Annotated in this window: 39 protein-coding genes and 1 pseudogene (1 of these 40 running past the window's edge); 9 read left to right on the forward strand and 31 right to left on the reverse strand. The window is 57.6% G+C overall.

What is annotated here, in order from left to right; all coding sequences use genetic code 11:
• Nucleotides 1-248: 248 nt before the first annotated feature.
• The 5 genes from M5R41_06370 to acs form a co-directional block, all read right to left on the reverse strand.
• Nucleotides 249-4,796, reverse strand: a complete 4,548-nt coding sequence (locus tag M5R41_06370; GenBank protein ID MCZ7556010.1) for a lamin tail domain-containing protein — start codon at nt 4,794-4,796, stop codon at nt 249-251.
• On the reverse strand, nt 4,783-6,450 hold the full coding sequence (locus tag M5R41_06375) for a T9SS type A sorting domain-containing protein (GenBank protein MCZ7556011.1): 1,668 nt from the start codon (nt 6,448-6,450) through the stop codon (nt 4,783-4,785). Before M5R41_06375 ends, M5R41_06370 begins: the two co-directional genes overlap by 14 nt.
• A 280-nt stretch (nt 6,451-6,730) precedes the next feature.
• Nucleotides 6,731-8,386 (reverse strand): hypothetical protein, encoded by a 1,656-nt coding sequence (locus M5R41_06380; GenBank protein MCZ7556012.1) that lies wholly within the window; start codon nt 8,384-8,386, stop codon nt 6,731-6,733.
• A 246-nt stretch (nt 8,387-8,632) separates the two neighbouring features.
• The gene (locus M5R41_06385; GenBank protein ID MCZ7556013.1) at nt 8,633-10,795 is read right to left on the reverse strand and encodes a T9SS type A sorting domain-containing protein; all 2,163 of its coding nucleotides are present in this window, start codon (nt 10,793-10,795) and stop codon (nt 8,633-8,635) included.
• A 169-nt stretch (nt 10,796-10,964) separates the two neighbouring features.
• Nucleotides 10,965-12,857 carry an acetate--CoA ligase gene (acs, locus tag M5R41_06390; GenBank protein MCZ7556014.1) on the reverse strand — a complete coding sequence of 631 codons (1,893 nt, stop codon included), beginning with the start codon at nt 12,855-12,857 and terminating at the stop codon, nt 10,965-10,967.
• A 320-nt stretch (nt 12,858-13,177) separates the two neighbouring features.
• Here acs and M5R41_06395 point away from each other — a divergent pair, with 320 nt between their 5' ends.
• Nucleotides 13,178-13,351, forward strand: a complete 174-nt coding sequence (locus tag M5R41_06395; protein ID MCZ7556015.1) for a hypothetical protein — start codon at nt 13,178-13,180, stop codon at nt 13,349-13,351.
• A 69-nt stretch (nt 13,352-13,420) separates the two neighbouring features.
• Here M5R41_06395 and M5R41_06400 read toward each other — a convergent pair whose 3' ends face one another.
• The 6 genes from M5R41_06400 to M5R41_06425 all read right to left on the reverse strand — a co-directional run bounded on the left by M5R41_06400 (nt 13,421) and on the right by M5R41_06425 (nt 25,977).
• On the reverse strand, nt 13,421-15,028 hold the full coding sequence (locus M5R41_06400; GenBank protein ID MCZ7556016.1) for a hypothetical protein: 1,608 nt from the start codon (nt 15,026-15,028) through the stop codon (nt 13,421-13,423).
• Nucleotides 15,025-16,296 (reverse strand): glycosyltransferase, encoded by a 1,272-nt coding sequence (locus tag M5R41_06405; protein MCZ7556017.1) that lies wholly within the window; start codon nt 16,294-16,296, stop codon nt 15,025-15,027. The genes M5R41_06400 and M5R41_06405 overlap by 4 nt, the downstream gene beginning before the upstream one ends.
• Nucleotides 16,296-20,246 carry a DUF2334 domain-containing protein gene (locus M5R41_06410; protein MCZ7556018.1) on the reverse strand — a complete coding sequence of 1,317 codons (3,951 nt, stop codon included), beginning with the start codon at nt 20,244-20,246 and terminating at the stop codon, nt 16,296-16,298. The genes M5R41_06405 and M5R41_06410 overlap by 1 nt, the downstream gene beginning before the upstream one ends.
• Nucleotides 20,243-22,567 (reverse strand): YCF48-related protein, encoded by a 2,325-nt coding sequence (locus M5R41_06415; GenBank protein ID MCZ7556019.1) that lies wholly within the window; start codon nt 22,565-22,567, stop codon nt 20,243-20,245. The genes M5R41_06410 and M5R41_06415 overlap by 4 nt, the downstream gene beginning before the upstream one ends.
• A 10-nt stretch (nt 22,568-22,577) precedes the next feature.
• Entirely contained in the window at nt 22,578-24,677 is a 2,100-nt protein-coding gene (locus M5R41_06420) for a YCF48-related protein (protein ID MCZ7556020.1), read from the reverse strand.
• 547 nt (nt 24,678-25,224) lie between these two features.
• Nucleotides 25,225-25,977: a DUF5602 domain-containing protein gene (locus M5R41_06425; GenBank protein ID MCZ7556021.1), complete on the reverse strand. Its 753-nt coding sequence runs from the start codon at nt 25,975-25,977 to the stop codon at nt 25,225-25,227.
• 297 nt (nt 25,978-26,274) lie between these two features.
• Between M5R41_06425 and M5R41_06430 the strand changes: the two genes are divergently transcribed.
• On the forward strand, nt 26,275-27,906 hold the full coding sequence (locus tag M5R41_06430) for a hypothetical protein (protein ID MCZ7556022.1): 1,632 nt from the start codon (nt 26,275-26,277) through the stop codon (nt 27,904-27,906).
• A 247-nt stretch (nt 27,907-28,153) separates the two neighbouring features.
• The gene (locus tag M5R41_06435) at nt 28,154-29,815 is read left to right on the forward strand and encodes an FG-GAP-like repeat-containing protein (protein ID MCZ7556023.1); all 1,662 of its coding nucleotides are present in this window, start codon (nt 28,154-28,156) and stop codon (nt 29,813-29,815) included.
• A gap of 43 nt (nt 29,816-29,858) precedes the next feature.
• On the opposite strand, the gene M5R41_06440 is transcribed toward M5R41_06435, so the two are convergent.
• Nucleotides 29,859-30,323, reverse strand: coding sequence for a YhcH/YjgK/YiaL family protein (locus tag M5R41_06440; protein MCZ7556024.1), 465 nt, complete (start codon nt 30,321-30,323; stop codon nt 29,859-29,861).
• A 47-nt stretch (nt 30,324-30,370) separates the two neighbouring features.
• Nucleotides 30,371-32,575: a T9SS type A sorting domain-containing protein gene (locus tag M5R41_06445; protein MCZ7556025.1), complete on the reverse strand. Its 2,205-nt coding sequence runs from the start codon at nt 32,573-32,575 to the stop codon at nt 30,371-30,373.
• A 328-nt stretch (nt 32,576-32,903) separates the two neighbouring features.
• Here M5R41_06445 and M5R41_06450 point away from each other — a divergent pair.
• From M5R41_06450 to M5R41_06460, 3 genes and pseudogenes are all read left to right on the forward strand, one after another.
• A pseudogene (locus M5R41_06450) lies at nt 32,904-33,845 on the forward strand (putative sulfate exporter family transporter).
• A 368-nt stretch (nt 33,846-34,213) separates the two neighbouring features.
• Complete coding sequence (locus M5R41_06455) at nt 34,214-34,738, forward strand: hypothetical protein (protein ID MCZ7556026.1); 525 nt, start codon at nt 34,214-34,216, stop codon at nt 34,736-34,738.
• A 531-nt stretch (nt 34,739-35,269) separates the two neighbouring features.
• A complete protein-coding gene (locus M5R41_06460; GenBank protein MCZ7556027.1) occupies nt 35,270-35,794 on the forward strand; it encodes a hypothetical protein in 525 nt (174 codons plus the stop codon).
• A 157-nt stretch (nt 35,795-35,951) separates the two neighbouring features.
• Here M5R41_06460 and M5R41_06465 read toward each other — a convergent pair whose 3' ends face one another.
• The 7 genes from M5R41_06465 to M5R41_06495 all read right to left on the reverse strand — a co-directional run bounded on the left by M5R41_06465 (nt 35,952) and on the right by M5R41_06495 (nt 42,424).
• Complete coding sequence (locus tag M5R41_06465; protein MCZ7556028.1) at nt 35,952-36,470, reverse strand: DUF1648 domain-containing protein; 519 nt, start codon at nt 36,468-36,470, stop codon at nt 35,952-35,954.
• Between the two features lie 71 nt (nt 36,471-36,541).
• A complete protein-coding gene (locus tag M5R41_06470; protein ID MCZ7556029.1) occupies nt 36,542-37,729 on the reverse strand; it encodes a DUF116 domain-containing protein in 1,188 nt (395 codons plus the stop codon).
• Between the two features lie 148 nt (nt 37,730-37,877).
• Nucleotides 37,878-38,777, reverse strand: coding sequence for a transglutaminase-like domain-containing protein (locus tag M5R41_06475; protein ID MCZ7556030.1), 900 nt, complete (start codon nt 38,775-38,777; stop codon nt 37,878-37,880).
• Nucleotides 38,774-39,598, reverse strand: coding sequence for an LOG family protein (locus M5R41_06480; protein ID MCZ7556031.1), 825 nt, complete (start codon nt 39,596-39,598; stop codon nt 38,774-38,776). Before M5R41_06480 ends, M5R41_06475 begins: the two co-directional genes overlap by 4 nt.
• Nucleotides 39,599-39,653: 55 nt before the next feature.
• Nucleotides 39,654-40,361: an SDR family oxidoreductase gene (locus tag M5R41_06485; GenBank protein ID MCZ7556032.1), complete on the reverse strand. Its 708-nt coding sequence runs from the start codon at nt 40,359-40,361 to the stop codon at nt 39,654-39,656.
• A gap of 235 nt (nt 40,362-40,596) precedes the next feature.
• A complete protein-coding gene (secG, locus tag M5R41_06490) occupies nt 40,597-41,010 on the reverse strand; it encodes a preprotein translocase subunit SecG (protein MCZ7556033.1) in 414 nt (137 codons plus the stop codon).
• Nucleotides 41,011-41,275: 265 nt separating this feature from the next.
• Nucleotides 41,276-42,424, reverse strand: coding sequence for a hypothetical protein (locus tag M5R41_06495; protein MCZ7556034.1), 1,149 nt, complete (start codon nt 42,422-42,424; stop codon nt 41,276-41,278).
• A gap of 474 nt (nt 42,425-42,898) precedes the next feature.
• Between M5R41_06495 and M5R41_06500 the strand changes: the two genes are divergently transcribed.
• Together M5R41_06500 and rseP are read left to right on the forward strand one after the other, a co-directional pair.
• Nucleotides 42,899-44,086 (forward strand): 1-deoxy-D-xylulose-5-phosphate reductoisomerase, encoded by a 1,188-nt coding sequence (locus M5R41_06500; protein ID MCZ7556035.1) that lies wholly within the window; start codon nt 42,899-42,901, stop codon nt 44,084-44,086.
• A gap of 12 nt (nt 44,087-44,098) precedes the next feature.
• Nucleotides 44,099-45,421, forward strand: coding sequence for an RIP metalloprotease RseP (gene rseP / locus M5R41_06505; protein ID MCZ7556036.1), 1,323 nt, complete (start codon nt 44,099-44,101; stop codon nt 45,419-45,421).
• Nucleotides 45,422-45,488: 67 nt separating this feature from the next.
• Here the strand turns inward: rseP and M5R41_06510 are convergent, their stop codons facing one another.
• The 7 genes from M5R41_06510 to M5R41_06540 all read right to left on the reverse strand — a co-directional run bounded on the left by M5R41_06510 (nt 45,489) and on the right by M5R41_06540 (nt 52,806).
• Nucleotides 45,489-46,139, reverse strand: a complete 651-nt coding sequence (locus tag M5R41_06510) for a redox-sensing transcriptional repressor Rex (protein MCZ7556037.1) — start codon at nt 46,137-46,139, stop codon at nt 45,489-45,491.
• A 171-nt stretch (nt 46,140-46,310) separates the two neighbouring features.
• The gene (locus tag M5R41_06515; GenBank protein ID MCZ7556038.1) at nt 46,311-48,068 is read right to left on the reverse strand and encodes a hypothetical protein; all 1,758 of its coding nucleotides are present in this window, start codon (nt 48,066-48,068) and stop codon (nt 46,311-46,313) included.
• On the reverse strand, nt 48,041-49,306 hold the full coding sequence (locus M5R41_06520) for a DUF2851 family protein (GenBank protein MCZ7556039.1): 1,266 nt from the start codon (nt 49,304-49,306) through the stop codon (nt 48,041-48,043). Before M5R41_06520 ends, M5R41_06515 begins: the two co-directional genes overlap by 28 nt.
• 59 nt (nt 49,307-49,365) lie before the next feature.
• Nucleotides 49,366-50,025 carry a ribulose-phosphate 3-epimerase gene (gene rpe, locus M5R41_06525; GenBank protein ID MCZ7556040.1) on the reverse strand — a complete coding sequence of 220 codons (660 nt, stop codon included), beginning with the start codon at nt 50,023-50,025 and terminating at the stop codon, nt 49,366-49,368.
• Nucleotides 50,026-50,030: 5 nt separating this feature from the next.
• Nucleotides 50,031-50,429 carry a hypothetical protein gene (locus tag M5R41_06530; GenBank protein MCZ7556041.1) on the reverse strand — a complete coding sequence of 133 codons (399 nt, stop codon included), beginning with the start codon at nt 50,427-50,429 and terminating at the stop codon, nt 50,031-50,033.
• Nucleotides 50,426-51,589, reverse strand: a complete 1,164-nt coding sequence (locus tag M5R41_06535) for a lipopolysaccharide heptosyltransferase family protein (protein ID MCZ7556042.1) — start codon at nt 51,587-51,589, stop codon at nt 50,426-50,428. The genes M5R41_06530 and M5R41_06535 overlap by 4 nt, the downstream gene beginning before the upstream one ends.
• Nucleotides 51,590-51,825: 236 nt before the next feature.
• Nucleotides 51,826-52,806, reverse strand: a complete 981-nt coding sequence (locus tag M5R41_06540; protein MCZ7556043.1) for a calcium/sodium antiporter — start codon at nt 52,804-52,806, stop codon at nt 51,826-51,828.
• Nucleotides 52,807-53,133: 327 nt separating this feature from the next.
• Between M5R41_06540 and M5R41_06545 the strand changes: the two genes are divergently transcribed.
• Nucleotides 53,134-53,874 (forward strand): hypothetical protein, encoded by a 741-nt coding sequence (locus M5R41_06545; protein MCZ7556044.1) that lies wholly within the window; start codon nt 53,134-53,136, stop codon nt 53,872-53,874.
• 255 nt (nt 53,875-54,129) lie between these two features.
• Here M5R41_06545 and M5R41_06550 read toward each other — a convergent pair whose 3' ends face one another.
• The 4 genes from M5R41_06550 to M5R41_06565 all read right to left on the reverse strand — a co-directional run.
• A complete protein-coding gene (locus tag M5R41_06550) occupies nt 54,130-55,791 on the reverse strand; it encodes an NAD-dependent epimerase/dehydratase family protein (protein ID MCZ7556045.1) in 1,662 nt (553 codons plus the stop codon).
• Complete coding sequence (locus tag M5R41_06555) at nt 55,781-56,326, reverse strand: hypothetical protein (protein MCZ7556046.1); 546 nt, start codon at nt 56,324-56,326, stop codon at nt 55,781-55,783. The genes M5R41_06550 and M5R41_06555 overlap by 11 nt, the downstream gene beginning before the upstream one ends.
• Before the next feature lie 150 nt (nt 56,327-56,476).
• Nucleotides 56,477-56,809: a dinitrogenase iron-molybdenum cofactor biosynthesis protein gene (locus tag M5R41_06560; GenBank protein ID MCZ7556047.1), complete on the reverse strand. Its 333-nt coding sequence runs from the start codon at nt 56,807-56,809 to the stop codon at nt 56,477-56,479.
• Nucleotides 56,806-57,671, reverse strand: partial view of an ATP-binding protein gene (locus M5R41_06565; protein MCZ7556048.1) — the 3' portion only. 16 nt of this gene lie beyond the right edge of the window; 866 of the gene's 882 nt are visible here — the last part of the coding sequence; the start codon falls outside the window, past its right edge; it ends in the stop codon at nt 56,806-56,808. The genes M5R41_06560 and M5R41_06565 overlap by 4 nt, the downstream gene beginning before the upstream one ends.

Here is a 57,671-nt window from a genome sequence, read left to right on the forward strand (position 1 = left end):
ACGCAGTGTGCGGATCATACGGGTTCGGCAGGCTGCCGGGAGTGACATCTCGTGAATGTCACTCCGTTGCTCTCCCATGCGCCCGAATGACGTCACATGACTATGCGGTGCGGGCAGCGGCGTGAAGACGCCTCCTCCCTCCAGCACTACCGGACGATATGGTGTCGCCGCATTGTACACGGCGTTTTGCTTCCTCCCCAAATCCTGAGTCAGGCATCGGCGGAGAGCTCCCCGCGTACTCTGCAGGTCTAGCGTGCGATCAGCTTCCCGGTGCGTACTGCTCCCCGCGCGTCGGTGACGCTGTAGAGATACAAGCCCGCAGGGAGCAACCCGCGCTCAATGGTCACGCTGTCCGATCTCTCCCCCTTGCACTCAAATACGGTGATGCCAAGCGGCGAATACACGCGCAGCGCATAGGGTTTGGGAAGATCTCCGACATCGATGGTGACCTGCGCGGAGAAGGGATTCGGAAATACGTTGAGATTTTGCGGCACCGGTGTCCCGACGGAGGAGGGGACATTGGAGTGCCGCGGCGTGGGAAACATGAAGGTGAGCGCATCGCTGCCGTCGGGATAGCGGCCGTAACTGATGTTGCGCTGTTGCGCGGGAAACGTCAGGCTATCCAATCGCACCCAGCCGCTGTCCCGTCGTTGATACATGCCGAGTACTTCGCCATCCGCGCTGAGCTTGATATCCGCATGCAATGGTCCCTGCTCGGGTTGCTCGTCTGCCCAGAGCAGCAGAAATCCTCCCGGGGCTGCGGTCGTCGCCTCCGGCGCGTCCAGCGGTACCTGCCATTTCCGCGGATTGGAGAAATCATCCGTGAAGTACAGACCGCCGATGTCACGCGGAAGATGGCTGCTATTGTACACTTCACACCAATCGTCGTATTCGCCGTACTCGTCCGCCAGTATCGTGCCATTCGAGGCGAGCACTTCGTTCATGTACAAGCCGTCACGTACCGGCGTGCGGCTGTTCTCCCATCCCGGAGAACCCATGCGCACATAGCTCTCGCGCCAATCGGACACGGAGCCGCCATCGCGCCCGTGTTCGAGTTCCATGGTCGCTCCTTTTCCGTCCGCCAGTGGCGGCCATGGCCAGTCGTCCTCATAGCGGACGGTGTGGATGCGTGTATGGCTGCTGTCGTACAGATTGACGGTGGCGCTTTTGTTGCTGAGCCGGAGCACGGAATGGCCAAGCAGTCTGACCTGTACGGCATGCAATCGTCTGAAGCGTACCGTGTCTTCACACAACAATATGTACCTGCCTGACGCGATCAAGACACCGTCGGGAAAGGTGAAGATACCGCCATCATGCTCCAACGTCCACCCGCCGAGAGCGACGGTGTCCGGACCGGCGTTGTACAGTTCTATCCAATCGCCGGTGTCGTACTTCGCGGAGGAGTGATAATTGATTTCGTTGATACGCACCGCCGCGCCGGGTGGCGCGTTGTGCCGGTAGTAGGCTCCGATATCGGCGCGCGAGCCGTCAGGATCCTTCGACGACGCCGGATCGCCGGCATCAATACAGGGCGAGGCTGGCTGAAGCGCGAAATTCCCGACGCTGGTATTGACGAACAGCGGATCCGCGTGAAGGTTCCCTTCACCGGGCAGGAGTTCACCATCCGATAACGAATATCGAACCGTAAGGACGGATTTCTCATCACGGAACAGCGTCGCCTCGCGCGACGCCGCGAGAATGGTATTCAGCACTTCCGCGCTGCCGCCGCCGCGGGAGGTGTTCTTCTCATAACAGGCCAAGGCGAGAGTGTTGCCGTGAAGCGTGTTTTGATCGAGCACGGCATGAGAGTTGCTGTCCTTGACCGCCACACCCATGGCGCAGTTGAACAACACATTGCGCCGCAGCAGCACCGTGGAGGCCTGCCCCACCGATACCGCCTTGTCGCTGCAATCGTGGATGATATTCTGCTCGATCACGAGGTTGCGCGAACCTTCACCGATGTCTATACCGTCGCTATTGGGTGCTGTAAAATCGTAAATGCGGTTGGCGCGAATGATACCTCCCGTGACGCCGTCATAGTCTATGCCGTCTGTGTCCGGTGCATTGTTGCCGCGGAGGTCGCAATATTCGACGATGGCCCGGGTCGTATTCGTGATATTCATCAGATCTCCGGTCTGCCGCGTGCGAAAGGACGAATGCCCGATGTACACGCTCCCGCCGTCGGAGAAAAACGGCTGCATCGCGTCCTCGATATGCGTGTCTGCAATGCGCACGTCACTATCGAATGCGGAGATGGTGGAGAACTGTCTCGCTCTGTCACTGCCGTAACCGCTGCCGAAAATGTGCGCATGCTGCAACACGATGGAATCGCTCGCGCTCTCGGCAGCGACAACGCCCCAGCGCGGCATGCTGTTGTACCACGGCCGTCTGCCCGCCGATCCGGGATCGGACACAATGCGCACCGGTTCCGCTTCGCTTCCGTCAATACGCAGTCCGCCGCGCACGTACAATGACGCGTTGTCCGCCATGTACACCGTGCTTCCCTGCCCGATGCGAAGGATCGCACCCGGCGTGATACGCACATCCCCCACAGCATACCACGGACCAATGGATGCGACAAGGGTGGTATCCCGGCTGATTACTGCGGGAATGATGCTGCCCCTGTCGGCTTCGAATACCGCCGTGAGACTGCTGTCTCCGGAAAGCCGCAGGGAGATCTCCGCACCGGCCGACGGCAATCCCGCCCATCCGCTGAAGCGATATCCTGGTTTCGGTACGGCGCTCACTCTGAGTGCTGCATTTCTGAAGTGATAGCCGCTGTATACGGCGTCGTCCAGCATGACGCCCTCGAGCAAGATCAGTCCTTCGCCCGACCGTTCCAGTGTCAGACGCACACTGTCGCTCAGGCCGAACTGCGATGCGAGATGTTGTCTGAAATACGAGGGTCTTTCACGTAGAAAGTTTCGGATTGCGTCCACATTCCCCCGCCACACCTGCATGGTCACCGGGGAGCCCCATTTCTGAATATGGCGCGGCATTTCAGGGAGAAACATCTGCTCGAGACTATCGAGCTTCCGCGTCGTGTTTCCCGGCGCATAGTCGGTATTCAGGTACACGGCGCAGCGCTGCGCGAAGGCGTCCCGGAACGCGACATTGCGCAGCAATCCGCGGAAGATGGCGGTGCACCACTCCGGCAGCTCCGTTCCCTCGCTCACCGTATGTAGCGTGTTGTCCATGTAGTCATCGCCGCCCAGCTGACCGAAAGCGTGCTCCATATCCGCGGCAACCCAACGCCAACGGCTTCCTCCGTCTCTGTCGCGCCAGTACTTGTTGTTCAGATCGAAGAGCCGGTAGCCGATGAACAGTTTGTGAAACATATAGTTGATGAACTCGTGCACATCCATTTTCGCCGCTACGTGCGCATAGAGCAGGTCATCGCGCAGATCATTCTCCCGGACGAAGCGCAGCACATCGCGAAAATCTTCCGCTCCGCCACTGACGACCACGAGACTGTCCTCCAGGAGATCCACATTCGCCGGGCTCACCGCATTGTTCTGCCCGAGTGTGCTGTTGTCCACTCGCTCACGCAATTCATAGACGCCGTGGTACGCTCCGTTGATATACACGACGCAGGGTTTGTATTCCTGATAGTCAATATCCATGCTCCCCTTCGCGAGTTGAACGGCCAGGCCGTCTCGGAAATACGCGAGGTTGTAATCATTCCCTCCATTGCGAAGAAGCAAAGAAGTGAAGGTGGTGGTATTTCTCCCCTCGAACAGTGGATAGTCGATCAGCGGCTGACCATAATCCGCGCGGAAGCGGATGGCGATTGGTCGTTGCGGCAGCGCGTAGATTGTAGATCCGAACACCCGGGCACCGGCACTGGAGGCAAAACCGCGCTCACCCGTCTCATTGAAATATTCTACGGAGACAGGGACTTCCCTTTCCTTTATGGCGTTGCGCAATATGCCGTAGTCGAAATCGAAAAAATGCCCGGGATCGCCGGATAACGACACGACGGGCAGAGTCGGCGATTGTTCGATGAAATAGCTGCGCGTGACGACGGGACCCGGTAGTTTCCCGTTCCGATACACTCGTGCCTTGATCACATACGTCCGGAATACACTGAAGGAATCCGGAAATACCGGTGAAGCCGCGTGCGGTGTGGATCCGTCGAAGGTGAAGCGTACCACGGCATCCGGCCCCGGGGCGGTGATGCGCAGCGTCTGCGCTGTGGAATAAAAGCCCTCGCGAAGGGAAAACGTGGGCTCCGCTGCGAGGTCCAGCGTCGCTGCACCGTAAACGGAGTTCCGTTCTCCCGGCGTCACCTCACTGAAAAAGATCCATCGGTCGGGATTACCCGGGTCCCGGCCAAAAGCAATATCCGTACTCTGTACGCCGAAATGCCGCTCGTCCACCACCGCTCCCGCGCTGTCGTACAGCCCCACGTACTCCCCGTCGCCACTGAGCGCAAAATTCGCATGCAACGCTGTGATGGTGATTTCACCCATGCGGTATTCGGAATACGCCTTCTCACCGATAACGAGATTGAACCCGTCCGCCCACACGACAAGGTATTCGTCCGACTGCAGGGTCATGGAGGGTAAGCGCCATTTGGCGGGATTCGCGGGATTGTCCGTAATGCTGTACCCCGTCAGATCCACGGGGTCCGCGGACGCGTTGTACAGCTCGATGAAATCGGCGAAGCGTCCGAAATCCGGGTCATACGCGGAGGCCGCGTTCAACGCAAGCACCTCGTTGATGCGCACCTGCGCCGTGGCGTGCGAGCACAACAGAAAAAAGAGAATCGCGACGAAACGGTTATTGCCTGACAAAGCGTTGTACCAAGTTGTGGTGAGCCGAGGTGATACGAAGAATGTACATGCCGGGTTGCAATGCGCTTACGTCGAGCGCGTGCACCGTCCCGGCGTCCGGTATCGCCTCGAAGCGGAGCAGGCGCCCGTCGAGACTGAATATGCGGAGTTGAGCGGGGCGTCCCGCAAAGGCGGGCACACGGATCCGCAATCCCTCATCAACGGGATGTGGATACAGCTCGGCTTCGGCGAGCGGTACCGGCGGCGGCACGGACGCCGTCGCGCCGTCGAGCAAGGCGACGAAGCCCCGAATGTTGCGTCCTATGCGCGGCGGGCGGAGATGCACATAAATCTCGCGCGTCGTCGCGTTATTCGTGAGCAGATGCTGATCGAAGCGAATCTCGTCCGATTCGAATCCACCCGCGACGAACAAACGATCCTTGCCGATGACGGCGACATCGTTGCCGGTGTCGTTCAGCGCGCCGCCGAAGCCCCTGCTCCAGATCTCGTTGCCCGCCGAATCATATTTGAGTACAAACGCCTGCTGATAGTAATAATTGAGATTCCAGATGTTGCCCAGCGTATCGCCCGCAAAATCAAGCCGTCTGCTGAAAAAATAGCCGCTCACATACGGGCTGCCTTCCTGGTCCATGCTCATACCCCGGACGATATCCATACTCTGCATTTCCTCGGACCCTCCGCAGGAACGCGTCCATTCGGTGCGCAGGGTGGCGTCATATTTCGTGAGCAGAATTTTCGAATCCGCCAGGGGCCAACCCCAACCCATGTAGTAGTTGATGCGCTCGCCGGCGGCGTAGACGTGTGCATCGAAGGCCTGCAACGCGTTGATGCGCGAGAAGGTCGTGTCGGTAATGCCCCGCTGCCACTCCCCTGCGGCGGAATACTTCAGGATGAAACCCTGACGTTCCTGCCCGGTGTCGAGTGTCGGTCCGCCTTCCACCTCGAGTGCGCCCCACAGCGAACCCGCCGCGTAACAATTCCCGGCAGCGTCCACGGTCACGCGTGACAGACGCACTTCCGAGCCGGTGCTTTTCCTTTCCCAGAGAGTACTCACACCGTGGCCTAACTTTCTCACGAACACCGTCGTGGATCTGGGTCCCTGGGCCTCGATGATTTGCCCGCCGATAAGTTTGTTGCCCGCGTCATCCACGACGACGCTGTGTATTTCGTCATGCCCGCCGGTGCCGATATGCGTCACAGCGCTGAACCGGAAGTCTGGCGACAAAAGGACAAGGGCCGCGTCGGTTTCACCCTGGTTCGGCATGTTGAAGCCCCCGATGGTCAGAATCAGACTGGTGGAGGTGACAGCGAGGTACATATTTCCAGACGCATCGGACGCTGCATCGGTAACGGCATCGTCGCCACCGCCGCCGAAACCGGTGGCCCAGACGACGTCGCCCTGATCGTTCATGAGGGCGAAGAACGCGTCCCACTGTCCGTTGTTCTTCAGGGTGAAAGTACCGAGCTTCAGCTCCTTCCCGTCATACCTGCCGCCGATAAGCACATCGTCGAATTGCGCATAGCGGCGTGTGAAGAGCACTTCGACGTTGCCGGAGTTGTCTCCGAGGGATGTGGCCCATTGGGATTTCTGCGCGAGCAGCACATCGACGAAGAGCAGAGTACATGCGATCACAAAGCATAACCGTCTGGACATACAGGGTTCCTTTTTCTCGTGTTGAGATTGCCGTGCATCGTCAGACATCGATGCGAGGCGTGTGTGACAGGCAGCTGTCCTGAGACAGCGCTTCCACCGGACAATCAATCCGCGAGGGTATCGAAGAGCGCCTGTGCAGTGGTGAGGTCATATCGTACAAGAATACGGCAATGCCGGAAGAAGTTCAATGACAATCCGGCCCCCCGGAATTACGCGGGCTGCCAAGCGATGCGCTTCACCCCGAACGCCGCAGCACGGGATCGCGGAGCGGTGTGTGTGCTCACGTACCACGAACGAACCTGTGCGACATGGTGTGCGGACCGTATCGCGCCGCCAGGACATATATACCCGGCGGCAGCGTGGAAACATCGAGGAGAAGAGGCGGGCCTGTGTGCAGTCCGCAACGCATCAGCACAGTACGGCCGTCCATCGCGTGCACGGAAACGGTGTAGAGTGAACCGATCGCCGCCCCGGATTCGACACGCAGGAAGTGTTGAACGGGATTGGGGTAGAGCACCATCGCATCCGGCGACACAGGCGGTCTGCGGTCCGTTTTTCGCATGCTGAAGCGCGCAAGAAACGACCGCGCGTCTCTCCCCGTTCGGGCGGGACATTGATGAACGTAGACTTCGCGGGTCGGCGCGGTATTTATCACGGACATCGATTCCAATTCCAGGAAATCTGATTCGAAGGTACCAGCAAGGATATACCGATCATCCATCACGACGACACTGGAAGCACCATCATTAAGAGGACCGCCAAAACCGGCCCCACGGACTTCCCTTCCCGTCGAATCGTAGACCAGCACGAACGCCTGAGTATAGAAATAGGGCTTGTTATATTCGTTGCGAATCGAATCCCCCGCGAAGCGTATCGCGGGTGTGTGGAAGGAACCAGCGAGATACACCGATCCATCCGGCCCGACTTGCACATCCCGGACAATATCAAGACTTCGCATCGGCTCTGTTCCACCGGCGGCGCACTGCCATATCTTCTGCAATCTTCCGTCGTAGCGCGCGAGGAGGATTTTCGAATCGGCATTGGGCCAGCCCCAGCCGAAATACGATTGTACATTCTCTCCGGCCGCATAGACGGCGGAGCCATGGATGGTAAGTGCATTGATCGACGAGAACGTCGAGTCCGTGACACCTCCACGCCACTCTCCATCCGTAGTATAGGAGACAAGAAATGCCCGGTAATTGCCATCGAGCGAATACCTGTCATCAAACGTGAGGGGGTAGTACATTGAACCCGCAATAAAACATACTCCATCCGAATCCACCGCGAGTGAACGGATTGCGGCTTCCCGGCTCACGGCACGACGCTGCCAGAGCAATGTTTTGTGCGCATCGAATTTGCTGACGGTCACGTTTGATTGTACCGGATGCGTATCCTGTGTGTGTGTGGCTGCGAAGACGCTCCCGCTATTATCAACTGCGAGGCCCGATATTCTGTCGTCTCCTGCAGTCCCGACATGCCAGATCCAATCAACTCTGCCATCGGGACAGGCCTTGATCAAAGCGGCATCACGCTCTCCGCGATTGAGGAATACCGAGCCACCGAGAGTAATGGTCAGGCTCTCAAAGCATACACCGACATACACATTTCCCTCGCCATCCGCCGCTACGGCAGAGGCGTAATCCACACCTGCGTCACCGATACTCATGGCATGCAGCACATTGCCGTTCCGGTCGAGGTAAGCCACGAAGGCGTCGCTCTGACCCGCATTCAGAAGAGTGAAGCCGCCCATGGTCAGCGTTCGTCCGGTGAAGCTGCCGGCGATGACTACGCCCCCATCCGGGAGGCGATGCATCATATCGATTTCTGTGCTTCCGGTCGCATCGCCAAAGCCCTGCAACCAGCCGACTGTCTGAGCGAACGCCGGACAGGACAATAGTACAAACAGAATTACAGAAACTGGGAGCAATCTGCTCATATGCATACTCATCGAGCTTAGAGTGTTACTTTACGAGCCACGGCTATCATCGCACAGGCGGGTTTCGTTGGCTGAATAGTTTTCAGGCACGTGTGGGACAGCAATCCCTTCATAGACACAATACGCGGCCTGCGGTTACAACGTTCTGGCACGACACCCCGTCCTCCGCAGATTACAGAAAATCTCCCCAACTGCTCCGGAACGAACGGGTCGTTTGAATAGCGCCGTTTCTTCGGAGCATTGCTTCTACAGCAGCAGCATTTTTCTGGTGACCGCGGAACCGTTGTCGCGGAGTGTAACGAAATACACGCCGGGCTTGAGCGACCCGAGGTTAAGATTTACACTGTGTCGTCCCGCCATCCTGGATTCATCCTCGATCAAACAGGCCACCGGCCTCCCGAGAGCATCCGTTATGTGGAGCGATATTGTCGTTCTCTCCGCAAGTTCGAAATCGATGGTTGTGGATGAACTGAAAGGATTAGGGTGATTGCCCGTAAGGTGAATACGCCGTGGAAGAGCGAGCCTCGGGTCCTCAATTCCAAGAGGCTCCGCGGGTTCGAACACAAACAGTCCCGAATGCGCGCCTGCGAGCATTATTGCGCCGTCGCTTCGTACAGCCACATCCATGCCGCTGATCGGCATCGCGATATGTGCAATAGTGGTGAACGCGTTGCCATCAAATTCCAGCACTATGACACCCTGATTATAACCACAGAGATATACATATCCGTCATGTCCGACATCCACAGCGCGCGCTATCTTCATACCTTTGAAGTTGGCCAGATACGAAAAGGCGCTTCCATCAAAATGGTACGCGGTGAGACCCTCACTCCCGGTCGCGATAAACACCGTACCGTCGGGGCCGACAGCGACATCTTCGCTCACACGCGATCCGGACAGCGATGCCAAAATACGGAAGGAGTCACCCAGAAATTGATACGCTCGTAAAACCTCCGACTGCCCCGACCGTTGCAACGCCACAAACACCACACCATCCTCCCCCACCGCGACACTCAAAGCCATTCCGCTGTCCTGTGCGTGTGCCAGTAAAGTGAATGTGGCGCCATCAAATCTGTATGCGCGAATCCCATCATCACCGTTCGCGACGAACACCGTACCGTCAGGACCAATGTCCATACCGTAGACATCCATCACTTCCTGTGTGCGGGCACGCTGCTCAAACCTTTCACCCACAAGATGTGTTGCGATCACACCTCCGTCTGCAATTACCGCAAAGAGGACACCATCCTTACCGCAGGCAACCGCACCCGCCGTCCCGTCCTGGTTCGATACATCGAGATGCGTCAGCACACCATCCTTGTACCTGTAGGCGCGTAGTCCACCCCAGGCGTTGGCGACGTACACAGTTCCGTCAGGCCCCAGACACACATTTTGTGATGCTCCGCCATCGTTCTGACGGGCTAGCTCAGCCAGCGCACCGTTCTCGATGTGCACTGCCTTCAATCCTCCAAACGCACTCACAATAAACAGTACGCCCGGACCTGCAGCAGCGATGTGTTTCGGTACATCGGTATCGAAGCTACTCGCCACCTCGCTGAAGGAAGAGCCGTTGACCGTGTACACCGTAATCGTACCGGTGGTCTGCACGAGGTAGATCGTACCATCTTTCGCAAGCGCCATGTGTTCGGGATAGTCCGCCAGTCTTGCCTGAGCGACCGTGGTAAACCCATTTTCATCAAAGGACAACGCAAACAGTTCCCTGTCTCCTGTGGCCGCAAACACTGTACCCGAGACGTCGACGGCTACATTTGACACCATTCCTCCCAGATACACGGCGAATACAGGCTCAAGAACATCGCCGGTGACTTTCAGTGCAATGATGCTGTCCTGATGAGCTACGAAGATATTGCCATGAGCGTCGACCGCGACATCCTGAGCATACAAGTCCCATTTTGTCTCGGCTAAGGGTATAAACCTGACTCCATCGTAGCGCAGGGTCTTTACACCCCCACGCCCGCATGCAACGAAAACAGTAGCATCCTCTCCGACAGAGAGTGCTCTCACCGCCTCATTCGACGGGAAATGTGCGGTACCCGCCAGGGTCTGTCCGTCGAATACATAGGCCCGCACACCATCCTGGCCTTGCGCGGCGAACACCGTACCGTCGGCACTGATATCAATATCCAGAAACCCTCCGCCAATACGAATATGACCGGTATTCGTAATGGCTGTCCCGACATTTCGATAGGCGCGAAGTGCTCCATCGGAGTACCCTACTCCCTGATTGTACCCGACAAATATTGTTCCATCGGGTCCGACAGCGACACAGCTGCCCATCCCGAACTCTGTATTACGAGCCTTGAGCGTAAGCTCCTTCACGCCTTGCGCGCTGAGAACGACGGAATAGACGCAGAGCAAACAGCTGATGAAGGACATGCACCGTAACATACACCCTCCTTGAAGTGACGATACGCGAAGGTCCTCCCAATTGCGATCACGTTACCCGTGCATTACGGCGAGGACCGTTCCGATACGCGTAAGGTACAACGACGCTGCATCAGATTCAACGGAGACAGAATTCCAGATATGGACTATAGCGGACATACGATATCCGCTTTTACTCCTCCAGCGTCGCCAGATTGCCGGGATCCTCGCCGAGTGCGCGGGCGCGGAGGACGCGGCGCATGATCTTGCCGCTGCGGGTTTTGGGGAGCGCATCCACGAAGTCGATTTTTTCCGGCTTGCCGATAGGCCCCATCTCATGCCCGACGTGTTTCTTGAGTTCGTCCTCGAGATGCTCGTGCCGGGCAATGCCGGTTTTGAGAATGACGAAGGCGTGAATGGCATTGCCCTTGATTTCGTGGGGCAGACCGATAGCCGCCGCCTCGGATACTGCGGGATGCGACACCAGCGCACTTTCGATTTCCGCTGTGCCAAGGCGGTAACCACTGACCTTGATCACATCGTCCACACGACCGATCACCCAGTAATAGCCATCGACATCGCGGCGGGCGGAATCTCCCGTCATATACGCACCGGGGAAGCGCGTCCAGTACTGACTGACATAGCGCTCCGGATCCTTGTATATGGTGCGAAGCATGGCCGGCCAGGGATTTTTGATGATGAGATAGCCCTCTTCATCGGCCGCAACGGATTCACCCTGCTCGTTGACGATGTCCATGTGCAAACCGGGAAATGGCTTACCTCCGGAGCCGGGTTTGAGGGGATCGCAAGGCAGCGGCGTGATCATGAACATGCCGGTTTCCGTCTGCCACCAGGTATCCATGACGGGACAGCGTCCGCCTCCAATGACGCGGTGATACCATTTCCACGCCTCGGGATTGATCGGTTCGCCCACGGAGCCGAGGAGACGCAGCGTGGACAAATCGTGCCTTTCCGCCCATGCGTCGCCGAAGCGCATGAGCCCGCGAATTGCCGTGGGGGCTGTGTACAGAATGTTGATGCCATAGCGTTCGATCATCTGCCACCAGCGATTGGGATAGGGGAAGGTCGGCGCTCCTTCGTACATGAAGCTCGTCGCGCCATTCAGCAGCGGACCGTACACTATGTAGCTGTGACCGGTGATCCATCCCGGATCGGCAGCGCACCAGTAGCGATCCTGGTCCTGAATGTCGAAGACGTATTTCAGCGTCGTGTAGGTGCCCACCATGTAGCCGCCATGCGTATGAAGAATGGCCTTGGGTCTGCCGGTGGTGCCGGAAGTGTAGAGCATGAACAGCGGATCTTCCGCATCCACGATTTCGAGACTGCACGCGCTCGAGGCGATGGGTAGCTGCATGAGGTCGTGATACCAGAGATCGCGTCCCTGCTCCATATTCACCGGCTGACCGGTACGCCGCACGACCAGCACGCTCTGCACGGTGGCTGCGCGTTGCAGGGCTTCATCGGCGATCTCTTTGAGCGGCACAATTTTTCCGCGCTGAAAGGCACCGTCGGCTACGATGAGCACTTTCGATTTGCTGTCCTCGAGCCGCTCGTGCAGTGCCTCGACGGAAAAGCCGCCGTACACGACCGAGTGCACCGCGCCGATGCGTGCGCAGGCGAGCATGCCGAGCACGAGTTCGGGGATGCGCCCCATGTACAGCGTGACGCGGTCGCCTTTTTCCACGCCAAAGCTCTTGAGGATGTTGGCGAACTTGCAGACTTCCCGTTTGAGGGCGAAATAGGAAAGCGAACGGAATTCACCGTCCTCCCCTTCCCAGATCAGCGCGAGCTTGTTGCGCCTGGCGGTGAGCACGTGGCGATCAACACAGTTGTAAACGATGTTGGTCTTCGCGCCGGTGAACCACTTATAAAACGGGGCATCCGAACCGTCCAGTACCTTTTCCCACGGAGCGAACCAGTGCAGTTCCGACGCATGCCTCGCCCAGAAACCCTCGTAATCGCCCTCCGCTTCCGCGCTCAGCAGTGCACGTTCGCGCACATGCGGCTCTCCCAGATAGTCGAATGAGGGATAAAACACTTCGCCAGAGAGACTCGCTTCGCTCATATGCGCTCCATAGATGATATCGCCGAGGATGTATATCCTCTATTCTGCGGACAAATGGGGAAAAATGCAAGGGGGGCGTCGTGGTTCATCCGAAGTTCCAGTCCTTTGAGATCGTGCCTGCCCACGGTAGACTCCAAAGGAAACGAGCACGGCCGTTGTCCTCGTTCGCATTAGTCAGTTCGTCCGTCCCTTCGCGAAAAGCACCCCGGCACTGCGCAGCATTTATCCCGACGAGATTTTTCGCATATTTGCGACATGTTTGCGACAATATTTGCGACCTGTCCCTGTCGGAAATCTCGATCCAACCTTCTGGAAAAGCGATGAGCGAATATCAGTACCATGGATTTCTTGCGGCGGATACTCCGCTGAATGCGGAGAACATGGCATCGTTGCGCCGCATTTCGTCCAGCGCGCGTATCACTCTCTTCAGCTTTGCAAATAGCTATAGTTGCGGGAACGTGCCTGCTGGTGATCCGGCTGCGGGCACGGCGTGAGATTCACCATTGCCAGCATCATACCCGAAGCGGCTTCACAGCGTGTATCGTGCCGATTCTTCCCTCCGCTCATAAATCAGCAGACATCAACAGCGCGATTTGGTGAATGTTGTAATCGTGATATGCATTGTTCGACTGATTTCGGACGAACGCGTATGCGAGCCCCAGCGAAAGCCCTTTACCATCGTTCCCGCGAAAGAGTGGATATAACGCCTGAAACTGCATCTGCAACCGCAAATCACGGCGCTGCGGCGCACCTGGCAATACGACGCCGAGCATGTCCGTCGCCGTGCGTGGATAGCGTTTATCGAGGAATTGAATAAGATTCGTCGTACGGATGTTGCCCGGCAAAGCGCCTTCGAGCTGCAGACGTATTTCATGCGATTGATATCCGTAGTGGTCGTCGAAGATATCGTCTTCGGAGGTGCCGAACAACGCCTCCTCGCTGATGAAGCGGGCGTCGTTGGCGGGATTGCTCCGCCGGAGATACGAGAGCGAGATTTCTGCATTCGGAAGCACATCCCAGGCGACCCCCGCCGAGAGCACGTACTGCGTGGCGGACGGTGTGGAAAACTGCGAGATTACGGCCTTCGGTGTCTTGACACTCCCCTTGCCCTTTCCGGCCTTCTTGTCGTCAACCCAGGTAGTATCGCTGACTGTCTTGAGATAGGACTTGAAGCCCGCGTGCACTCCGGCGAACAACTCGACACCCCCACCGATCGGACGATTCAACAACAGTCCGCCGAGATTTTCGAAATGCGTGAACTGCTCGAGGTTCGGGTAGCGCTTATAGGCAAAGGTGTAATGCGGACGAAGCATGATTCCTGCGATCAGGTGCATGCGCAATCGTAGAAGTAAGGAGGCACGCTGATAATCATAAAAATCCCACATCTCCTGATCGAAGCGTCCACCCATCTGCGGAATGATGAAGAGATAGGAGACAAGACTATCGCTGAACACCTCAGGTACGGCGGCTTCGATCGTGGTTGCTTCGGACCCTGCTGTCCATTCCGCTTCTCCATCTTCAGTTTCCTTTGTTACGGGATCATCGTCTGCGCCGCTACTTGCATAGTCAGATGCATCCGCGGACTCGTCATCATGTGCATCTTCGATATTTTCGGTACCTTCATCGTCCTCGGAATTTTCATCATTTTCCGAATCCTCGCCATCTTTCGAATCTTCGCTATCGTCATCGGAGTCCTCGTCGTCATAGGAATCTTTATGGGTATCCTCAACATTATCGGAATCTTCAACATCATCGGAATCTTCGCCGTCTTCGGTCCGAGCCTCAGTGGTGGCCTTGTAATCCGGCATGAAATCACCGCCGAACGCATCTGGAATCTGCGGTAGGGCGGTACCTTCCGCTGTCTCGTCGTCGTTACGATAATTCAGTTGTATCTGCGTGTATGCACCGATGGTGTGGACGTGATAGGTCCGCTCGTTGTAGGTGCGGAACAGTACGACGGCGCCGTAATAAAATGCCTGCACGTAGGTATAGTCGCTCTGCGTATCGGTCGACAACGCCCCGAAGATGCTGTGATACATGTCCGCACGTTTTTCCCGGAAGGAGAAGCTGTTGTCGTCGTACATGCTCGATGTAAAAATTGAAACGCTCTGTGCCCCGGCATAGGTGGCGGGCAGCAGTATGAGCAATGCCAGGAGCAGCGTACGTTTCATTGGGCTTTGTCCTCCAGTGCGAAGCGTGTTGTCTTTGCCCACGACATCTGTTCCTTCCTGATCACGTCCTTGTAGAACGCCATACCCACGACGAGGAGCCAGAGCTGACAGTATGTCAGGTACATTACACCGATGAGGACAAAGGCCAGCGGCGTGTCTTCCCAGTCGTAGGAAAGTGCCAACATAATTTCGGCAAAAAACAGTACGATCGCCATCACCCACACCAGCGTATACGGACCCGGCAGTGGAACCGCGAGCACCCCGGTGACAGATAACAGGAACAGCACATCCGATATCAAAATCGCTACGAAGAAAATGTAGTAGAGTGCGATGGAATACAGCAATTCAAAGCGCAACCGTAAACCCCGGATGCTTTTGCGTTCGTTCAGGAACTTCTTCGAGACGTAGTTATTCCCGCGCACCCATCGCGTGCGCTGCCGCAGCCACACACTCCACGTTTCGGGCTCCTGCTCCCAGGTTACCGAGTACGGCAGGAATTTAATTTTCCATCCGGCGATGTACATTCGGATGCTGAGCTCGGAATCCTCGGTAATTGCGCCCTCATCCCAGCCGTTCATTTCATCGAGCACTTCCCTGCGGACAAGGAAGTTGGTGCCGGGCAGCGTCGCGATTCGGAGCAGCTTCCAACGGCCTGCCTGGAGAATCGACTGAAAACTCAGCGTCTCGATGTTGATGAAGCGCGTGAGCAGTGTCCGCTTTTTATTTACAGTGCGGAATTTCCCGATCACTGCTCCGAGTTCCTTTTGCCGGAGAAGCTGCGCGGCCAGGTAGCGAAGGGCGTCGGGCTCAGGTGTATTGTCTGCATCGTACACGGCGATGTATGGATGCGACGCTTGCGTCAATCCAAGATTCAGTGCCCGGGACTTCCCCTGCCCGCCCTGTTCTGCCGGTACCTCGTAGCAGATAACGCGGGGATCACGGAGCGCTATGGAACGCACTATCTCGCCGGTGCGGTCGCTGCTCCCATCATTGATGACAATGATTTCCAGTCGGTCGGCGGGATAGCGCAATGCGCACATAGCCTCAAGGGTGCGCTCGATCACCATCTCCTCGTTGTGCGCCGGTATGAGTATGGACACTGCCGGATAATCGTATTCCATGCCGTCAACCTCCCTCTGCTCACGAAGCGATGCGCTGTGATGGAAATATCCCGCCAAAGTAAGGACCAACTGCCATGCAATCATGAACCAGATGAGAATTACCGCAACGACGAACAATCCGCTGGCGATTTGCTGAACAAGGTCCATTATGCCGTTCCTCGTGTTTCAGGATACATGGTCGTGCGCGCGTGACGCTTTCTCCGAAGGCGGACGAGCGCATACAGCAGGAGCAGGAAGAAGAGCGACACTCCGCCGAAGAGCACGATGATCGTCGACGACCACAGACTCGTCACGTTGATGCTGTACGCGACCGTACCTGCCGTCACGACGCGTACCGTGTGCTTCCCGGCCGGCAGACGCAAGGAATAGCGCTCGATGCCCTCACGTACACTCACCTCCACCCGCTTTCCATCGACCCAAATCTCAAGTGGCTCCTTGTTGATGGCAATGTAGCAACGTTCGTCACTTTCGTAGGCGAAGGAGATACTCCGTTCGCCCTCCTCGATCGCCAATACATTTCCGGTGCAGCTGATCAGCGTCGCATGCAAGGTGTTCGCGTCGAAAAGTCGTTCTCCTTTGTCACCGACAACAATTCTGTGCTCGCCTGCGGGAATCAGGAAACGCCCGTCGCCCGCGGCCGTGCGGACAGCACCGTCAACGAGGATGAATTTCTGTTGCTCACTCAACTGCAGCGTGAGGGAATGCGGGGATGATACGATGTACCCATCCTCGCTGCGTCGCACCGATGCTCGACCCGTGCTCGCGAACGCGAGCATCGGGAAGTCCTGCGGATTGATGCTCGATTCGGCATAGACAAGTGTACGATCCACTTCGCTGCTGGTGACGTGATACAGCATGAACGCTTCTATCCCGGACTGCATGAGTGTGGGAAACGGCGTGGGGGTGCTTTCATTGCGGAAAGAAAGAATATTGACATCGAGAGCGAAATCGTCGCCCAGTAATTTCCGGTAGGCCGCCGAGATGGCCCGATACCGACGCGGATCTTCGGACCATCGCGCCATGGGATCCTCGACGACGAGCGTAAAGTCGAATTCTTTACGCAATGCGATGATGCGCAACATGTCGACACCCTGGGAGCGCCGGAGATCGGGCGAACCAAGCTGATCAAGCATGGTCACCGACACGCCGAAGCCCGGTCGCGCGCGACGGATGTCTTCGGCGAGCGCGAGCAGCTTCCGATGCATTTCCACCACCACATCAACGCGGTAGTCTTCGAACAGCTTCCAGGCCGCAGAGTTGTTTTTCCAGTATTTTGGCGACGCGGGATCAAAGAGGGTGAGCGGATCGAAGCCGTACCGCTTTCGAAACTCAGCGCGCGCACTCGGATGCAGAGGCGCGAAGCTTCCCGGTTCTGCAGGACCGCGCACGTCGGACTCGAAATACACTTCCGCGATATTGACGCCATCAAAATCGTGTTGTGTGAGAAACTCCCGGTAGTGGCGCAGCATCACTGCGACACATGCTTTGTCTGTCATTGCAAGAGGGTAGCGCCACGATGCACGATTATCCGTGCCTCTCGCGTTCCGCTCACGCCACTCGGGGTGCAATTCCCAGAACTTGTGGCTGATCTGCGGCGGCTCGAGCCACGCGTGCACGAGAATACCGTTCTCATGGCAGAGCCGGATCAATCGCGCATAATCATAGGTGTACGTCCGGTAGTCGTGCCAACTCCCGACGTAGATCGCACGCACACCGTGCGTTGCCCAACGTCGCACAAGCGTCTCGATGGGGATCGCACTGCGGAATCCCGGATCGAAATACAGCTCCAGCGCGTCGCGACGGAATGCCGGGTGAAGATCCATCTGTCCGGCGATATACTGATTGAAATAGGGGAAACGGCTGTAACCGGCATCGCTGTAGGGATCGAAGCGGGTACCGAAATACAGCAACTTCCCTTTCCCGAATCGCCTGGCGATCACCACCGGAGCCTCTGTTTCACGATCCACGGCAAGCACGATATCCTCCGACTGCACGTCGAACTTCTGAAATGGCGCAGGACGCTGCCAGAGCACCCGTTCCTCGGGATAGAGTCTCTCGCTGATTCCCGTCAACGTACTGACGCCGCCGGTGTATTGTAGACCGAGTTCAAGCGCGAACTCCGTCTTTCCATCGAGAATCACATTCCCTCCATGGCGAACCCATTCAATAATGCTGCTGAACTGCGGATTCTCGAGGCGTTCCACCGCGGCGTAGGGTACGACGAGAAGGTTCCACCGGCTTGCGTCCATCCGTGCGCCTACATGGAGCGTGTCAACTTCCACTCCGAGTGTGCGCAAGGCAGAGATAAAACTCCGTTGATCCTGCATACCACCACCGGTGGCGAGGCTATCCCACAGCACGGCTGCCCGCATCACCTCGCGGGTGTCTTCGTCGCCGAATATGGCGTCGTACCACGAATGAAGAGTGCGCTTCACACGATCAACGAAACTGTCCTCGATGTGCCGGATCTCGGTCGTGGTTGCCAGGTACAGCTGCCCTTCCGTCAGTGTGATGGTTTTCTTGAATACGCCGGTTTTTCGCTCCGGCGAGACTACCGTTCGCTGCACTTCGCCATCGCGATCAAACCAGTATTCCCGCAGGTACTGATCGTTGAGTTCGATGGCGAAGCTGCCACCGCCAGTAATGATCACCTTATCCCGCAGGTGTACCTTGTTACGCTGTTTTTGAAGATCGATGAACGTGTACCCGAGTTCCTTGATGCCTCTGACCAATCGGCGGAGATTCTCCAATGGCACAAAAGAATGGAAAAAGCACGAGGCGTACCCGTCTCGAAGTCCGAGGTTTACGCGCGCCGATGCGATCATATGTTCAACCCGGTCGCGTGCGACCGAAGGGTCGTGCGGATCGAACGGGACATAGCCGAGATTTTCCGCATACAGCTTTTGATTGTGCATGTCACGATAGATCGTGTAGGGAAATATCTGTGTATGATCCGCGTTATTGATCGCGCAGCGCTGTTCCATTGCGGAGGAAAATATTCCGGCCACCGCATCGTACGTGATCATGGAGGCCGTGTAATGCGGGGTCTCCCACATGATGGGGTAGATGCCGTTACGTATACACTCCTCCAACGCATCGGTCACTTTGCCGCGCACATATTCAATCGTTTCGCCCTCAATGGGGCCACCACGAGAAATATCCCAGAACTCATAATCCGTCCCTGTGATGCCTTTGTATTGGTGCGTCGCACCGTGCATCACGACTGTCCCGCCCTTTCGCACCATGTACTGGATTGCATCCACCAGGTCGGGTTTGTCGGTCAGACTTATGCGGACCCCTTCCTCCGGATTCACATAGTAGGGCACGAGCCCCACGAGAAACGGTACGCCTTCATCGTGCAGTACATCGGCCACCTTGCGCAGACGCTCGGGATTCTCGAGGGGATGGACGTCTTCAATGCGTATCATCGCTCTATGCCTACGCGGATGATGTTCGCCGAATATGTCGTGCATGATATCCGCGAAGAGAAGATAGCGGTCTTGCTCATCCGCGAGGGCGAAGGGAGAATCCGCCACATACCAGAACGCGCCGCTCCGGAGGATGTACGGCGTACTCCCCTTGCGCCGGGACTGCGCGGTGGCGATTTCGCGGCAGCGCGCCGGATTCGTAATTCGACAGAGCGTGAGGTTAGGCTCTGTTTTCGTGAATGCATCTTTTCCTCTTTGCACGCGCGTCCAACCCGCTGTAGTGTCCACGCGTTCCGGTACGAAACCGTAGCGCTTCGAAAGGTCCCGCACACGACCGAATGCTGTCATGCCCGTATGCAACCACACCGCGGTACGATTTCTATCAAACATATCCTTGATGAACACTGCGGGGGGCTCACAGCGCAGCGTATAACCGATAAAAAACACGACGTCATAGGTATCCATTTCACCGACACGGTACTCCTCCACTGAACGCACGGTTGTCTGTGTCTTAAAATGTCCTGTCAGCTGAGCGAGCTGGAATGCATCACCTCTTCCGAGATTTTCCTCAACATCCTTGCCCTCAAACAGAACGAGCACACGTTGCTGGGCGTGCACTCGTGGGAGCGCGAGCAACAGGAAGACCAATAACAGATATCGCGGGCTCATCGCAGCACCACAACATGTTTCACCGATGCACCGGCCGCGGAATGGAGAATCAGCGTGTATACACCGGCAGAGGGGAATGCCGACGCGGGGATATTCACACTCTCCAAAGCAGCTGTTCGATCAGGGCTCACTTTATGAACAATTCTTCCGAGAGCATCCAGTACTGTCAGTTCCGTCTCCTCGGTAGTTTCGCGCAGACGGATATGCACGTCTCCCCCGGACGGCTGAGGCCATGCGTCGAAATCCAGATGGCTCGGCAAGGCAGGAACGACAAGTTCCCGGCTGAAGCTGATCTCGCCGTTGGTACCAATGGACTTCAATCGATATCTCCGCAATTCCCGGAGATCATCACAGTCACGCCATGCATAACGACCGCCGCTGAGACCGCGCGTCGGAAAAAATGCCGCACTCGCCCATTCGCCCTGGATTGCTCGCTGGAGTTCCGTTCCGAAATGCGCCGTTTCCGCGAGGGTCTCCCACTCGATGCGTACGCAGTCGCCCTCATGCCGCCCGGTAAAACTGAGCAGCTCGACGGGATAGGGATAGCTGGCGTTATACAGTAACTGCCCGACATCACCGACGGCATAGACGACGCCCCCATGAGCGTCCGCACCGTACATCGTATGCATCGCGTGCGATATTTCCCGCACCCACGTTTGACCATTGTCGCTCGTGCGCATGATAACACCCGCTTCGCCTACCGCGGCATATTCATTCGGCGAGGGATGCACCAGCCGGAATAGGGGGACCGTGGTGGGCAGTATCAAGGACGTCCAGTGCACACCACCGTCCGTGGTGAATATCGCTTCTCCACCGTCCCCGCAGATCATACCATCGCTGCCGTCACGGATGACACTGAAAAGCGCATCCTGCGTCCATCCCTGTTGTGAGGACCAAGTGTATCCGCCGTTGGTGGTGCTCAGAATGGTACCGCCCGCTCCGACAATGGTACCATTGTCAGCGTCAGTAAAATGCACACCGAACAGTGGTTGCAGAGTACCGCTGGCCACGGTGTACCATCCGGCTCCGCCGTTGGTCGTTTTGAGAACGCGCCCGCTTCCACCCACGATATAGCCGATGCCATTATCCAGCAAATCGATGCCGTTAAGCGCAACGGTCCCACCACCGGCGACCTGCGACCAACTGGTCCCGGCATTCGTGCTGCGTAGTATGACACCACCGTTCCCGCAAGCCACAACAGTACTACCACCGATATTGTCCACAGCGAACAGCGAGGCAATCGAACCGCTTGCAACTTGCTGCCACGGCTGGCCGAGGCCATTCGTTGTGATGATGGTCCCGTCGCTTCCAACAGCCCACGCCTTGTGGGATGGAGTGGTGCTTACGGCATTGAGCGTCGAACGCGTGCCCACGGTGACCATGGTGAACGTACTCCCATTCGATGACCGTAGTATATCTCCAAACAACCCGACAGCAATGACGGTACTGCCGGATACGGCGATTCCTTCCAATCCATTCACAGTTCCGGAATTGACCGGTGTCCACAATGAACCGCCGTTGGTGGTACGAAGCAAAGTACCACCCTCTCCCGCCGCCCAGCCGTTCTGAGTATCAATGAAAACCAAGCGGTTGATATCCTGCGAGGTCCCGCTGTTCGTGCCCTGCCAGCTTTGACCACCGTTCGTGGTGCGAAGAATGCGGCCACCCGTACCCGAGGCCCAGCCGTATTGAGCGTTGATAAAAAATAGTCCTAACAGATCGCTGTTCATGCCAGGCGGGTACACCGGCGACCAGGTGACGCCTCCGTCCGTTGATCGGATAATCGTATTCGCACTTCCGACCGCTACGCCATTCATGGCACCCGTAAAAAACACGGCGTTGAGGTTATTGGTGGTGCCCGTGCTTCGGGAAATCCAGGTTACCCCACCATCAGTTGTCGCATGCAGCATGCCGGAGTCACCGACAAACCATGCGCTGCTTGCCGACACCGCGTGAATGACGTTGATACCGGCCGTCGTGCCGCTATTCTGTGACTGCCAACTCGCGCCTCCATCGACGGTTCTGAGCACGACACCGTTATCGCCGACAATCCAGGCGACCTGCGCATCGACGGCGCATACACCTCGAAAAAAATCTTCACGCAGCGTTGTCTGCGGCTGCCAACTCGTCCCCGCATTGACGGATTTCAGTATCATCCCCGCTCCGCCCACCGCCCAACCGGTACCGCTGTTCGGCGCAAACATCGTGTTCCACAGATCATTGCTCTGCGGAACGGGATTACACCACTGCCACTGTGCGCGTAGCAATGGCGCAAAGGTGGATGTCAGAAATACAGCAATCACAAGGAAAAGACTCTTCATGAACAACCTCTCAGAAACAGAGCACAGGACGGGACACCACTCGATCCGTAGTAACCAACATGATACGATACAGGCCGGGTCCCGGAAACGCGCTGCGCGGAATGCTCAGCGGTGTTCCATCAATAACCGCATGCGTAATAGTGGTCAGATCACAGACCTCGCGACCAAGCGCATCGTAGACCGCGAATTTTCGAATACTCCGTGTCGCCTCCTTGGAGAGCGTGAGATGCACGGATTCCCGAAAGGGATTGGGATATGGCGTCGAGAGCAATTCCGGTGTGCGAGGCGGCAGTGGTGAATCAGACATCGGCGTATCATGCCACGCCAACACAGTCGCGTAATCCCCGGTAATCCATCCATGATCCGGCGCCACAAAATCCAGACCGAACAGATCGTAGGAGGTGCGCGCATACACCGGTGTCCAGGTGACACCGGCATTCGTGCTTCGAAGCACTGTCCCGGCTTCACCCGTAGCCCACAGCGCGTCGCGCGATGGAGCATCGACAACATAGAGCGGCTGTGTTGTCCCGGTCGTTTGCTTCTCCCAAGTCGCCCCAGCGTTGCTCGTGTGAAGAATCGTCCCCTCTTCACCGCAGATCCACCCTTCACTGGAGTTCACGAAAACAGGCCAATACAACGTTGTGTTTGTCCCGCTCGCCTGTCGTTGCCAACGTTCACCGCCATCGCTGCTGCGAAGTATCAGACCTCCGTCGCCGGCGATGACAATATCCGCGGACGAGATGGCGTCGATACCAAAGAGATAATCCTGTGTGCCGCTCTGCTGTGCGTTCCATGATAGACCGCCGTCGGTCGTTTTCAGAATGAGGCCAAGCTCTCCCACCGCCCAGGCAGTACGCTCATCGAGACAATCGATCGCTAGCAGAAGGTTCCCCTTGTCGTTCTGCTGCTGCTGCCACAGCGCGCCACCATCGCTGGTATGCAAAATGATGCCGAACTCTCCGACGGCCCATGCCTCCCGCGCTGAAACCGCCTTGCCGCCGTAGAGATCGTTGCCGTAGCCGGGAGTTTCCTCCCGCCACGACACCCCTCCGTCTGTTGTATGGAGTATAAGACCATCTTCGCCGTAACTCCAGCCGTTCTCGTAATCCGCGAACGTCACCCAATTCGCTGATTTTCGCGAAGCGGGGTTCATCAGGACCCAGGTCTTGCCCGCGTCTGTGGAGCGAAGCATGTGACCGAATTCACCCACAGCGAGCATGCTTGCACCGGTTTCGGCTATACCTTCGAGGACGGAATTCGGCAGAAGTGACGGAAGTAACGACCAGTCCGCTCCGCTATTTGTGGTGTGCAACATCGTACCGCCGTCCCCGACGATCCATGCCTCCGATGCCGATCGCGTGAGCAGACCATTGAGATGGCGGTCGGATCCACAGTTCTGCTTGTCCCATCGGAATCCTCCATTCGCGGTGTGGTAAATGCTGCCGCGCGTCCCACATATCCAGCCATTGCCTGCATCGGCGAACTCCACGGCGAACAGGTCCTCTGGTGGTGACAGTTTTGTCGCATAGAAGGTGGCTCCCGCGTCATTGCTCCGGAGGACGATGCCGCTCTCTCCGACGATCACAACCAGGTTGGAACCGATAACCGCGATGCTGTTCAGGGAAAGATTGACACCGCTATACACCGTTGCCCACGACAGCCCCGCGTCTGTGGTACGGATGATGGTTCCCGCATCCCCGCACGCTATGCCGATGTCCGCGCTCGGAAACTCGATGGCGTTCAGTCCCTGCCTGGTGATGGACTGATTGTCGGACCAGTCACTGCCTCCGTTGAGGCTCTGGAGCAGTATACCGTTATCGGCCACAGCCCACAATATTCCCGAAGCTGCTTCCGCAACCTGGATAACGTTATCCGTGAGACCGTGCATGGTATTGCTCCACCGCAATCCGCCGTCGGAGCTGAGGAGCATGGTGCCGTACTGCCCAGTCGCGACGAATGATCCAGCACTCGTAGCGTGTACGCACATGAGCATGTTACCCTGCGGTGGCGGGTTCTGCCAGGTCAGCGTCTGTGCCTGGAGACTCGAGACGAGCGCCAGTGCAAGGACAAGTAACAGCGTGAAGAAACGAGGGTGGCGGTCATTTGTCATAGGCGTATCGGTTGACACGTGTGCCCGACCGGACGAAGCGCATTCCCGGGAGATCGTGGGAATGCCTTGCAGGTGCGGGAGATACGTGTGCAGATGAACGGGATATCAGCAGTCTGATGACACCGTCCGCGTCACATCATTGTCGCGCCATGAGGGTTCATGGATGATCCTGATACAGCGAGGAATTCTTCGTGAACAGAGGATACGCACATGTATCCGTAATCGGCATACCCCTGCACAGTCTGTGATGCTTTTTCGCGTTCTCTATGCCGGGTGTATCTGGTTACAATCAGACCGACTGCAATCTACCGTAAAATTCGGCACAAAACACTGTATACGCTACGAAAGGATTACGCGTTCCCGAATCAATAAAATAATTTGCGATACAAGCACGGCGCCCCTTGCAGTGAGAAGCTTCAGTTACTCCTCCCGCTGATCCGGAAATACCGAATCCTGTTTCCCCGATGTAAGCCTCAGCACCAAGCCATGCATGCGCATAGAAAGAAATTCCGGGGGCTGGAATTCCCGCGCCCCCGGGAAATCTCACTCAATGCAGTTTCATGTCCGTCAATTCCACGCTATACTCCTTGCGTGCGGCGTCGTAGGATACGGTGTATTTGCGCGGATACTGTTTGCCGGTCTTCTTGAATGCCGCCGGCTGCCGGATGTCTGCCGTAACATTCGGCCTGGTCTCCAGATACTCTTTCGTTATCATCGGTTCGAAGAAAAAGAGCTCTCCGCGATAGAAGCCATAAATGAAGGTCTTCGTAAAGGGTGTCCCGGTAAATTCCGCCGAGGTAGTGTCGACGTAATGCGTGCCCATGTTCGGCACGGCCTCGACACCGGAAATGTAGTGCGGCGGCATGAACTGAGGCTCCGGCATGATCATGTCCGGTCCGGGTTGTACAGCGGTAAGCGCGTTGTGATCCACCACATAGAAATGGACATCGAAGTGCGGTTTACCGTACAACGGCATGGGTTCGTGTCCCTGCGGATTCCAGTCGAAGCCGACGTGGTCAAATGGTGACGTTCCGGATTTTTTCGGCAGATTGAGCATAAGCATTTTCATGTCAACTGGGAGGGTGCTGAGTACGGTTTCATTGAAACGCACCCCGACGGCAAGGAGCGAACCGTCCGGCGCGACGCGTTCATAGGATGTGACCTGACCTTCGCCCAGCGCGGCCGACTGTCCGTCGTGCGTCACCGGCTGCGCGGGCTGCGCGGGATCATCATCGCTGCACGCGGTGACGATCACGAGCATAGCGAACATGCCCGCAAAAAGGAACGGTAATCTATTCATCAGTTTCACCTTTCGGTATTGTTGGATGGATTGTTAGCCGGATGCGAGAGCATCCGTGTCAGGCAATAGTAATGTAAATGAGTATAAATAGTATTTCCCATTATTGCAATTCGTCGAACGGAACCACTCCCGTCTCAGCCATGCTGTATTCCGGTCATACCCTCCGTGCAGCCCCACCGGATACGGGTGATGCGCCTTCCTATGGTGCCGCGCCAGTTGACAAGCTCCCCGTTTTTCCGTATCCTTATCCGGTCTACATCCATATAATCACTTGTTACCGCTGAAAGGAACGCCGCCATGCGCCTCTACAGCTCAGGTCTGCTGCTGTGCACTCTGATCTTTGCCGGATGCACACAAAACGAAACACAACCGACCGTTCCCTTGCGGGAGGATGTTGCCGGATTTCACCGCACCGTGTCGACGCAAAACGATCTTGCGCAGAGGTATTTCGACCAGGGTCTCACGCTCTATTACGGCTTCAACCACGATGCCGCTATCGAATCCTTCAATCAGGCAGCGGCGCTGGACTCCAACTGTGCCATGGCCTACTGGGGACGGGCGATTTCCGCGGGTCCCAACATCAACAATCCGCTGATGGACTCCGCCGCAGCCATGTCGGCGTTCGAAGCGGTCTCTCGGGCAGCCGCGCTTGCTGACGGCTGCACGGAAGTCGAACGGGCACTCATCGGTGCACTTCAAGCGCGCTATGCATGGCCTGCTCCCGAGAATCGCGCTGGCCTTGATTCGGCATACGCCATTGCGATGAGAAAAGTCTATTCTGATTTTCCGGACGACGTCGATGTCGCGACGCTCTACGCCGACGCGATGATGAATCTCCGTCCCTGGGATCTGTGGACGCCTGGAGGTATACCTCAACCCGGCACACTGGACATCGTCGCAGCATTGGAAGCAGCCATGGCCATGGTCGCCGATCACCCCGGTGCCTGCCACTTTTACGTTCACACAATGGAAGCGTCGCCCGATCCGGGGAAAGCACTCCCGGCAGCAAATATTCTCCGCAACAGAATTCCCGGTGCGGGCCATCTGGTGCACATGCCATCGCATATTGACATACGGCTCGGGCATTACGCCAACTCCATTGAGGCAAATCTCCGGGGCATCAAAGCCGACAGCTCCTCTGGCTCCACCAACAGCTTCTACACGATTTACAGGGCGCATAACTACCATTTCCTTGCATATTCCGCTATGTTCGACGGACAGCGCGAACTGGCAATGAACGCCGCTCGCAGTATCGGACAGACTATACCGATGGAACTGGTCCGCGCGTTCCCGGATTACCTCGACGCGTTCATGGCCATCCCGATCCACGTCATGGTGAGGTTCGGATTGTGGGACGACATACTTACGGAAGCGCGTCCCGCCGACGATATGCCTGCCCACATCACCTTCTGGCATTACGGCCGCACTGTGGCATATGCGGCTCTCGGACGTGTCGGAGAAGCGCAGGCGGAATTCGGAAAATTCAAAGCTGCTGCGAAAACCGTCCCCGAGAGCCGGCTGCTCGGCAACAATAGCGTGAAGAGCATCCTCGACGTCGGTCTGGCGATGGCGGAAGGGGAACTGGAGTATCGCAAGAAAAATTATCCAAAAGCGTTCGCGTCGCTGCGGACAGCGGTCCGGCTTGATGACTCCCTGCGCTACGACGAGCCCTGGGGCTGGATGATGCCGGTCAGGCACGCACTTGGAGCGCTGCTGCTCGAACAAGGCAAGCTGGCAGAGGCGGAAGCGGTGTATCGAGAGGATCTGCGGTTGCATCCGGAGAACGGCTGGGCTCTGCGGGGACTGACGGAATGTTTACACAAGCTGAAGAAGCACGACATGGCGCAAGAAACCGATGCGCGTTTCCGGGAGGCCTGGACCAGAGCGGATATCACGATCGAGGCGTCGTGCTATTGCAGAACGAACTAAACGCAAGGCCACAACCGCCGGTCCGCGGCTGAGACGAAACGGCGGCTCCAACTTCAGGAGCCGCTGTTCTTCTGATCCGGGAAACTCAGGCCCGAACGTCTTGCGCATCGTACCTTTACAGCTCGCTTCCGTAGCTCGTCTTCGATAAAGCGACGATGGGGTATTCAAAGCTATCGGCAGGTTTTGACAGCCACAGCTCGTATGCTATTTTGCATCGTTCCCTCACTGCTGTATACAGGAGGATTCCATGCTGTTATCCGCTCCACGCAACCGCCGGTCTCCGCTTCAACACTCTAACCGAATCACACGCTTCGCAAAAGGCATGTGCATCGTCCTGCTTCTGCTCCCCCTCCAGGCTTCAGGACAAACTCCACAGCTTCTCTGGAGCTTCGACACGCGCGACGCGTCCTTCGGGCAAACTGCTGCGGGCGACATCGATGGCGACGGGAAGCTGGAACTCGTATTCGGCTGCTATCGGAACGACAGCAGCATTTACGCGCTCAACGCCGAGGACGGTTCGCTGCTCTGGAAATTCAATGCCGCGAAACCCGGGCGCGACGGCTGCAACGATGTCGCGACGCTGATCGTTGATATCGATGATGACGGTATTCCCGAGGTCATCGTCCCGAGTTCCTGCAATCCGACCACGTTCTGCTTCGACGGCAAGACCGGTGCCGTCAAATGGTCCGCGGTCACGAGGGGCAGCGACTCGCCACCGACCATTGCCGATATCGACGGTGACGGAAAGCTGGAAATTCTGCACGGCGAATTCGGGGGGTGGGTCCGCTGCCTGAACGCCGAGGACGGCAGCCTCGCCTGGGACCTGGCCGTGGATATGCGATCCTGGATACAGACGGCGCCGACACTGCTCGATGCGGACGGCGACGGGAACATGGACTTCGTCGTGGCCACCTGGAACAGCAACGCAGGCGACACCAACACGATCCGGGCCTACCGATGCAGCGACCGCGCGCTGCTCTGGAGCGTTCCGCTGGCGGACGTGGTGTATCATGGCACAGCCGTAGCCGACTTCGATCGGGACGGAAAACCGGAGTTGGCCTTCGGCGATTACAGCGGCACGCTTTATGTGCTCAACGCCGAGGACGGCAGCATCGCGTGGACAAAACCCAGTCTCGGCACCGGGCATTACATCGGAGCGCCCGTCACCGCCGGCGACATCAACGGCGACGGGAACTGCGAGCTAATCGCGATAAGCTGGTACAAGGTTAGCGCCTACAACGGGGATGGAAGCGTGCTCTGGGAGCACGACATCGACGGGTACGGGACCGCCTTTCGCGGCGCGGCGCTGGCGGATGTGGATGGTGACGCACTGTTGGATGCGGTGTTCGGCACGAGCAAAGGTGCGCTTATCGCATTGCGAGGAAGCGATGGTGCACCGCTGTGGACCGTCGATCTCGCGGCGCGGTACGGCGATTCCCGTTTCGCGCTCGATCATGCGCCGATCATCGCTGATTTCGACAAAGACGGCAAGCTCGATGTCTTCATCGTCGGCGGGCACACTGAGTATCCTGACTTTTCCGCGAATTTCGGACGCGCGTATGCGTTATCCATCGGCCGCGGCGCAGGACCCGAGTGGTTGATGTTTCAACAGAACTCCTATCGGAACGCCAGCCTCTGCACCGGCAGCGTCAATACAGTACGGCTTACCTCCGAAGACCGGCCGGCGGCGCCGGCTCTCTTTCCGCATCCTGTCGGCGATGTACTCAACGTGCGGCACGAGGGGCTGCGTACCGGCCGCATCCTCGACGAAACAGGGCGCATCGTAGCCAGTGAATACGCGGACGGAGGTACGATGTCAATCAACATCGCTTCACTTCCTTCGGGTGCGTACTTTCTTGTAATGGAGGTGGACGGGATGCCGCAAGTGCGAAGTTTTATCAAGCGTTGACGGGTGCATTTTGTGAGCTTCGCACAGCGATCTGGAGAATTCCTCAGGCAGAAGCCTTCCCCACAGGCAGCTTGAAAACCAGCTTCCTGACAGTTTCACCCGGCGCATGCAGCGGTAGGCCGGGCATGTGGCCATCGTCAGGAAAAAACACGGCGAACGTTCCCGGCACCATTTCCAACAGTGAGCGCTTCCCCGTGAGAAGCTGGAAATCATTCTCGTCGTCATAGTCGCCCGCCACTTCACAGAACGCCCGTGCCCGCACTCCAATGCATTCGCTTCCTTCCAAAGGCACATGGACGTCGATATACCGGCGATGGCATTCGAGCGTTTCATCCTCGCGCGAAGCTGTATCGTACTGCGCTACGATGCATCGCGCTCCCCCGGTAAGTTCGGTTGAGCCGGGTTCGATTGCTGAGAGATCCGTTGCGTCGAGAAAGTCCGCGACGATGCGCAGCCCCTCGTGCACGCACGAGTACGAAAGGAGATTGGATATGTCGTCAAAAAGCATAGGTTGCTCTCCTTGCAGAAAATGTGAGTGTACCGTGTCGTCCGTCGTCAACGATCCCTAAGCACGAGAGGTTGAGTCTGTGTTCGTCCATTCACACTGAAGTTGACAAAGTACAGCCCCGCAACGGGTCGTCTGCTACTGAAATAGAGATAGAGGGAGTGCACATATTTACCCGCGTTCCTCCGGCCCTCGAAAAGGACGAGCAGTTCTCTTCCAGTGATATCGGAGATGGTCATGCGCGCGTATCCGTCTTTGTCCAGCGAATACGGGATGGTGACGTTGCTCAGCGCAGGATTCGGCCAAGGGATACCCAGAGTGAAATCACGAGGTATATAGCTGCCAGGCAGTGCGTGTGTGCTGCGATACAGACCCTCGCTGCTTCCGAGTATCAGGTAATTGTCCTGGTCCACAACTGCCGACGCAATGCGATATCGATGATCCTCCACTGGCACGATACGCTCCCAACTCCGGCCCCGGTTGCTTGTAAGGTACAGAAAGTAGCTGTCTCCGAGCAATACGGTCGCCCAGGAAGATACCGAAACAAATGCGGGATTATATAGTGGATATTCCGGATGCAGCGGTACGGTTTCCCAGCTCACACCGCCATCGTTGCTGCGTGCGATGGCCTCCCGCTCGTACACAAATACATAGTCTCCGCTACCACCTACCGCAGAGATACCTCTCCCGTGGCGCAACAGCTTCCAGGTATCGCTGTCCGACCGCCTGAGAAACAACGAATCGTCACTGAGGATAAACACTCCCATTGCGTTGGCGTACACATCACGCGGGTATTCTAATGGGCGATCCTGCCTCCAGGTCTCGCCTCCGTCGTCGCTGATCATCAATCCTCGAGCGCAGCCATACACTCGTAACCCTTCGCCTTTCATGAGCCGGCAAAGATTGCCTGGATGGAATGAATCAAATTTCGGGGTGCGCCAGGTTCTGGTGGAATCGTTCGTGTAGAGCAGGTCCAATCCAGGCGTGGTAATATCATACCCATGATGTCCCTCGATAGAATAGACGGTAAACGACCACGCGGGATACGTACCGAGTACAAGATTTCCGGGACTGATCGAAAGACCGAGATGCACCGTGCACAGCCCTGTCGTCGTTGCCCGCCAACTGCGTCCGTCATCCATAGAGGAATACAGACCGCCGTCTTGTGTCCCGGCATACACGCCGCCATCCTGATCGCCAAACAAATGCAGTATGCTTCGCTTCGCCAGTCCATTCGAACATTCCTCCCAGTTCAGACCCTCATCGAATGAACGATAGATGCTCCCGTGCATCGCGGCATACACCGTACCGTCCGGAGCCTGACAGAAATCATGCACAGCACCGGACGACACCGAGGTTGGCATCCAGGTCTTCGCGCTGTCCATCGAACGTATTATTCCTTCCTGCCGGGATGCCGATCCCATCAGCATGTTCCCGTCAGACAGCAATGCGAACCGTCTTTCACCGTTCACCCAGGAACTGACAGGAAAAACTTCGATGTCAACACCATCCGCTGCGATGCGGAGTACTTCATCCCTGTCCGTACCGACGGTATCGGTTCCAAGCACCAACACTCCTCCGGCAGGGTCGGGGATAAGCTCGGAGAATGATGAATGCTGCAGCGGAAGCTTCAGCCAATTTTTTCCGCCATCTCCACTTCGGAAGAGGCCCCGGGAACATTTCGCGAACAGTACCGAATCATTGAGCACCACCAACTCGTAATCGGTGTCACAACGCTCCATCGGTGGACTACGTTGCAGCGTTTCCCAACTGCGCCCGTCATCCGTTGAACGGTGCAGCCCGCCGCCGCCTTCGCTGTACATTGCGCCATCGGTCGTCCGCACGACGGCGCGACCATAGAATTTCCTGGTGCTGTCGGGAAGCAGCGTCCAGTTTTCACCACCGTCTGTGGACACTTTCACATCAGTTCCGCTAAGCAGGTCATGAACAAGAAAAGCGAGGATACGTCCGCCCGGCGTGACGTACATCGGCCATACCGCTTCATCCCTCAGCGAAGTTTGCGTCCACGAATCACCACCGTCCGTCGAGCGCATGACGCCGTTCAGCGACGTCCCGGCCAGCAGCACACCCTGTTTCGTGCAGACAATCGACAGCACCACTTCGCCTCGCGGTCCATCGATGGACTCGAACTCCAGGGGATGCCGGGGTACGGTATGCTCGCGTCTGAACGATTCCTGAGCGGGGCACCATGCAACGGTGAATGCAGTCAGAACAACACACAGCAGAACTCGCATTCCTGGCCTCCAGGGCGCATGATAGTGAAATACGGCTTTTCTATCGGAATATATGAATAAAATTGATCGCATGCCGACTTCTCGTCTGCCATACTCCTCTCCCCACAAACCTGCTGTCGGAAGTTGCCCTTCTGTGCACAGTATGTCACCATCATTGTGACATAGAATGCACAGAATTACACGGCGTACAGAGTGACATTGCGAAAGTTAGGGAGCGGAGCATTCCACCAAGGCAACATCTACCGATGATCCATGCAGAATCCGCACCCTCTGGCCAGTTCCTGCATCAAACTGAATTGTGGAGTTTACGCAATATCCGATGGTATCAATGAAAAGACTCAATGATCGTTCGCTGGCGGGAGCCTGGATCGCAGGAGCCATCGTATTCGCCATTGCGACGAGTTCTCCGGCCATAGCCCTGATCGCCGCCACGGTCATATCACTGAGTTTCGGCAATCCGGTTCGCGCCGTGACGGGAAAGACCGCGAAATACGCGCTGCAGGCGGCCGTCGTGTTGCTGGGCTTTGGCCTCCAACCGGATGTGCTGTTTCGTGTCGGTGCTTCGTCGATTCTGCTCACCCTCGGCAGTATCGCGGTGACGCTCGCGCTGGGGTTGTGGATAGGAAAGATGTTCCGCGTGGAGAAAAACCTATCCGTGCTTCTGAGCAGCGGGACGGCGATCTGAGGAGGCAGTGCCATCGCCGCGGTATCTCCAGCCATAGGCGCCTCACATGCGCACACGGCAGTCGCGCTCGCCGTGGTGTTCGTGCTCAATGCCGTCGCATTGATGATCTTTCCGCCCATCGGACACGCTCTCGGGATGTCGCAGGAGGCCTTCGGGCTCTGGGCGGCCATAGCTATACACGACACGAGCAGCGTCGTTGGGGCCGCGGCGGTATTCGGTGCGCAGGCGCTCGCGGTCGGGACCACGGTCAAGCTAACACGGGCATTGTGGATTTTCCCGCTGTCCTTTCTTGCCTCCCGTTTTACGGGAACGACCTCGACAGCCCGCTTCCCGTGGTTTCTCGTCGGCTTCGTGCTGGCGGCAATCGCACGCGGCTATGTGCCTGCTCCGGAACAGCTTTACGACGTCCTCTCTTCCACCGGGCGACATGTCATGGTCGGCACACTCTTCCTGATCGGGGCGGGACTCACGCGCGATGACCTCCGTCGCATCGGCGCCAAACCTCTGGCCGCGGCCGTACTGCTCTGGGTGCTCGTTTCCGCACTTTCTCTCGCGGGAATACAGACGGGGTGGCTGGGGCTGTAGGATGTACGATGAACGACGTACGATGTACGATTTGAGGGTTCTCACTGCAACACCCTCACTCTGCAGCTCGCGACGCTGTCGTGCATTGGCTTTCATGGACTCAGCCGCCGACAGGTCCGTCCGAACGCGGCACTGCATCCGCTAAATGTACGTTCCGCGCTCCGCACTCCGCGCTTCGCTCCCCACAGGCCCGATCCGAACGCAAGCACTGAACCATGGCAGACGACGCAGCGACTCGGGGCGTAACCATTTTCCCGCTGAGGTGTCTTATACGCATGCACAAGATCCACGCATTCTTGCGTTCGGCCATCCGCGTGTTCGTCTGACGAAGAATCCCATGAAGCTGATCATACATCTTGGAGCACATCATGAAACAGATTCTGACTCTCGCGGCTGTGGTATTGACTCTCAGCCTCCTCCTGGCCTGCAACAGCCACGATGATGTCGTTACGCCTGAAACCAGTGATACGCCTTCGGGGAAACTCGTCAGCGCCACGGAATGCAAAAGTACCCTGTTCAAAACTGACGCCACAGTGTTCGGTTCCGACGAAAGCGCGGTCGAGTACAGCTACAACACCGCAGCCCGCACTCTCACGCTGAAGCATATCAACACGGCATTCAACTGCTGCCCAGGAACGCTCTCCGCTTCCGTACGCATCGAAGGAGACCTCATCACCATCGTCGAAAAGGAAAGCGAAGCGTCATGCCACTGCAACTGCCTGTATGATATTGAGATTGCGATCATGAATCTGCCACGCAAGTCCTGGAACGTGGTGGTCGTTGAACCCTATCTCACCTCGCCTGATCTGCCGCTGTCCTTCGCCATCGATCTCGCGACGACTCCCAGCGGTCGTCACGCCGTCCCGCGCAGTATGTATCCCTGGGGGATCTGAACGCAGCGGTGCGAAAGCGGACTGCGCGTTATGCAGCAGACAGGTGCGGGACAGACGCCACTCCCGAATTCCCGCGCAGTATGGCTCGTGCGGTCCGTTTCGCCGACGGTCGCAACGCAAAAGCATCCGGTCCATGCACGGTACAGCATCCTGCTGCATCGCCGGAGCCCTCTCTTCGGGTGTACGTCAATGCCGATGTACAAATCTAGAACGGCAAATGATTCTTCTATAGCTCGCGGTTTCAAATTCATGGCAACGCTCCTCTTGGATCAGTAGTGATGATGTAATATGGGCATCAACGACGGTGAGGTTTGCCATTTCTTTTCAACGTACGGTCGCTGCTCGCCGCATGCTCGATACAGACGCAAGCACTCAAACGACGCGGACGCGACCTCGACCCGGCTCAAGACCGTTTTTCCGTTGATATGTCTGATCCGCCTGCAGAAGATACACGCATTCGTGCGTTCAGCCATCCGCGTATTCATCTGATGAAGAATCCCACGAAGCTGAACATACATATTGGAACACATCATGAAACAGTTTCTGACTCTCGCGGCAGTGGTATTGACTCTCAGCCTCTTCCTGGCGTGCAACAGCGACGATGACGTCGTTACGCCTGAAACCGGTGATACGCCTTCGGGGAAACTCGTCAGCGCCACGGAATGCAAAAGTACCCTGTTCAAAACTGACGCAACGATGTTCGGTTCCGACGAGAGCGCGGTCGAGTACAGCTACAACGCCGCAGCCCGCACTCTGACGCTGAAGCATATCAACACGGCATTCAACTGCTGCCCCGGTACGCTCTCCGCTACGGTACACATCGAAGGCGACCTCATCACCATACTCGAAAAGGAGAGCGAAGCGTCGTGTAACTGCAACTGCCTGTATGATATCGATATTGAGATCAGGAATCTGCCTCGCAAGTCCTGGAATGTGATGGTCGTTGAACCCTATCTCACCTCACCGGATCTGCCGCTGTCCTTCGCCATCGATCTCGCGACGACACCGAGCGGTCGTCACGCTGTCCCGCGCAGTATGTACCCCTGGGGGATCTGAATGCGGCGGCGTGAAGGCAGACGGCGTGTCACGAATCAGACAGGCACGAGACCAATGCCAGACCCGTATTCCTGGGCAGGACGGCTTGTGCGGTCCGTCTCGACGACGGTCGCAAGGTTAAAGCAGCCGGCACATGCACGGTACAGCATCCTGTTGTCTAGTTGGAAGCATCTCCCCGGGCCCCGTTGCGGGGCAAACGAAAATCCTGGTATAAACGAACGATCAGCACCGCCAGACCCGCGAGGAAGAGCAGCATCAGGATCCAGGCTTCGCTTCCCAGTGATGGCGGCTGCTTGAAATTCGCCCTGAAAGAAATCAGTAACATGGCGTTCATAAAAAGCAGCGTGGCGGCCGACATACGGTGCATGTTGCGCTGCAACACTGCGTATGCCTCTTCCCTGCGCTCCGGAGCGAGCCAGTACTCGCGGTGTGGGATATTCACCATGCTGACCGGGAAACGCCGCACCATCCAGGTTATTCCGGCAAACATGCCGAACATCAGCAGCAGAAGCAGACCATAAAACAGGAAGAAACCGTCCTTGGTCATCCAGCCATCCGCTTCTCCCGAGGCATTGAAATGTGAGGCCAGGCGCTCAGGCAACTGCGGGTAGAACCAGACCGAGAGCATTGCGGCAAGTATCAGAAGAGAAACATTGAGACGCATCGCGGTGCGCATTGATGGTACATGCGACAAGATACGGAATTCGCGATTTCCTCATCTCTCTTACATGCACTTCGGCAAGCGGATCACGATACGCCGAGCATGACCGAGAGTGTTTTTTCGTTCAATTCCGTTTGCCTTCCTTCAGGGTCCCAATGCTGCGTGCAGCCGCAATGGTCAAGGAGCACGCATTGCGCCGGGATGTCGAGGTCCCGCAGTTCCAATCCCCCGGTGATGAGGTGCAGCACACAGGCGACACCGACGACGCCCACATCCTTCCCCCTCGCCCAACTGCGCAACCAGCGAGAAAAATCCGATGAGTGCGGTATGATATGCACGGTGGCGCCCTGTGCGGCGGCCAGAGCGCGGATACGCTGTACCCTGCACTCGGGGGTACACCCGGTGCATATCATGTCGAGGTTTTCCTTCCTCGCTTTGCAGTGAACGGCATGTTCCCCGCGCAAGCAGGCGGGAAGCAGGACCGCCCTGGCGCCGGTTTCGCGATACCGCCGAAGGAAGGAGCGATTCATCAACTCCGCGCCGAGCATGCTCAGATGATATTCTTCGCGTTTGCGATCGCAGAGCAGGTAGTCTTCACGATTGCGATGCGCCGGTGCGGAGTGCCTGCGCCAATCATTCACCCAGGCCGTGTATTCACCCAGGCGCCGCGCGGCGGAATCGAAAAACGAGTCGGCATACTGAAGAGCATTTTCCAAATGCCATTCGCGCTCGAAGGCGTCGAGAGCGGTCAGGTAGTCGATGATTGTATGGAGTCTGCGTACTTCCTCGCGATATTCCCCCGTCGCGTCCATCCAAAGGAGCAACTTGTGCAGCGAGAAAGCGCATGGGGTATGGTCGCCGTGGTCGGAGCTGTCACTCCCGCTCAGAAAACGCGATGCGAGCACGCCGCGCAGCGGATCTATCCACCGCTTCACCTTCGGGAAGCGACGACGCAGGCGATACAACCCGCACAGGACCGATGCCACCGGGAGCGGCACATGCTGCGCCCTACCGCCATACAAGCGCCACAGTACCCCGAGCGTGAGAATGTCATAGGTGTACTCCAGCTCGTTGCGCAGGGGCTCACGCTCTTCGGCAGCTATCCATTCCATGTAGCGTTCAAGCATGGCCTCGATCGTCTTCGCGCGCAATTGGAGCATCTCATCGGCGAGGATGGCGACATCACGGTAGTAGCGGTCCGAACTCCTGCCGACGCCGCGCAGGGAATACGTTACTGGTGCCTTCTCTTCTCTCTCTTCCGGTATCCTGAACATTTCAACCTCGTTCAAACAGCAACAACCGGTATACGGCAAGCACAGCCGGCTGTTTCATCGCTGGATGAGAAATTGGGCGTGAACAAGACCAAAAAACCGCGCGGAGCGCGGTTATGAACATTCTGACGGGGACGTACGCGATGGGGAATCAGGAATAATCGTCGTCGTCCTCTTCGTCCACATCGTCGTCCATGGTGTTGTTCACCTTGAAATCCGGATTGATGTAGCTGATAATCTCGCCGACACGCGCGGCCTCGGCATCGTCTCCCTGCTGTTGCCAGGCGAGGTAGAGATTGCGCCACATCCGTTCCAGGATATCCCGCGCGGAAACGGGAGCGAGCATTTCCGGCGTCAACTTGATGCCGGAGGAAGAAAGCATCAGGCGGCACTGGTCACGGGTGATGATGATACCGCTGTTGAACGCATCGACGAAGAACATGCGGGATCCATCGTCGTACTGCACGAGGAAATGCATGGGCATGCCGATGCCGTTCAGAATGAGACCAAGCCGCTTCCCCAGAAGAAGCATCAATACGGAGAGCGTAATGGGAATGCCCTTGCGATAGTCGATCACCTTGGTCAGGAAACTGTTGTTCGGATTGTAGTAGTCTTCACGATTGCCGAGAAAACCGAGATCGCTGAACAGGTAGCTCCGCATTTTCATGAAGGTGTCGAGTGGCGTCGCACGTGTACCGGCGAGAATATGAATATCGCCCGCCATCTCGTCGAGCCGCTGCTTATAGGTGGCGATGGTAACCTCGGGATGGCCGTACTTCGCAATCGCGAAGGCCCCTTCTTCAAGATCGATAGTCGTCTGGTTATCGGAATACCCCGTGAGACGGCTGAGCGCGTTTTTCTTGCGAATATCATTCACCAGATCATCCACCAGGCCGCGGTGGACATTGCCGTGGATCTCGGTGAGTTCCTTTAAGTCCGCGACACACCCCTCTCCCAGCTCCAGTATCCGATCACGCACGGCTTTCTGTACCGAGGCCTGCGGATCGTCGAGCAGAGAGTAGAGGGCAAATAATTCGCGCGAAGGGCTCATTTTGAGAGATACCTCTCCGTCAGTTTTTTCCGAAGGTAATTAAACGCTTCTCTGGGAGTATTGCAAATCCGAAACAGGGAGAGATCCTCGGGGCTGATGACGTGCAGGCGGGCGAGTTCGTGGAAATTCAGTACGCGTGTCCAGAAATCCTCTCCGTACAGCACGATGAACACATCCTTCTTCAGCTTCTGGGTCTGGACCAGGGTGAGGATTTCCATGAGCTCGTCCATGGTACCGAAACCTCCCGGAAAAACGACGAGCGCCTTTGAAGGATACACGAACCAGAACTTGCGCATAAAGAAGTAATGAAACTCGAAATTGAGTTCCGGTGGAATGTATCTGTTCGCGAATTGTTCGAAGGGCAGACTGATGTTGAGCCCTATGGACTTGGCACCTGCCGCGTGTGCGCCACGATTCGCGGCTTCCATGATGCCCGGTCCCCCACCGCTGCAGATAACAAAGCGCTGGCTATCCAACGTGAGCGACCATTCGGAGAGGAGACGCGCGAGCTCTACCGCATCTTCATAATAGCGGGAAAGTTCCACCAACACTTCCGCTCGCTGGAGCTGGTCGAGCAGGTGCTTGGGGGTTTTCTTTTTCCCGGAATTCCGTATCGCCTGCAGTGTATCGTCCTTCTCCAGCACGGCTTCTTCGCGCGAGCGCAGACGCGCGGATCCGAAAAACACGATGGTGTCACGCACACGTTGTTGCCGCAAACGCCGCTGAGGTTCGAGATATTCGGCGAGGATGCGGAGAATACGTGCATCAGGACTGTTGAGGAATTCGATATCCTTGTAGGCTTTTACGGGAGATTCGTGCATAAGGCGCTCGCTTCAGGTGAAAGGAAACCGTTGAAGGACTTCGCAAGGGCAGGGATCAGAATTCTCCGCCCGTCACGGGGATAATGTGGCCGGTAATGTACGACGCCGAAGTCGCCAGAAAAAGAGCCGCCTCGGCAACATCGCGCGGGGTGCCGTAGCGTTGCATCGGGAAGCGGTCGGCGGAAATGTGATCTCGCTCCTCTTCGCCGGGTATGAGGATCACGCCGGGCGCAATACCGTTGACGCGTACCCGGGGCGCGAGCGCCTTGGCCAGCGCCCGTGTCAGCATGACGGCGCCGGCCTTGGATACGTTGTAGGGGATGTGCCTTTTCCATGGCTCGAAGCCCCCGGCGGACAAAATATTGACGACATTGCCTCCGGCTGCGCGCAACAGCGGCAGCAGCGCCTGCGTCAGGAAAAACAGTGCCTTGGTATTCACATCCTGCGTGAAGTCCCACATCTCCTCGGTCACATCCTCGATTGTCGCTGCGGGAAAGACACCGGCGTTGTTCACAAGTACATCGAGACGATCCGTGAACGTGGCGGTTTCAGCGGCCATGCCCCGGATTTCTTCCACACGCCGAAGATCGCCACGAACGGTAAACACCCGCACATCCTTTTCCCGAAGCACACGTTCCGCTTCCGCCAGTCCGTCCAGCGACGCATGCGCATGAAGGATGATATCGTAACCCGCGTCGCCAAACGCGTAAGCCAATTGTCTGCCGAGACGGCGTCCGGATCCGGTGATGAGTGCTACAGGCAATGAGATGGACGATGAATGATGAACGATGTACGACTTAGGATTTTTCCGCTTCTGGCGGCACGATGTGCGATGTACGATGTATCTGTTTCTGGCGGATCACCTCCGAATGAAGATGTGAGCAACGATGCATGCAAGATACGGACTCCAGGCGCGTGGTGCCATGTTGGGTATTCGGATGGGTACAGAAAAGGGCCTCGCGTGAGGCCCTTTCCGATACGATCTGCGTCCTTTCCGATTATTGCCCGGGGGCCTGATCGGAAGGCGGGGGTGTTTGCTGCGCGGGTGCTTGCTGCGCGGGTGCTTGTTGCGCGGGGGCCTGTTGCGCGGGGGCCTGCATCTGCTCGGACTTCTGCACGGGCGACATGGGCGCATTCGGATTGCCACGCTGAATGATGCTCTCTTCCGTGCCTTCGGACGGGAGGAAGAACATGTTGAGCATGAAAATCAGAATGGTCATCGCGATGGCAAGGCCCCAGGTGGTCTTCGCAAGGATATCCGAAGCGTGTCGCACACCCAGCATGCTGCCGAAGCCGCCACCGGCACCGCCAAACGCGCTGGAAAGGCCGCCACCCTTGGGATTCTGCATCAGGATCGCGACCGTCATGACCGCGCCAATGAGAATGATCAACAGCATCAGGAACACGTACATAATTTCAATTCTCCAGTTTCATTCAATACGAAAATGAAATATACGGGCATACCACGAAAAAGGCAACAGGAAAAATCCGCATATCCGCATGCGCGAAAGACGTATACGCGAAAGACGTCTGATCACGGACATTCACTGCTTCGCATGGAGACCGCGGGATAGTGCTTCTCCGTACGAGACCGTCGTAGCGTTCTGCCGGATGCGCTTCGGGCTCGTCCTCAATAGCCGGTGCGCAAGTTCCGAGGAACCGACATTCACCGTGCGCTCACTTCAGTACGAGGAAGGTTCCCCCCGCCACACCCCTCGGTGTGATGACTCTGCAGAAGTACATGCCGCCGGAGAAGCGTTCCGTGTCGAGGGTCTGTCGCGGATTGCCGCCGTGTATGGACATGCGACACATCTCGCGTCCCGCGGCATCGGTGACGAGCAGCATACCCGCGTCCGAAGGCAGTAGTGCCGCTTCGATGGTGATGCGGTCATGGGTCGGGTTCGGCCACGCAGACAGCGTGAGCTGTCGCGGAAGCATCATCTCCTCTCCCGTGCCGAGGACGACGTTCGTGATCCGCGCCTGCCCGGCATGCACGACGCGGCGTTGCAACGGATCCTCGTGGTGATAGGAAACGAAGGCGACGAAACTGATCAGGTCATAGAGCCCGAAATTGTTGCGGTCCAAGATATGATGGAGGCCGCTGCTCCAGTTCCATCTGTACACTGTGCCGGTTTCGGGTGTCGCGGGTATGACGCCGCTCACACCCCAGGCACCCGTGGGTATCGCGCTGACAACATTGTGATGGGCGTACCCTATGATGGGATTTCCCGCGCCGCTATAAGGATGTCCCGGCGTACCGTTAAAATAGTTGACCTGATCATACCCTTTGCCCATTCCGACGATGCTATCCTCAATGACGAAGAGGTTCAGCCGAAAATCACCGGGCGACGGGATACGCGAAAACTCCACCTCGAGTGTGCAGTCTATTTGCCCCACTTCGGCATAGTAGGTGGAGGTGATGCGGATATCGCAGAATTGTTCGTCACCCAAACGCGCAGTGACGAGACTATCCCATTTGGATCGTATCGTACCGAGATTCGCATACGGCGCCACGTGCAGCGGAAACAAGGTGCGGTCAATGACTCCGCTCGGCGCAAAATTGACGAAGGCCGACGCCACGGTGGCACTGCCCGGCGCTGTCATGGAATCCACGCCGAATCCGGCATGATGCGTCACCCAGATCACGGAAGGATGGTCCTTCACGATCTGCGCGGCAATAATATCGCCATCCGGACAGAAACCGCATTGTGCCGTGGAAAATTCTTCCAGCAGCACCTGACGCGCTGATTGTGCATGCACTGTGCTGACGGCGAGGGTCAGCATGAACAATGTGAAAGCGGCAAGGAACAACGATTTTCGCACCATGTTCTCTCCTGAATAGTATGAGGGTAACATAGGTCGAATTTCACTTCCCCGCAATACCGGCTTATCGAGTCGCAGCGACCTGACGCTTCTCTGAATCCTCCGGATAATCCATCCCGGCTCCGTCATCGAACCCATTTCTCTCTATCGCGTGCATGTCGCAACGTACGTCCATACCAAAGCGAAAGGATACGCGCAAAGGGCGATGCGCCATGGAGCGAACGCGCCGGCGGCGGGACCGGTGACCGTGCGCAGGCGCGTCGCCGCCCGCTTCCCCGCCGCATGTGCGACGATGCGGGGTGCGCTACGACGGCTCGTTTCCCGCGGACGTCACTTGCGGGTATGCGGCCGATCGGGTGCCAATACGGAGGCGAGACAGTCATGGCACGGGGACTGTCATGGTGGCGCCTGTTACGGCAGGGGACGGCAAAATATGTTGCACAGCGGCGGAGTGCTGCGTAACTTGTTAAGTTTAGCATGAAACACGGCAAAATACATAGCATCGCCGTCTTCGGAGCGACAGGATCCATAGGGCAGAGCACCCTGGAGGTGGCACGACGTCATCCGGATATTTTTGACGTGCGCTATCTGTCCGGCAATCGCAATGTACCGCTGCTTTGCGAGATGGTGCGTGCGTTTCGTCCTGCGGCCACCGCTGTGGTGGATGCCGTCGCGTACCGTGAGGTGCAGGCAAACGTCGGACATCTCACCGAGGTTCTTGGGGGCGAGGAAGCGCTGGTGGAACTGGCCGCCCGTACGGACTACGACATCATGGTCAGCAGTCTGGTTGGCTCCGCCGGCCTGCTCCCCACCGTCACCGCGATACAGGGCGGGAAGCGCATTGCGCTGGCCAACAAGGAGACTCTGGTGGTTGCCGGCGAATACATCACCGCGCTCACACGCGCACATGGTGTTGACCTGCTGCCCATCGACAGCGAGCACAGCGCCATTATGCAATGCATTGTCGGTGAGCCCGCGCACAGCGTGTCGCGCATCATCCTCACCGCCAGCGGCGGTCCCTTCCGCGGCTGGGAAGCCGGACAACTCGACGCCGTCACTCCAGCCCAGGCGCTGCGGCATCCCAACTGGAGCATGGGTAACAAGATCACCATTGATTCCGCCACATTGATGAACAAGGGGCTTGAGGTGATTGAAGCCCATTGGCTTTTCGGAAAGCAGGTCTCGGACATATCCGTCGTTGTGCACCCGCAATCCATCATTCATTCGCTGGTGGAATTCTCCGATGGCTCGGTCAAGGCCCAACTTGGGGTTCCGGACATGAAGCTGCCGATTCTCTACGCATTGACTTACCCCGAAAGAATCCCGAGCACGCACGAGCGCCTCGACCTCGCCGCCATCGGTTCCCTCACCTTCGAGCAGCCGGATACAGATTCCTTCCCCTGCCTTCGGCTCGCCTACGAAGCGCTCGATCGCGGCGGAACGGCACCCGCTATTCTGAATGCGGCGAACGAAGTCGCGGTAGCCGCGTTTCTGGCAGGGACATTGAACTTCCGCGGGATTCCGGCGGTTATTGAAGAGTGTCTCGGGCTCCTCCCGATTTCCGGCGCGGAGCGTCTCGATGACATACTTGCAGCCGACACACGGGCACGGGAAACCGCGTCCCGCATTATCGCATCACACAGAGCTTTTCAGACAGCCAGGTAACGGCACTTTCCTATGGACGCACTCGGACAAATCCTCAGCCAGATATTTTATTTTATAATCATCATCGGGGTACTGGTACTCATTCACGAACTGGGCCATTTCCTCGCTGCGAAAGCCTTCGGTATGCGGGTCGAGCGTTTTTCCATCGGTTTCCCTCCACGCGCCTTTGGAAAACAGATCGGCGACACCGATTACTGCGTCTCGTGGCTGCCCATCGGCGGTTATGTGAAAATCTCCGGTATGGTAGACGAGAGTCTGGACACCGAGCAACTCGCGAAGGATCCGGAGCCCTGGGAGTTCCGTGCGAAGCCTGTATGGCAACGCATCATCGTCATAGTTGCCGGCGTCGTCATGAACATCCTTCTCGCGATCGCGATTTTCTGGGGCATCAATCTCACACAGGGCACACAGGTTCATAAAGTTACGACTATCGGCAACGTCCAAGCCGGATCCGTTGCCGAGAAATACGGACTGCTTGCCGGCGACCGCATCACCGCCATCAACAACAGAGGGATGAAGACCTGGGAAGACATTCGCGAGAGCGTCGTGTATGCACAACTCGCGGATGACCTGCGGATCCGTGTCGAACGTGCGGGCGGCGTACTCACGCTCGACATTCCGAACAAGGCCATCGCCCGCCTGGAATCGGGAGAGCTCGGAATCACACCCGAGGGCGCAACGACGTACATCGCCGCTGTCGAGCCCGGATTGCCCGCCTCCCGCGTCGGTCTCGCCGAAGGCGACGTCATCGTCAGCATCAATGGCGAGAACGTTTTTACCCCGACGGACGTCGTACGCATTATTGGTGCCAGTCCTCAAAAACCAGTCAAGATGATCTGGACCCGCGAAGGCAAACGCATGGCCTCTATGGTCACCCCGACGGAACACGGAAAAATCGGCATCATCCCGGTTCTCTCCATCGCGGGCCCGACCGAGGTGATGCATTACGGCGTCTTCGAAGCGCTGAGCGTGGGTGTGCGCGGACTTGTGCGCGTCACGGACATTTTCTTGACGAATATCTGGCACATCATCATCGGCGAAGCGAGTTTCAAGAACAGCATCGGCGGACCGGTTAAAATCGCGGAGATGGCCGCACAGTCAGCGGAAGCCGGGATATACAGTTTCCTGAGTCTCATGGCGCTGCTCAGCATCAGTCTCGCCATCATCAATATTTTCCCCATCCCCGCACTCGACGGTGGTCATCTCGTTTTTCTCATCTACGAGGGTCTCTTCCGCAGGGAAGTGCCCACGAAAATCAAGATCGCGCTGCAGCAGGTGGGCATGGTACTGCTCCTGGCGCTGATGCTCTTCGTGATTTACAACGACATTTTTTGAGAGTACGCCACAGGTATACAGAACGGCCGCCCGCGGGCGGCCGTTTCATTTTTCACACACGGGATACTCAGGCGCCGATAGCCGACTGGGCGTCATCAGCCTGGTTTTTCAGATAGTGCGAAAGCGCCATGAAGCCACCGATAATCTGTTCGTTCCTGACCTTCACACCTTCGACCACAGTCAATTCCTGCGGTGTGAAGTTCCACACTGCCTTGACGCCCGCTTTGACGGCGATGTCGGTAATCTCCTGCGCGGAGTCTTTCGGCACACAGAGAATGATGAGCTTGATACGATGCTTTTGAATCATCGAGGTGAGCCGGAAAACCGAGGTCACCTCTATCCCGCCGACAATGCTCCCGATTCTGTTGGGATCGTTGTCGAGTATGCCCACTATATCGAGACCGTATTGTCTAAAACCCGAGTAGGTGGCAAGGGCTGTCCCGAGATGTCCGGCGCCGATGACCAGCGCTTCCGTTCTCTCCAGGAGACCGAGAAATTCTTCTATTCTTCGCCGAAGCACGGCGATAGAATAGCCCTGGTTCTGCTTGCCACGAATTTTCAGATCGGCCATGTCCTTACGGACCAGGGTTTCATTGATCTCCAGGATCTCGGAAAGCTCGCGCGACGAGATGTACTCCCTCCCGAGCGCTTCGAAAGCACTGAGTATCTGATGGTAGCGCGGGAGGCGCCGAAATGCCGCTTTGGAAATTCTATCCATGGCCTGTCCTCTGTCTCAAGTCACGAAAATGCGGTTGCTTCATACGGAAATGCTGTCGCCTACTCCGCTGAAAGAAAAATTTCCCCAGCCAAACGAGAACATTTTCACGATCAAGATAGAGTAATTCGCGACACGATACAATATGCGCTGCGAAAAATATTCACAGCGTTTTCAGCGTGGGGCGGGACGCAATTCAAGACGAGCGGGCTGATCGGGGACGGGAACATCCGGGACAGAGATTATGCCGGAGGGTGAGGCCTGGACCCGGGTGCTGTACATGACTGATCCGCCGGTTTTTACGTCGCAGATGTACCAGCCCCCCTGCCGGACGACGAAGCGCTGAAGTCTCCGAGGCGTGATGGTGGCGGTGAGCGATCCGGTGGGTACATACAATGAATCCCGTAGTTCGATGACGGAACGACGAAGCCCCACAGACCAGAATTCCCGCGTGTCGATAACGGGTTCGAACCAATCCACAGAAACATTCATTGCGCCGCGCCGTGCGCTATCATCGGGGAGGCTGTTATCGGAGACTGCGCTGAACGCCGGCCAGCTTCGATTCGCGCGGTATCGGTATAATGCGGCCGCATCCTGCTGTGGAGACCAGAGGTAATTTCCGTTCGAATCATGATCGCGTTCATCCCAGAATGCGGCCACCCCGCTCGATGCGGAATCGGCCGTGCGAAGCACGGAAGCTAGCTGCTGCCAACCGACGACACTGTCTCTGCTGCCGCCGAAAAGACGGATATGCGGAAGCGCATCGGTGGTGAGCAGTCGAAGTTGCCGCGATGCATCCAGAGCTTCGTACACACGGGTTCCGTCAAACATGACAGGCTGGCGTTCCGGCCGCCCCCACAGTGCGTCGAACGCGTTACGCGCCCATTTGCCGCGCGGAGTTTCGGCGCTGTCGCGCACATCGAAACGCAGTCGTGGTATGGTCGCCATCGCCGCAGCGACGAGCCGTGGTTCCGCCAATGATGTAAAGAATGCGCCGCTGCCGCCCATCGAATTGCCGCTCAGATACACGCGTGTCGAGTCCAGAGGAAGCTCACGCAATGCCCAGCGAAGTGTCCACAATACTCGCCGCCGGGTGAAATCCGTGGCAACGGCACCTTGCGGCGGAGTACCCATGCGCCCGAATATATCGATACCAAGGTTGTAGCCGAACCAGAACGTGCTGCCCGCATGTCCCGGCAGGTGGTCGTCAAGAGAAAGAATGTACTCTTGCGGGTTCCCGCTGCCCGCGAGATGTGTCAGGAAGTGATCTCCACGTCCATGCATGCGCACAAGGAGGGGATGCTGTGGCGCTTTGCCATTCTTTCGCAACGCAAAATGAAAAGGCAAACAGGGGACGTTCGCCATGGCGGGGTACTGCGTGGCATCCACATTGGACACCCAGTGCACAAATATATCCACGGCCTTGCCGTCGCGGGTTATGCGATTCTGAAAGACCGGTCTGGGAGAGTCGGCGCGTTCACGCACACCGGAGGCCGTCGCATTGCGGCCGGGCCTGACTTGTCGCAACTCCCCTTTTCGATCCGTTGCCGTCACCGCGTAGTACCAGGTGCCGGATTGCGCGACCGTCATGACGAAGCATTCATCGTTTGCAGATAAGGTGCCGGCCGGTCCCGGGAATCGAAAGTACACGGGCGCACTGAGAATGGCACTGAGGCGCCTGTCGCGCGACTGTCCCGGCCGGATGGTGAACACCTGTTCCGCTCTGCTCAACGCGAGCGTCGTACGCAGGGGTTTGCGGGAGCGGTACACTGTGTAGTGCGCGGCGGAGGGTCCGACGGATTTCCACTTGAGAAAGGTCTGCCCCGCGGTATGATAGACGAACAGGCCGGTCACCTGCGCCGTCGCACTCATGCCGAAGGCGAGCAATGCAATGGCTGCGAGTATCAGTCGGAGAGGAGACAGGAGCCGCATTTGCGTGGAGAGCAGAATTCAGAATAGAGTTCGATCATGCCCTGCTGCGTCTTGGAATCGAATGGCACGGTACGGCCGAGCACGGGTGCGGTAATGCGCGTGATACGGTTCGGGGCCGCAGCCCTCATGGTAAAATACACCGCACGCGCACGTCGTGCCAATGAAGCGTTGTCGCGCAGCTCACTCAAGAGGTTCAGTACGGGCGAGAGCACGTTCATGGCGAGTTCGGTAACGCGTTCGGGGCCCGGAGATGCGGCCTCGCCTTCAACGCGGAACAGGGGGGCGAACACCCCGGCATCGCCCGTGAATGCTTGTGCAGCGGTATCGAGGTCGTTCCACCACTGGCCGGCGGACAGGCGCTCCGCCCAGGACGCAAGCCAGCGCAGGCGCGGGACCGCTCTGTTGGATGGCGTGATGGCGCTGTTCAACCAACTATCCTGCATAGCACACTGGGAGAGATCCTTTGTCTTCTTCTCCGCGGCGGCGGAAAGCATGCACGCGCGTCGTGACGGCGGTAAAGCGAGCGCCCCGGCCAGAGTGAGTACTCTCGCAGCGCGTTCCATCCTGTCCTGATTCCCTCCGTATCCCGCGCCGCGCGCAATGGCTTCCCAGACCGCCTGCCGCAACGCGCCCTCCTCCCCGAGTGCGGGTGACAGTTGATCGTAGCGGTACCGCATACGGGCGCATTTGCGCGTATACCTGCGCACGGCCGCGATCAGCAACATGACGTCGGCCAACGGATGCGCCACGGTGGCACCACGACCTGCGGCACAGACCATGGGATGGGCTTGGTGGAATTCCGCGCTCCAGGCCTCACGCAGCGGCATGGAAAGCTGGCCGGGGAGCAGAACCGTCGGCGGCAGCACGTCCGTTCGTGTGGGAGGATACAATGCGACATGAAGAATGACCTCGTCGTACAGCGTGTTGCGGTCATGCCCGTGCCGCCACCAGTCATCGGCGTCGGTGTGCACCTCCACGGCCCCTCGGAAGAGACGACCGTCCAGAATGATTTCCGCACCGAGAAAATCAGGACCATCATGCTGATTCTGCGTGCCGGGGCAGAGCACGCGCAGTTCTCTCCCGTCCATAGTGCGCAGCACACACTCGGGAGTGGCGACCCGCAGCCACAGCGCGACAGTGTGTCGCTCGGGGATGCGCGGATTGCGCCGCGGCTCGGCAACAGCACGGAAAATTGACGTGGTGGAGAGCGCCGCGATGGTATTGGTGTTCGAAAGCACAGTCAGATGTTCCCTTGTGTGAAAAAAACAACCCCCACCCTGCCCGGGTTGGTTCCCGGCTAGCCGCGCAACGCGGAAATATACTGACGGTAATTTCCGGATTTGAAGATGGCGGAACCCGAAACAAGAATATCCGCGCCCGCGTGCAGCACATCGGGGGCCGTCGCTGTGGTTATTCCGCCGTCCACCTCGATGCGGAGGTGTTTCAGGCCGAGTTCGTCGGCCATACGCCGCAGTTCGGTGATTTTTGCCAGAGACCGCGGGATGAACGACTGCCCTCCAAAGCCAGGATTCACCGACATGACAAGCACCATCTCCACATCGTTGAGAATATCCGCAAGCAGAGAGACCGGAGTCGCGGGATTGATGCTCACACCTGCAGGCAGACCGAGATCGTGAATACGCTGTATGGTCCTGTGCAGATGGGGACAGGTTTCCCAATGGACAGTGAGTATATCGGCACCGGCACGTGCAAAATCCTGCAGATAGCGATCCGGCTCTTCAATCATCAGATGCACGTCCAGCGGTACGGTGGCGTGACGTTTGATCGCTTCGACGATGAGCGGACCAATGGTCAGGTTCGGCACGAAACGGCCATCCATGACATCGACATGCAACAGGTCGGCGCCGGCGGCTTCGACAGCCTTCACTTCATCGGCGAGCCGGGCGAAATCACAGGAGAGCAGCGATGGCGCAATCAGCGGGCTTTGTCGGGGAATTTCCTTCACTTCTCCTCCTTCAAGCGTATGAAGGTCAATTTATCCATGGGTTTTCCGGATCGGAGCGCGAATTCCTCTATGGGGATCAATTGCTGCATTCCCGTTGCATGGAGACCGAAGACGACGATGCGCAGCGTATCGTCGCTCAGGACCATCCGGTAGGAATTGTAGAGCGAGTCTCCGCCCTCCGGCAGTGTGGTTACGACAACAGTATCCGCAGTGACTGTGTAATTGCACTCACCTTCATCGGGATAGCCCTCCTGTCCCAGCCAGGCTTTGCCGGCGTTATCGAAGCGAATGAGATTACCGTCGCCGTTTTTCCACTTTCCCTCGACACCAGGTTCCTGGGAACACGCCGCGAGCAGAGAGGAAAAACAAAGGAGAAAGAAAATGATGCGTTTCATGGCAGTGATGATGAGGCGATTGTTGATACACCATCGGCGAAGCTTCGAACCGCCGCGGCAATAGCGTCGAGATCGATCATGGATATGCATTCAAGATTGTAGGGACAAGTGCGTTTCCAGCAGGGAGCGCAGTCGAGCCCATGGGGGATAAATTTTTCACCACGATCATAGAGGTCAATTTCGCTCCAGCAGCTCAGTCCGAACCAGGCGAGAACGTGCTTTTTCAGTCCGATAGCGAGGTGCATACCAAAGCTGTCGCCCGTGATCACCACATCCGCAAGAGCTTCGTACACGATGCCCGCACGCAGTCCTTCGCGCGTGGGTGTCGGTACGAGGCGGCCGGAGTGCACGAGTGGCTGCAGCTGTGCCGCGATGTCATCATTCCGCTGCGTGTCCTCGGGACCGCCGAGCAAGAGGAATACCAGTCGGTCATCGGAAGCCAGGCGCTCGATCAGCTCGACATGCTGGGGTACGGTCATTTTTTTGTTGGGAAATAATTCGGAACAGCCGGTGTTGAATCCGACGGCCAACTTCCCCACGGGTACCCATCGGGCGCGGAGCTCCCTGACTCTGTCCTGCTCCGACGCTGTCAGTTCCAGTATGTATTCATCGCGCCGATAATCGAGTTTCCAGGTCGCGGCGAGAATGTCCTGACCACTCCGCTGATTCACACGAAATTTCAGGTGATCGTCCAGTCCCAGGCGGAAATTGTACTCCGCCTCGGGATTCGCGGGCACGATCTGTCCACGTTTTGAGATGGTAAAACCCCGGAGTTCATCGGTCCAGAGCGATGAGGCGAAGGCGCAGGCATCCAGCGATTTGTCGGCATTCAGCACCACATCGAAAAATTGCTGCTGCAAAATGAGGCGGTCCACGTCGTTCCACACGAACACGCGATCCACGAGCGGATTGGCGTGCAGCAACGCTGCTGCGTTGGAGCGCGTTATCCAGAACACCTGGCTGATGGGCCACGCTCGCTTGATTCCGGCGAGTTGCGCCGTGGTCATAACGACGTCGCCCATCGCGTCGAGATTAATGATCAGGATACGTGTACCGATGGGGTCGCATCGCATGCAGTGTTCACTGCAATCCACGCCCGGAAAACAGGGCTTGTATCCGTTGAAATGCTTGCAATCGACACCGTTGACATCAAAATTCATGGGGTTTCTTCACTGTTCCGCTATCCTAATGTACGGAATCCGGAGGAGATTGCGAGAAAGAGTGCTGTCCCGATACGCCGGACTCAAGTGAGCATATTGTTCAGGGACGCAAAACCTGATTGTGCGGCAGATGCGGCAAGGCCGCTCAAGTGAAGGTCCGGCACCGCGGCATGATTCACTTTTCACTTTCCCATGGCGCGTCCACGTCCCCGCTCCGTGCGACGCGCCGGACGATTTCACACCACCGTCATCACGAGGTACACGGAATAGAGGAAGAACACGAGCAGCAGCAATGCGCCTTCGAGGCGATTCAACCGTTTGGCCTTATGGAAACCGAAGACAAGGACGAACAGGAAACCCGTGACGGCGGTCATGATCGGAAAGTCGCGTGTGAGCAAGTCGGCGGGGAGTTCCATAGGCGAGATACTTCCGGCTAAACCGACAACCATGAGGGTATTGAAGAGATTTGATCCGATGATGTTGCCGAAAGCGATATCATGCTCGTTTTTCCGGACTGCCACGACCGACGAAGCCAACTCCGGCAGCGATGTCCCCAGTGCGATGACCGTCAGGCCGATCACGAGATCGTCCACGCCGAGTACTGTTGCGATTTCGACTGCGCCCCATACGATGAAGCGCGAACTTCCGATCAATAACAGCAATCCCGCGATGGACCAGAACAGCGCCTTCCGGAGCGGCATGATGTCTCCTGCCAACTCGCTGAGAACCTCTGCCGCGAGATGATCTGATTTTTGCCTGGAATTCTGCCACGTCATCCATCCCATCAATACAGCGAAGACCACGATGAGAATGATGCTATCCAGCCTTGTAAGGTCTCCGTTATAGAGCAGCACACCTGTCAGCGCCGTGACGCCAAGCAGCAGCGGTAACTCAAGGCGGACAATGCTGGATGCAACCGTGATCGGGCGCAGCAGAGCCGTGACGCCAAGGATGAGGGCGATGTTCGTGATGTTGGAACCGTAGGCATTCCCGAGCGCTATGCCGGGATTTCCATCCAGAGCGGCAAAAAGCGACACCACCATTTCCGGGGCCGAGGTGCCGAAACCGACGATCACCATTCCAATGAGCAACGGCGACATACCGAGATGTTTTGCGGAGGCTGCAGCGCCATCCACAAAACGGTCCGCGCTCCAAACGAGGACGATGAGTCCAAGTACGAGCGCGGCGACAGCGAAAACGAGTATATGTTCTTCCATGGTACGTAGTATTGAATCATCCGTCCGGACTCCCGGTAGCACGGTTTGCCCGTGTCTGTTCGGATGCATCCCTACTAACATACAACGACGACAGGAAATTCCGCAGCGTGTCCGCTGCGACCGCTGTGTCGGTCGTGCCGGATCACGCGTCGCGTGAATTGCCCGTTCCCCGATCGCGTCGGCCTACGCACCCATGCATCCGTCCGGAGCTGTGAGCACCACGCCCGTAACTGCTTTCCGCTCCCCCGACGAATTGTTCACGCTGTAGTGTAACTTTACGTCGATTGTTTCGTATACGGGTGTCTTCTTTACCTGGAGTACCCTGTTATGAAGCACCTGTCGAAACTGTTTTGGCTGCCGGCGATGGTGTTCGCATTGTTCGCCTCATGCAGCGACCTCATTCCCGACTACCCGGTCACACCGGACGCAGGGAGCTACACCCTTTCCACGCGGTATTCGCATATCCGGAGCTATCCCGGCGGTGGAGGGGTGTTTACCGTCTTCATTGAACCGCACTCCGACTTTCGCGGCGACGTTGCGCTGACGCTGCAGGCGAATCCCCTTCTGCACGCCACGCTCAGCAGACGCTCGCTCGATGCGCGTCACCGTGTGACGGAGATACTCCTTGCCCCGGAACCCGGGATCTCTCTCGACAGCACGGTGATCATGCTGCAGGCCACGCACCGCGACAGCAGTGCCTGGCTACCGCTTCGCATCACTATGTATCCGTGGTCGCACTCCGAAGCAGGTCCGGAAACTGATCTGCTCCGCGTCTTCCTCGACTGGCAGCAGAACAATCATCCGGAGCTCGTCACTCCGTCCGATCCTTCGGTGTTCCGGCGTTTTATCACCTATCCCGAGCATCTCGTCGTCGAGCACTGGAGTTTCGTCGGCGCCGGCTGGGACGTTCGTCTCTGCCGCCATGTGATGATACCGCCCCACGACTGGTCCATGGTGCTCTTCCGCCCGCTGCATACGCTCACACCCGTCCTTGCGGCGCGACGCGACACACAAGGCAACATCGTCGAGATCCCGGTATCAGAGTATCCGGTGCTTTACGGTTATTGACTGAAGTGAGCGGGGAGCGGAGAGAAGGGCCGATCGGGCCGAATACTGGCGCGGGAAGCGGAGAGCGAAGAACGAAGAGCAAAGAGCACGTCACTGTGTTACGGCTGTGGGTGCAACGAACGATACCCGCCGCCTGGCTCCGACCGTCCCGCAACGATAGGCGCTCGTGGTCATTCGCAAGCCGGGAGTATGTCTTGTACGGATCTCCTTGTCTTTTTCGGACATGCTCTCTGCGCTCTGCGTTCCTTCGCTTGCTCACTTCGTGAAGCGGCCGAACATTTCCACGACTTCCCAGCTGTCCTGGCACAGATCGCGGAGTTCCTCCACCAGTTTCAGGATTTCGTTGTCGCAACAGATGACGTTGACGTTGGGCGTCACTCCTTCCGGAAAATCGAGCGACAGACCGTCCTGCGTGAAACACTCCTCGATTTCATCTATGGCGAGCTGCAGATTGAGATCGATGAACTCATGCACATGCGCCGGTGTGACCGCGGGATGGGGTTCGCGCAGCATATGATCGCGCATCGCCATACGCAGCGCGTCTACCGCCATGCACACCTGGGTGAAGTCAAAGCCCTGCCGCTTGCGGTCGCGCGCAAGCAGGCGTGCGTAGTGCCGCACCGGCATACGATCGCGCGTACGGATCGCCGTCGCGAGAATTTCGAATGACAGCGCGACATACAGGCGCAACGTCTCATCTGTCATCCTGTCGTAGTCGTGACGCTGCGATCGCGCCTGCTGCGCGCGTATCGTTGAGACCACCTCATTGACGATGGCGTCCCTGCGGCGCCGCAGCCGGTTATACAGAATGAAATTCGGACGTCGGGCCGCATGGACGAAGGCCGCCTCATTGCGCTGCCGCCAGATTTCGGGGTGCGTTTTCATATTCTCGATCAGGATCAGCAGACGCCGTGTCAAATCGTAGCGTGGCGTCGGAGCCCAACCAAGATTCTGTTGCGTACGGGACGCGTCAACCCGAAGCTCGCAGTCCACATAGCGCATCATCCAGAGACGCTCGAAAGGCGGCGCACCCAACGCATCCATCACCCATTGCCGCAGCGCGATGAACGGAAATGCCAGCATCCGCGGGATGTGGATGGCGCGCCGCTCGGCACCGAAAAGAAAGCGTGTCGCCGCTTTGTACATGTCGATATGCGACGTGACATGTGAAGGGGAAGCGTTGTAAATCGCAAACGGTGGCAGGGTCTCCGCGCGCTCGATCACGCGGAAGATCAGGGTGATGAGATCTTTGATATGCAGATACGGAACCGCGCTGCGTCCGCGCCCACCCAGCATGGAGGCATTCCAGGCCGAGGACAGCCAGGTACGCAGAAAGGCGTACACGGGAGGATATTCGCACCAATCGCTATAGAGAGCCGCGAAGCGCAGGACGCTGCGCGAGAAGTTTCCGGGATACTCACGAATCAGAGTTTCAGCCTCGCGTTTGCTGGCGGCGTACGGGAAGTCCGCGTCGGGCGCCGTGTCTTCGGTGATGGAGGCACCGTCCGCGGGAAAGCGGCAGGCCGCAAGCGAACTGCTGTAGATGAACTGCCTGACACCCAACTCTGCCGCGAGGTCCAGCACATTCTGCGTGCCGCGAACATTCGTCCGCTCATACTCGGGATTGGGCTTGTAGGTGAAATCGTAGAATCCCGCGAGATGCAGCATGGTCGTGGCACCGCCATGCTCGTTGATGCAGCGTGCCACGTCGAGCAGTGCGTCGCGATGCGCGATGTCCACCTGCGTCCAGCGCTGATGATCCATGCGCGGAATCCCGGCCTCGAACTGAGAACGGCGCGCGAGACAGAACAGACGGAACTTGCCGTTTGCCGCCTCCAGCACATGCCGCCCCACGAAACCGGATGCTCCCGTTACGACGAGACCCGGGAGCGCCATATTGAAGTCTTCAGCCGCCATGATGTTGTTTCTCCTTCATCCATAGCACGAACACCGCGACAGCCATCAGTGCATCCCCGACACCGGATGCCCCTACCAGCCAGATCGCTTCAACACCCGCATAATACACGATCAGAAACAACGCGGCGACGCTTTTCACAAGAATGGTGAGTCGAATGAGCGTCTCGCGTGCGGCACCCAGGCGTGAGGCCATGACGTACAGAACGGCCATGAGGATGTGAAACACTCCTCCCTGGGCAGGGAAAAAGGTTTGCTGTACTTCACCCCAGCCACCCCAGCGCAGCAGGAAATCGGGCTGCGCAAGCAGACCGATGCCTGTGAGGGAGGAATGCAGCGCCATCAGCAGCAGTGCGAGGCGCAACAGGTTTCGTTCAGGTTGCACGGTGTCGTCCAAAGACGTTACCCCAACCGCGACCACCGCCTCTGCGACGGCCACTCGGGCGACTTCCCGGCAACCCTTGACCACGGCCCCGACCCCGGGGCCACGCCGTGAGAACAGCGGCCGTCTGCTCTCGATCGTCGTTCGCGGATACATCCACATCCCGGGGATTGCAGCGACCTCGCCGTCCTCCGGTCATCGGACCACGTCCTGCGGGTCCTGTTCCATCAAATCCAGGCATGGTAACCTCCGTTATCTGATCAGTTCGTTCGCGTATCCACCGGAAATCCGTTTCCCGGTGCCATGTCATAGTGTTGGATTCTCGTGTGTATATGCTTGCCAGGCCTCGGCGACGGTACGCTGAGCGGCGAGCGGGAAGCATAGAATTCCCGCTGCCGCGAGAGCGTCAGCGGCTTTTGGACCGACGCGGTTCGCGAGCAACGTATGTATTCCAAGATTCACCAGCAGTTGCACGGCACCGATGCCCGCGCCGTGGTCCGCGTCTCCATGCGATGCGTTCTGTACGAAGCGCGTCGCGCCACTATCATTGTCGACGAGCAAAAAGCCTTTCGCGCGCCCAAAACGGTCGTCCACTTCAGCATCCCATCCTTCTCCTCGCGCGGGAATTGCAATAGTCATGCTACGGCTCCGTTTTTCCGTAATACCGTCCACATTTCACGAAACACGTTCTCCATCCCTGTATCTCCGATTTCCGCCACGGTGCGTCCCTGACGCAGCGACTCGGGAAACACCGGGGACCAGGGGAACTCCGCAATCACGGGTATCCCCTCGCACGCACAGCGCGTGCGGATGTCCGCGCGGCTCACGTCGTCGAGATCGGCTTTGTTGATGACGCAAGCGGCGGGTATTCCAAACCGCCTGCGCAGGTCGAGCAGTCGCGCCAGATCGTGCGCCCCCGCCGCGCCCGCCTCGGCCACGAACAGCAGCATATCCGCTCCGGTCATCGCCGCGATCGCCGGGCAGCCCAGTCCGGGCGGACCATCGACCAGCACCGTGTCGATACCCGTGGCGAGAGCTGTTTCCGTTGCGAGCTGTCTGACGCGTGTGACCAGTTTGCCGCTGTTTTCCTGTCCGATACATAAGCGCGCGTGCACCATGGGCTGATGGAAGCGGCTGCGGCCTTCGTATGTATATCCCGTCATGCGCGGCGTCATAGTGATCAGGTGATCCTGACAAATGTTCGCACAAACACCGCAGCCCTCACACGACGCCATATCCACCTGATACTGGCCATGCCGCAGCGTGATGGCATGGTAGACGCAGGCGGAGACGCAGATACCACAGAGAGAGCAGCCCCTTGAGTCGAATGACGGCACAGCGCCAGCCATGAAGCGCTGCTCCCGGTCGTTTTCCGGCCGCAACAGCAGGTGCAAATTCGCGGCGTCCACGTCGCAGTCCGCCACCACCAGGGGCGTGTCGGCGCACGATGCGAGCGTCGCGGTTATTGTGGTTTTTCCGGTGCCGCCCTTTCCGCTCATGA

This window comes from Bacteroidia bacterium (assembly GCA_027493955.1).
Lineage (GTDB): Bacteria > Bacteroidota > Ignavibacteria > SZUA-365 > SZUA-365 > JAOSJT01.

Bases quoted from the DNA above. Each gene is read 5' to 3' on its own strand.
- M5R41_06445 (MCZ7556025.1), bottom strand. From the start codon at position 32,575: ATGCGAGTTCTGCTGTGTGTTGTTCTGACTGCATTCACCGTTGCATGG.
- M5R41_06400 (MCZ7556016.1), bottom strand. From the start codon at position 15,028: ATGAAACGTACGCTGCTCCTGGCATTGCTCATACTGCTGCCCGCCACC.
- M5R41_06475 (MCZ7556030.1), bottom strand. From the start codon at position 38,777: ATGAGCCCTTCGCGCGAATTATTTGCCCTCTACTCTCTGCTCGACGAT.
- M5R41_06560 (MCZ7556047.1), bottom strand. From the start codon at position 56,809: ATGACTATTGCAATTCCCGCGCGAGGAGAAGGATGGGATGCTGAAGTG.
- M5R41_06500 (MCZ7556035.1), top strand. From the start codon at position 42,899: ATGAAACACGGCAAAATACATAGCATCGCCGTCTTCGGAGCGACAGGA.
- M5R41_06380 (MCZ7556012.1), bottom strand. From the start codon at position 8,386: ATGAGCAGATTGCTCCCAGTTTCTGTAATTCTGTTTGTACTATTGTCC.
- M5R41_06550 (MCZ7556045.1), bottom strand. From the start codon at position 55,791: ATGGCGGCTGAAGACTTCAATATGGCGCTCCCGGGTCTCGTCGTAACG.
- M5R41_06385 (MCZ7556013.1), bottom strand. From the start codon at position 10,795: ATGTTACGGTGCATGTCCTTCATCAGCTGTTTGCTCTGCGTCTATTCC.
- M5R41_06405 (MCZ7556017.1), bottom strand. From the start codon at position 16,296: ATGGACCTTGTTCAGCAAATCGCCAGCGGATTGTTCGTCGTTGCGGTA.
- M5R41_06440 (MCZ7556024.1), bottom strand. From the start codon at position 30,323: ATGCTTTTTGACGACATATCCAATCTCCTTTCGTACTCGTGCGTGCAC.
- M5R41_06515 (MCZ7556038.1), bottom strand. From the start codon at position 48,068: ATGCGGCTCCTGTCTCCTCTCCGACTGATACTCGCAGCCATTGCATTG.
- M5R41_06375 (MCZ7556011.1), bottom strand. From the start codon at position 6,450: ATGTCCAGACGGTTATGCTTTGTGATCGCATGTACTCTGCTCTTCGTC.
- M5R41_06460 (MCZ7556027.1), top strand. From the start codon at position 35,270: ATGAAACAGTTTCTGACTCTCGCGGCAGTGGTATTGACTCTCAGCCTC.
- M5R41_06465 (MCZ7556028.1), bottom strand. From the start codon at position 36,470: ATGCGCACCGCGATGCGTCTCAATGTTTCTCTTCTGATACTTGCCGCA.
- M5R41_06395 (MCZ7556015.1), top strand. From the start codon at position 13,178: ATGAGCGAATATCAGTACCATGGATTTCTTGCGGCGGATACTCCGCTG.
- M5R41_06470 (MCZ7556029.1), bottom strand. From the start codon at position 37,729: ATGTTCAGGATACCGGAAGAGAGAGAAGAGAAGGCACCAGTAACGTAT.
- M5R41_06430 (MCZ7556022.1), top strand. From the start codon at position 26,275: ATGCGCCTCTACAGCTCAGGTCTGCTGCTGTGCACTCTGATCTTTGCC.
- M5R41_06510 (MCZ7556037.1), bottom strand. From the start codon at position 46,139: ATGGATAGAATTTCCAAAGCGGCATTTCGGCGCCTCCCGCGCTACCAT.
- M5R41_06410 (MCZ7556018.1), bottom strand. From the start codon at position 20,246: ATGAGCCCGCGATATCTGTTATTGGTCTTCCTGTTGCTCGCGCTCCCA.
- M5R41_06420 (MCZ7556020.1), bottom strand. From the start codon at position 24,677: ATGACAAATGACCGCCACCCTCGTTTCTTCACGCTGTTACTTGTCCTT.
- M5R41_06555 (MCZ7556046.1), bottom strand. From the start codon at position 56,326: ATGTATCCGCGAACGACGATCGAGAGCAGACGGCCGCTGTTCTCACGG.
- M5R41_06530 (MCZ7556041.1), bottom strand. From the start codon at position 50,429: ATGAAACGCATCATTTTCTTTCTCCTTTGTTTTTCCTCTCTGCTCGCG.
- M5R41_06540 (MCZ7556043.1), bottom strand. From the start codon at position 52,806: ATGGAAGAACATATACTCGTTTTCGCTGTCGCCGCGCTCGTACTTGGA.
- M5R41_06455 (MCZ7556026.1), top strand. From the start codon at position 34,214: ATGAAACAGATTCTGACTCTCGCGGCTGTGGTATTGACTCTCAGCCTC.
- M5R41_06545 (MCZ7556044.1), top strand. From the start codon at position 53,134: ATGAAGCACCTGTCGAAACTGTTTTGGCTGCCGGCGATGGTGTTCGCA.
- M5R41_06480 (MCZ7556031.1), bottom strand. From the start codon at position 39,598: ATGCACGAATCTCCCGTAAAAGCCTACAAGGATATCGAATTCCTCAAC.
- rseP (MCZ7556036.1), top strand. From the start codon at position 44,099: ATGGACGCACTCGGACAAATCCTCAGCCAGATATTTTATTTTATAATC.
- M5R41_06495 (MCZ7556034.1), bottom strand. From the start codon at position 42,424: ATGGTGCGAAAATCGTTGTTCCTTGCCGCTTTCACATTGTTCATGCTG.
- M5R41_06535 (MCZ7556042.1), bottom strand. From the start codon at position 51,589: ATGAATTTTGATGTCAACGGTGTCGATTGCAAGCATTTCAACGGATAC.
- M5R41_06415 (MCZ7556019.1), bottom strand. From the start codon at position 22,567: ATGAAGAGTCTTTTCCTTGTGATTGCTGTATTTCTGACATCCACCTTT.
- M5R41_06435 (MCZ7556023.1), top strand. From the start codon at position 28,154: ATGCTGTTATCCGCTCCACGCAACCGCCGGTCTCCGCTTCAACACTCT.
- acs (MCZ7556014.1), bottom strand. From the start codon at position 12,857: ATGAGCGAAGCGAGTCTCTCTGGCGAAGTGTTTTATCCCTCATTCGAC.
- secG (MCZ7556033.1), bottom strand. From the start codon at position 41,010: ATGTACGTGTTCCTGATGCTGTTGATCATTCTCATTGGCGCGGTCATG.
- M5R41_06425 (MCZ7556021.1), bottom strand. From the start codon at position 25,977: ATGAATAGATTACCGTTCCTTTTTGCGGGCATGTTCGCTATGCTCGTG.